Annotated in this window: 49 protein-coding genes and 1 pseudogene (1 of these 50 running past the window's edge); 37 read left to right on the forward strand and 13 right to left on the reverse strand. The window is 46.5% G+C overall.

Annotated elements, in window-relative coordinates; translation table 11 throughout:
- Positions 1–476: 476 nt before the first annotated feature.
- The gene (locus ACOSVP_RS17045) at positions 477–1133 is read left to right on the forward strand and encodes a hypothetical protein (RefSeq protein WP_487348680.1); all 657 of its coding nucleotides are present in this window, start codon (positions 477–479) and stop codon (positions 1131–1133) included.
- Here ACOSVP_RS17045 and ACOSVP_RS17050 read toward each other — a convergent pair.
- Positions 1102–2052 (reverse strand): LysR substrate-binding domain-containing protein, encoded by a 951-nt coding sequence (locus ACOSVP_RS17050; RefSeq protein ID WP_487348681.1) that lies wholly within the window; start codon positions 2050–2052, stop codon positions 1102–1104. The two genes, ACOSVP_RS17045 and ACOSVP_RS17050, sit on opposite strands and share 32 nt — an antisense overlap.
- Positions 2053–2161: 109 nt before the next feature.
- Here ACOSVP_RS17050 and ACOSVP_RS17055 point away from each other — a divergent pair, with 109 nt between their 5' ends.
- Positions 2162–3058, forward strand: coding sequence for a DMT family transporter (locus tag ACOSVP_RS17055; RefSeq protein ID WP_487348682.1), 897 nt, complete (start codon positions 2162–2164; stop codon positions 3056–3058).
- Between the two features lie 33 nt (positions 3059–3091).
- Here ACOSVP_RS17055 and ACOSVP_RS17060 read toward each other — a convergent pair whose 3' ends face one another.
- Positions 3092–3655 carry a hypothetical protein gene (locus ACOSVP_RS17060; protein WP_487348683.1) on the reverse strand — a complete coding sequence of 188 codons (564 nt, stop codon included), beginning with the start codon at positions 3653–3655 and terminating at the stop codon, positions 3092–3094.
- 234 nt (positions 3656–3889) lie between these two features.
- Here ACOSVP_RS17060 and iscR point away from each other — a divergent pair, with 234 nt between their 5' ends.
- The 18 genes from iscR to ACOSVP_RS17150 all read left to right on the forward strand — a co-directional run bounded on the left by iscR (position 3890) and on the right by ACOSVP_RS17150 (position 21862).
- A complete protein-coding gene (gene iscR / locus ACOSVP_RS17065) occupies positions 3890–4381 on the forward strand; it encodes a Fe-S cluster assembly transcriptional regulator IscR (RefSeq protein WP_487348684.1) in 492 nt (163 codons plus the stop codon).
- A 50-nt stretch (positions 4382–4431) separates the two neighbouring features.
- Positions 4432–5868, forward strand: a complete 1437-nt coding sequence (sufB, locus tag ACOSVP_RS17070; protein WP_487348685.1) for a Fe-S cluster assembly protein SufB — start codon at positions 4432–4434, stop codon at positions 5866–5868.
- A gap of 19 nt (positions 5869–5887) precedes the next feature.
- Positions 5888–6673 (forward strand): Fe-S cluster assembly ATPase SufC, encoded by a 786-nt coding sequence (gene sufC / locus ACOSVP_RS17075; RefSeq protein WP_487348686.1) that lies wholly within the window; start codon positions 5888–5890, stop codon positions 6671–6673.
- A 2-nt stretch (positions 6674–6675) separates the two neighbouring features.
- Positions 6676–7899 (forward strand): Fe-S cluster assembly protein SufD, encoded by a 1224-nt coding sequence (sufD, locus tag ACOSVP_RS17080; RefSeq protein ID WP_487348687.1) that lies wholly within the window; start codon positions 6676–6678, stop codon positions 7897–7899.
- Between the two features lie 11 nt (positions 7900–7910).
- Positions 7911–9128: an aminotransferase class V-fold PLP-dependent enzyme gene (locus ACOSVP_RS17085; RefSeq protein WP_487348688.1), complete on the forward strand. Its 1218-nt coding sequence runs from the start codon at positions 7911–7913 to the stop codon at positions 9126–9128.
- A gap of 8 nt (positions 9129–9136) precedes the next feature.
- On the forward strand, positions 9137–9490 hold the full coding sequence (locus ACOSVP_RS17090) for a HesB/IscA family protein (RefSeq protein WP_487348689.1): 354 nt from the start codon (positions 9137–9139) through the stop codon (positions 9488–9490).
- A 4-nt stretch (positions 9491–9494) separates the two neighbouring features.
- Positions 9495–10025 (forward strand): putative Fe-S cluster assembly protein SufT, encoded by a 531-nt coding sequence (gene sufT, locus ACOSVP_RS17095; protein ID WP_487348690.1) that lies wholly within the window; start codon positions 9495–9497, stop codon positions 10023–10025.
- A gap of 115 nt (positions 10026–10140) precedes the next feature.
- On the forward strand, positions 10141–10566 hold the full coding sequence (locus tag ACOSVP_RS17100) for a SufE family protein (RefSeq protein ID WP_487348691.1): 426 nt from the start codon (positions 10141–10143) through the stop codon (positions 10564–10566).
- Between the two features lie 41 nt (positions 10567–10607).
- Entirely contained in the window at positions 10608–11759 is a 1152-nt protein-coding gene (locus tag ACOSVP_RS17105) for an IscS subfamily cysteine desulfurase (protein WP_487348692.1), read from the forward strand.
- 155 nt (positions 11760–11914) lie between these two features.
- The gene (ndk, locus tag ACOSVP_RS17110) at positions 11915–12322 is read left to right on the forward strand and encodes a nucleoside-diphosphate kinase (RefSeq protein WP_055463348.1); all 408 of its coding nucleotides are present in this window, start codon (positions 11915–11917) and stop codon (positions 12320–12322) included.
- Between the two features lie 154 nt (positions 12323–12476).
- Positions 12477–13592 (forward strand): dual-specificity RNA methyltransferase RlmN, encoded by a 1116-nt coding sequence (gene rlmN / locus ACOSVP_RS17115; protein ID WP_487348693.1) that lies wholly within the window; start codon positions 12477–12479, stop codon positions 13590–13592.
- 309 nt (positions 13593–13901) lie between these two features.
- Positions 13902–14906, forward strand: coding sequence for a RodZ domain-containing protein (locus ACOSVP_RS17120; RefSeq protein ID WP_487348694.1), 1005 nt, complete (start codon positions 13902–13904; stop codon positions 14904–14906).
- 8 nt (positions 14907–14914) lie between these two features.
- On the forward strand, positions 14915–16027 hold the full coding sequence (gene ispG, locus ACOSVP_RS17125; RefSeq protein ID WP_487348695.1) for a flavodoxin-dependent (E)-4-hydroxy-3-methylbut-2-enyl-diphosphate synthase: 1113 nt from the start codon (positions 14915–14917) through the stop codon (positions 16025–16027).
- Between the two features lie 11 nt (positions 16028–16038).
- Complete coding sequence (gene hisS, locus ACOSVP_RS17130; protein WP_487348696.1) at positions 16039–17319, forward strand: histidine--tRNA ligase; 1281 nt, start codon at positions 16039–16041, stop codon at positions 17317–17319.
- A gap of 43 nt (positions 17320–17362) precedes the next feature.
- Positions 17363–18004 (forward strand): YfgM family protein, encoded by a 642-nt coding sequence (locus ACOSVP_RS17135; RefSeq protein WP_487348697.1) that lies wholly within the window; start codon positions 17363–17365, stop codon positions 18002–18004.
- A gap of 6 nt (positions 18005–18010) precedes the next feature.
- Positions 18011–19141, forward strand: coding sequence for an outer membrane protein assembly factor BamB (bamB, locus tag ACOSVP_RS17140; protein WP_487348698.1), 1131 nt, complete (start codon positions 18011–18013; stop codon positions 19139–19141).
- Positions 19142–19238: 97 nt separating this feature from the next.
- Positions 19239–20576 (forward strand): ribosome biogenesis GTPase Der, encoded by a 1338-nt coding sequence (gene der / locus ACOSVP_RS17145; protein WP_487348699.1) that lies wholly within the window; start codon positions 19239–19241, stop codon positions 20574–20576.
- 167 nt (positions 20577–20743) lie between these two features.
- Positions 20744–21862, forward strand: a complete 1119-nt coding sequence (locus tag ACOSVP_RS17150) for an enoyl-CoA hydratase/isomerase family protein (RefSeq protein ID WP_487348700.1) — start codon at positions 20744–20746, stop codon at positions 21860–21862.
- Here the strand turns inward: ACOSVP_RS17150 and ACOSVP_RS17155 are convergent.
- Positions 21813–22079: a YbaM family protein gene (locus ACOSVP_RS17155; protein WP_487348701.1), complete on the reverse strand. Its 267-nt coding sequence runs from the start codon at positions 22077–22079 to the stop codon at positions 21813–21815. The genes ACOSVP_RS17150 and ACOSVP_RS17155 overlap by 50 nt on opposite strands.
- A 23-nt stretch (positions 22080–22102) precedes the next feature.
- Between ACOSVP_RS17155 and ACOSVP_RS17160 the strand changes: the two genes are divergently transcribed.
- From ACOSVP_RS17160 to ACOSVP_RS17180, 5 genes are all read left to right on the forward strand, one after another.
- The gene (locus tag ACOSVP_RS17160) at positions 22103–22744 is read left to right on the forward strand and encodes a thiopurine S-methyltransferase (RefSeq protein WP_487348702.1); all 642 of its coding nucleotides are present in this window, start codon (positions 22103–22105) and stop codon (positions 22742–22744) included.
- A gap of 99 nt (positions 22745–22843) precedes the next feature.
- A complete protein-coding gene (locus ACOSVP_RS17165; RefSeq protein ID WP_487348703.1) occupies positions 22844–25138 on the forward strand; it encodes a YgiQ family radical SAM protein in 2295 nt (764 codons plus the stop codon).
- 268 nt (positions 25139–25406) lie between these two features.
- On the forward strand, positions 25407–26006 hold the full coding sequence (locus ACOSVP_RS17170; protein ID WP_487348704.1) for a YitT family protein: 600 nt from the start codon (positions 25407–25409) through the stop codon (positions 26004–26006).
- The gene (locus ACOSVP_RS17175; RefSeq protein WP_487348705.1) at positions 26006–26524 is read left to right on the forward strand and encodes a GNAT family N-acetyltransferase; all 519 of its coding nucleotides are present in this window, start codon (positions 26006–26008) and stop codon (positions 26522–26524) included. Before ACOSVP_RS17170 ends, ACOSVP_RS17175 begins: the two co-directional genes overlap by 1 nt.
- A 16-nt stretch (positions 26525–26540) precedes the next feature.
- A complete protein-coding gene (locus tag ACOSVP_RS17180; protein WP_487348706.1) occupies positions 26541–26999 on the forward strand; it encodes a methyltransferase family protein in 459 nt (152 codons plus the stop codon).
- Here the strand turns inward: ACOSVP_RS17180 and msrB are convergent.
- On the reverse strand, positions 26996–27481 hold the full coding sequence (gene msrB, locus ACOSVP_RS17185) for a peptide-methionine (R)-S-oxide reductase MsrB (protein WP_487348707.1): 486 nt from the start codon (positions 27479–27481) through the stop codon (positions 26996–26998). The two genes, ACOSVP_RS17180 and msrB, sit on opposite strands and share 4 nt — an antisense overlap.
- A 185-nt stretch (positions 27482–27666) precedes the next feature.
- Here msrB and efpL point away from each other — a divergent pair, with 185 nt between their 5' ends.
- Positions 27667–28239 carry an elongation factor P-like protein EfpL gene (gene efpL, locus ACOSVP_RS17190; RefSeq protein ID WP_487348708.1) on the forward strand — a complete coding sequence of 191 codons (573 nt, stop codon included), beginning with the start codon at positions 27667–27669 and terminating at the stop codon, positions 28237–28239.
- A 537-nt stretch (positions 28240–28776) separates the two neighbouring features.
- Positions 28777–30432: a glycosyltransferase family 4 protein gene (locus ACOSVP_RS17195; RefSeq protein ID WP_487348709.1), complete on the forward strand. Its 1656-nt coding sequence runs from the start codon at positions 28777–28779 to the stop codon at positions 30430–30432.
- Between the two features lie 134 nt (positions 30433–30566).
- On the opposite strand, the gene ACOSVP_RS17200 is transcribed toward ACOSVP_RS17195, so the two are convergent.
- From ACOSVP_RS17200 to ACOSVP_RS17230, 7 genes are all read right to left on the reverse strand, one after another.
- Positions 30567–32450, reverse strand: coding sequence for a hypothetical protein (locus ACOSVP_RS17200; protein WP_487348710.1), 1884 nt, complete (start codon positions 32448–32450; stop codon positions 30567–30569).
- Between the two features lie 3 nt (positions 32451–32453).
- Positions 32454–33353, reverse strand: coding sequence for a shikimate dehydrogenase family protein (locus ACOSVP_RS17205; protein WP_487348711.1), 900 nt, complete (start codon positions 33351–33353; stop codon positions 32454–32456).
- A complete protein-coding gene (aroF, locus tag ACOSVP_RS17210; protein WP_487348712.1) occupies positions 33350–34240 on the reverse strand; it encodes a 3-deoxy-7-phosphoheptulonate synthase in 891 nt (296 codons plus the stop codon). The genes ACOSVP_RS17205 and aroF overlap by 4 nt, the downstream gene beginning before the upstream one ends.
- Positions 34241–34324: 84 nt before the next feature.
- Positions 34325–35398 carry a Gfo/Idh/MocA family protein gene (locus ACOSVP_RS17215; RefSeq protein ID WP_487348713.1) on the reverse strand — a complete coding sequence of 358 codons (1074 nt, stop codon included), beginning with the start codon at positions 35396–35398 and terminating at the stop codon, positions 34325–34327.
- A gap of 56 nt (positions 35399–35454) precedes the next feature.
- Positions 35455–36816 carry a glycosyltransferase family 2 protein gene (locus ACOSVP_RS17220; RefSeq protein WP_487348714.1) on the reverse strand — a complete coding sequence of 454 codons (1362 nt, stop codon included), beginning with the start codon at positions 36814–36816 and terminating at the stop codon, positions 35455–35457.
- The gene (locus ACOSVP_RS17225; protein WP_487348715.1) at positions 36816–37547 is read right to left on the reverse strand and encodes an acylneuraminate cytidylyltransferase family protein; all 732 of its coding nucleotides are present in this window, start codon (positions 37545–37547) and stop codon (positions 36816–36818) included. Before ACOSVP_RS17225 ends, ACOSVP_RS17220 begins: the two co-directional genes overlap by 1 nt.
- Before the next feature lie 210 nt (positions 37548–37757).
- Complete coding sequence (locus ACOSVP_RS17230; RefSeq protein WP_487348716.1) at positions 37758–42038, reverse strand: DUF4347 domain-containing protein; 4281 nt, start codon at positions 42036–42038, stop codon at positions 37758–37760.
- A gap of 195 nt (positions 42039–42233) precedes the next feature.
- Between ACOSVP_RS17230 and ACOSVP_RS17235 the strand changes: the two genes are divergently transcribed.
- The 3 genes from ACOSVP_RS17235 to ACOSVP_RS17245 are packed head-to-tail and all read left to right on the forward strand — an operon-like array spanning position 42234 to position 47007.
- Positions 42234–44543, forward strand: coding sequence for a glycosyltransferase family 9 protein (locus ACOSVP_RS17235; RefSeq protein WP_487348717.1), 2310 nt, complete (start codon positions 42234–42236; stop codon positions 44541–44543).
- Positions 44536–45723 carry a hypothetical protein gene (locus tag ACOSVP_RS17240; protein ID WP_487348718.1) on the forward strand — a complete coding sequence of 396 codons (1188 nt, stop codon included), beginning with the start codon at positions 44536–44538 and terminating at the stop codon, positions 45721–45723. The genes ACOSVP_RS17235 and ACOSVP_RS17240 overlap by 8 nt, the downstream gene beginning before the upstream one ends.
- 51 nt (positions 45724–45774) lie before the next feature.
- Positions 45775–47007: a glycosyltransferase family 4 protein gene (locus ACOSVP_RS17245; protein WP_487348719.1), complete on the forward strand. Its 1233-nt coding sequence runs from the start codon at positions 45775–45777 to the stop codon at positions 47005–47007.
- A gap of 237 nt (positions 47008–47244) precedes the next feature.
- Here the strand turns inward: ACOSVP_RS17245 and ACOSVP_RS17250 are convergent.
- Positions 47245–48399, reverse strand: a pseudogene (locus tag ACOSVP_RS17250) (IS3 family transposase).
- A gap of 72 nt (positions 48400–48471) precedes the next feature.
- Positions 48472–50307, reverse strand: coding sequence for an ABC transporter ATP-binding protein (locus ACOSVP_RS17255; protein ID WP_487348720.1), 1836 nt, complete (start codon positions 50305–50307; stop codon positions 48472–48474).
- A 168-nt stretch (positions 50308–50475) separates the two neighbouring features.
- On the opposite strand from ACOSVP_RS17255, the gene ACOSVP_RS17260 reads away from it, so the two are divergent.
- The 7 genes in view from ACOSVP_RS17260 to cobI are tightly spaced (at most 37 nt apart) and all read left to right on the forward strand, a layout consistent with a single transcriptional unit that may run on beyond the window.
- Entirely contained in the window at positions 50476–52233 is a 1758-nt protein-coding gene (locus tag ACOSVP_RS17260; RefSeq protein ID WP_487348721.1) for an AAA family ATPase, read from the forward strand.
- A 37-nt stretch (positions 52234–52270) separates the two neighbouring features.
- The gene (locus tag ACOSVP_RS17265; protein ID WP_487348722.1) at positions 52271–53596 is read left to right on the forward strand and encodes a cobyrinic acid a,c-diamide synthase CobB; all 1326 of its coding nucleotides are present in this window, start codon (positions 52271–52273) and stop codon (positions 53594–53596) included.
- 6 nt (positions 53597–53602) lie between these two features.
- Positions 53603–54724, forward strand: coding sequence for a cobalt-precorrin-5B (C(1))-methyltransferase (locus ACOSVP_RS17270; protein WP_487348723.1), 1122 nt, complete (start codon positions 53603–53605; stop codon positions 54722–54724).
- 9 nt (positions 54725–54733) lie between these two features.
- Positions 54734–55510 carry a precorrin-6A reductase gene (cobK, locus tag ACOSVP_RS17275; protein WP_487348724.1) on the forward strand — a complete coding sequence of 259 codons (777 nt, stop codon included), beginning with the start codon at positions 54734–54736 and terminating at the stop codon, positions 55508–55510.
- A complete protein-coding gene (locus tag ACOSVP_RS17280; protein WP_487348725.1) occupies positions 55507–56148 on the forward strand; it encodes a precorrin-8X methylmutase in 642 nt (213 codons plus the stop codon). Before cobK ends, ACOSVP_RS17280 begins: the two co-directional genes overlap by 4 nt.
- 19 nt (positions 56149–56167) lie before the next feature.
- On the forward strand, positions 56168–57445 hold the full coding sequence (gene cbiE / locus ACOSVP_RS17285) for a precorrin-6y C5,15-methyltransferase (decarboxylating) subunit CbiE (RefSeq protein WP_487348726.1): 1278 nt from the start codon (positions 56168–56170) through the stop codon (positions 57443–57445).
- A protein-coding gene (cobI, locus tag ACOSVP_RS17290) for a precorrin-2 C(20)-methyltransferase (RefSeq protein WP_487348727.1) crosses the window boundary here: on the forward strand, positions 57442–57671 show its 5' end (the start). It continues 487 nt past the right edge of the window; the window shows 230 of its 717 coding nt (coding positions 1–230); the start codon lies at positions 57442–57444; the stop codon falls past the right edge of the window. Before cbiE ends, cobI begins: the two co-directional genes overlap by 4 nt.

Consider the following 57671-nt stretch of genomic DNA (forward strand, 5'->3'; position numbering starts at 1 on the left):
CGCTAATGCGGTCAGGGCTTTTTTACGTCTGTCGGAAATGCTCAGCCTAATAGCAAAGGGTGAATAGAAAACCCTGTACGTACACCAGCTTCCAACCACTGCCTACTGTTGAGAGATCTGACCCCTGAAATAATCAAAGCATTTTCTCCCCGAGCGCAGTTGGGTCGTACGAGCTGTCTCCTGACGGCGATTCAGATTTGCATTCCTGATGGACGGTCTTGGCTCTGATCCATTAAAAGCCAATGCTTCGCAGCTTATTTTCTTAAAAGTAAAAAATAAGAACACATCGCTTCAGCGTCTATATCAGGTGTTTGCTTTTTTATTCCTTAAGATTGTTGGTGAACACTACTGTCACAATCCTTACAAATGCACGTATTTTGCTTAATGACATCTATTTAGGAATAGCCAGTAGAAGTATTTCTCTGAATCTTAAGATTTCTTAACATAACCTTAATAAAAGTCTGTTAGGTGATCTGATGTTTGTTTTACGTGGTTTAATTTATTTGTTGGCATTAGCAGGGATTGCACAGTGCATCGCTTTGGAAGCATTCCAGTTTGGTACGGCGGCTGAGTATGGTGAGTCTTCGCTTACTGAGCATCTGCAGGATCTGTTTACTTTCTCCAGTGCTCTAACTTTTATGGTGTGTGCTTATCTTTCTAAGCCTCTACGTCAGGCCTGTATTCTTCTTAGTGCATTGATGTTTATGATGTTTGTACGCGAGTCTGATTCTCTGTTAGATACTCTTGTGTTCGACGGTGCGTGGCAGGTAATTGTTGGTGCTGTGATTATTCTAACGGTCTTCTCGCTACGTAACCAAGTGAAAGAGAGTTATGAGTCGTTGAAGCGTTTTTCTCATACTTCAAGCTTTGGTTTTGTAACCACAGGTCTAGTCATCATTTTAGCGTTTTCTCGTATGTTTGGTCGTACTAGTTTTTGGCAGAGTGTAACGGGTGATGCCTACGTTCGTACGGTAAAAAATATTGTCGAAGAAGGTACAGAGCTGCTGGGCTACAGTATCGTTATGATTGCAGCCACGGAGTTACTATTCTTTGTACTAGCGGCAGCAAAAGAGCGCAAAACCTCTGCAGTGGCAGCTAAAGCTAATTATGCAAAGGTTGAGTTAGCTCGTTAAGTTCATTGCGCAGCCAGTTTCTCAGTTGAGTTAATGCTGGCTCGTGTCGCCTACTATGCTTGTAGGCAATATAAAAGCTGTCTTGTGCGTTGTGTGCTGCACAAGGCAGCTTAATCAAGCCATCCCCTGGCGCAGTTTCGTTAAACATATAGTCATTTACTAAAGCGATTCCTAAGGAGTGCGCGGCTGCTTCGTGAGCCAGCATCAAATGACTAAAGCGATGAAAGTTAATCCCTTCCGGTAGAGATCTATTCTGTTCCAAATACCATCGATTCCAGTCCTCTGCATAGCGTTCATACATGCTGTAAGAAGTGATTAACGGGAACTGAGCGAGTGCTTCTGGCTGCTGTTTCAGTAATGCCTCTAGTTCTTCTGTCGTTGCAACGCCGAGCTCTGAAAGCAGATCTTGATAAAAGCTTTGGCTACAGACTGGGAATAGCCGCTCGGTATAAAACCAATCAAACTCAAAGCCGCGTTTCTCGTTTTCAACCGTAATAAAGCAATCTGCCACACGATCCGAAAGCTCGGGTTCGGAAAAAGTCATTTCAATGGTTAAGTCGAGGTTTGGGTGCTGGCGTTTCAGTTTAGGTAGTCGTGGAATTAGCCAATACACCGCAAATGAGCTGTACACCGCCAGCCTTAACTTGGTCTCGGTGATGCCTTTTACGTTTTCTGTTGCTCGGGCAATTTGATTTAAAGAACCAGTGATATTGTCTAAATACTGACGTCCTTCAACCGTAAGCTCCAGCTTTCTACCAGATCGAATAAACAGCTGTTCGCCCAAATAGTCCTCTAATGCTTTGATGTGATGGGAGACAGCACTTTGAGTGATATGTAGCTCATTAGCGGCTTGGGAAAAGCTGTTTAAGCGCGCTACAGCTTCGAAAACAGGGAGTGATTTTAGTGGTGGTAGGTTCATAACTTCTGATCTAAAAAACTAATACTAAGTAGGATTATATCATTTTATTGGATTTTATAGAGGCCCTATACTGCGCGCCAGTTACATCTCTTGTTGAGGAAGTTTTGCGGTGTCTGGAAGAAGCGTTAGTAGTGCGATTTTGGTGTTGGTGCTTGGAAATTTGATGGCGACCATTTGTGATGTGTTGATTAAATTAGCCAACGCAAATGAGGCGGTATTTCAATTTACCTTTTATCGTGTGCTGTTTATGTGTCTGGTGTTGGCACCGTTTGTATTGTGGCAGCGATCAGCAAATCCGTTGGCGGGGCTGAAGTTACATATACTGCGCGGTAACTTATGGGTGCTGACCTCTGTATTGCTGGTCATTTCTCTATCGCAGCTTCCTTTGGCGACCGCTAATGCTATTTTCTACACAGCGCCGATCTTTATTATTCTATTGGCGGTCGTGTTTTTCCGTGAAAAGCTGACAAAAACGGTGCTTTTTGCAGCTATCTCGGGGTTTCTAGGGGTGCTAGTGATTCTTAAGCCAAGTTACATTGGTTGGGGGATGGTAAGTGCATTGGGCTTTGCGTTTGTGTTGGCTGTAAATAGTCTGCTGGTGCGCAAAATGCCGCAAGGTCAGGGGGCGATGCATGGCTTATTTGTGGCGCAAATGTGTGCCTTGCCATTGGCTGCTGCGCTTGCGTATTGGGAGGGCAGTGCACTGTCTTGGCAGCAGCTAGGCTTGGCGTTCGGTTCCTCTATTTGTTCGGTGTTGTATAGCCTAGGTTGCTTAGTGGGGTACCGCTACGTGGCATCGAGCCAAGTGAGTTCAGCAGAATACTCTGGTCTGTTGTTTGCGATCTTAGCGGGCTTTGTGGTGTTTGGTGAAAGTGTTGATATGAGCTTGGTGCTGGGAGCTGTGTTGATTGTAGTGCCACTTCTTTATATTGGCCGCAAAGATATTTTGGCCGAGCGAGCGAAAAAGCGAGCAAGTTTACAGATAGACGCTGTTGCGGAAGCATAACAAGAAAAGCCCGATTTCAAGTCGGGCTTTTCTTTATTGGTTGTTGGTGGATTGGGCTGGCACTGGTGCCATTTGCTCTGGTGGCTCCCCAGTTTTGAGTAGATTCAGTAAGGTGGTGCGTTCCATGCTGGCCTTCAGGGCTAAATCCATTTGATATTGGTAGGTGGTTTCCCACTCAGAGCTTCGTGGCACCAGCTCGCCGAGATCGCCAATCGCCTGTCGCATCACTGAAAGATAGGCTTGAATGTTTTCTTCTTGATTAATCAGGATGTTTTTTAAAGCGGTTGCGCTGCTGTGGCGTAGATAGGTTTTAAGGGTTTCGTTTTCGGCGTTAATAGCACTTAAGGTGGTATTTTGCTGTTCTATACTTTGGCGCATTGCCGCAAGCTGAGTATCTACCTCAGATTGTTGATCAAAGATCAGTTCGCTCGGGTTGCTAGAGGTAACCAAGTAGTAAGTGATGCCTGAAGAGGCCGCTACGCTGAGCAAAAAGCACAATAAGAACCCCAAAATTAGGCCAATTGGTAAGTTGAGCTTGGTCTTTTTGCCATTGTCAGAATGTTCTGTTTGTTCTTTATTTTCCGCTAACTTACTCATGACGGCTCCTTAGTCGCTGGAAAGTTGGTTACTTATTATACGTATCGGATAAAACCATAAAGATATAACAACAAATATGCTGGAATTTATTCAGTTTTAGCATGGTTGCCCTTAAAATACCGCATAATCTGAGTCAGTGCTAATAACCTACTAAACTAGTCGGGTAAATACTTGATCAAAATAGTAGGTTTTTGTATGATCAAGGATATCCAATAGCATGTAAGTGGAAAGTTTATGCGCTTAACAACAAAAGGTCGTTACGCGGTAACTGCAATGCTTGATCTGGCTCTGCACACAGACAATGGGCCTGTGTCGCTCTCAGATATTTCCAGTCGCCAAGGTATCTCCTTATCCTACTTGGAACAACTGTTCGCTAAGTTGAGAAAGCGTCAACTTGTGATCAGTGTCAGGGGACCGGGTGGTGGATACCGTCTAAGTCGCGACCGTAGCGAAATCTTTGTGGCGCAGATTGTCGATGCGGTGAATGAATCCGTTGATGCAACTGGCTGCCAAGGTCGCAGTGATTGCCAAGGTGGACATACCTGTCTAACACATCATCTATGGTGTGACCTGAGTAATCAGATCCATGATTTTCTAAGTGAAATTAGTCTTGAAAATCTGGTCAAGCGCCAAGATGTTCGGCTGGTGGCTGAACGACAAAATAAAGACAGCAAGATGTCGGCTGCTACTTCCCAAGGGAAGATCTCTGCAGCCATCATCGGTTAACGAACACAACTAGCAGGGTGTTACCCTGGAAGAATGAGTGAGTTTCTAATATGACTGAGCAGATTGATAAGGCGTTAGCTCGAGAATACGAAGCGGGCTTCGTTTCTGCCGTAGAATCAGAAACCTTCGAGCCTGGTCTCGATGAGGATGTGATTCGCCGAATCTCTGAAGTCAAAGGTGAACCTGAGTGGATGCTGGAATGGCGTCTCAATGCGTTTCGTGTTTGGCAAGAAATGGAAGAGCCTGATTGGGCTCATGTATCCTACCCTAAGATCGACTACCAAGCGGTGTCTTACTACTCAGCTCCAAAGAGTATGAAAGACAAGCCAAAGTCTCTAGACGAAGTAGACCCAGAGCTACTACGTACTTACGAGAAGTTGGGTATCCCACTGGTGGAACAGCAGATGCTGGCGGGTATTGCGGTGGATGCAGTCTTTGACTCTGTTTCAGTTGTAACCACTTTCCGTGACAAGCTGGAAGAAGCGGGCGTTATCTTCTGCCCAATCTCAGAAGCTCTGCACAAATACCCTGATCTAGTGAAGCAGTACCTTGGTAGCGTTGTACCTACTAAAGATAACTACTTTGCAGCATTGAACTGCGCTGTCTTCACAGATGGTTCATTTGTTTACATTCCAAAAGGCACGCGCTGCCCAATGGAGTTGTCGACGTACTTCCGTATCAACGAACAAAACACTGGTCAGTTCGAACGTACTCTAATCATCGCGGATGAAGGTTCTTACGTAAGCTACCTAGAGGGCTGTACCGCACCTCAGCGTGATGAAAACCAATTGCACGCAGCGGTGGTTGAGTTGGTTGCCATGGATAATGCGGAAATCAAATACTCAACAGTACAGAACTGGTACCCAGGTGACGAAGAAGGTAAAGGTGGTATTTACAACTTCGTAACTAAGCGTGGTGTGTGTCATACCAATGCCAAGATCTCTTGGACACAGGTAGAGACAGGTTCTTCTGTGACTTGGAAATACCCAAGCTGTGTTCTAAAAGGTGATAATAGTGTCGGTGAGTTCTACTCAGTGGCGCTGACACGTGGCCGTCAGCAAGCGGACACCGGCACCAAGATGATTCACATCGGTAAGAACACTAAGTCAACGATCATCTCCAAAGGTATTTCTGCCGGTAAAAGTAACAACTCTTACCGCGGCCTAGTTCGTATGAACCCAGGTGCAGAAGGTGCGCGTAACTTCACTCAATGTGACTCGCTGCTGATCGGTGATCAGTGTGGTGCCCACACATTCCCATACGTAGAAAGCCGTAACCCATCGGCGATCGTAGAGCACGAAGCGACCACGTCTAAAGTAAGCGACGACCAAATGTTCTTGTGCCGTCAGCGTGGCGTAGATCCAGAAAAAGCGGTCTCTATGATCGTAAACGGCTTCTGTAAGGAAGTCTTTAAAGAACTCCCTATGGAGTTTGCCGTAGAAGCAGGCAAACTTCTCGAAATTAGCCTTGAAGGCTCTGTTGGTTAGGTTGAGGAACCCATTGAACATGTCAAACGAAAACACTTTGTTATCGATCAAAGATTTGCACGCAAGTGTAGAAGAAAAAAACATTCTCAAAGGTCTCAACCTAGACATTAAACCAGGTGAAGTTCATGCCATCATGGGCCCGAACGGCGCTGGTAAATCGACTACAGGTTACGTACTTTCAGGCCGTGATGGCTACGAAGTTGACAGCGGCTCGGTCACTCTAGACGGTAAAGATCTACTTGAAATGGAAGTAGAAGATCGCGCGCGTGCGGGTCTATTCCTTGCGTTCCAATACCCAGTTGAAATCCCTGGTGTGAGCAACCTTGAGTTCTTGAAAGTAGCGGTTGACGCGCAGCGTCAAGCACGTGGTGAGGAAACACTAACGTCGGCTGAGTTCTTGAAGCTAGCTAAAGAGGCGTGCAAACAAGTGAACTTGCCAGTGTCATTCCTGAAGCGTGGTGTCAACGAAGGCTTCTCTGGCGGTGAGAAAAAACGTAACGAAATCATGCAGATGATTTTGCTTCAGCCAAAACTTTGTATTCTTGACGAAACCGACTCAGGTCTAGATATCGACGCTATGCAAGTGGTAGCAAACGGTGTTAACAGCCAGCGTTCTCCTGAGCGTAGCTTCATCGTTGTAACGCACTACCAGCGTCTATTGGACTACATCAAGCCTGACTTCGTACACGTGCTAGCAGACGGTAAAATCGTTAAGAGCGGTGATGCGTCACTAGCGAAAGAGTTGGAAGAGCAAGGTTACTCTTGGCTACAAACTGAGCCAACAGAAGACGAACTAGAGGATTAATCATGAGTGAATGGTTACAACAAGCCATCGCTCGTGCCGACAGCATTCAAGATGGTTTTGAAGACCAGCGAGCGGCCTCGCTTGCGCTTCTAAAAGAGATTAAATGGCCAACGCGTAAAACTGAAGCGTGGAAGTACACACCGCTGCGTGCAGTAGAGCGTAGTGCGGCCGTCTTCAAGGAAGAATCTCCTGAGCTTGAACCGGTTGTGGTTGAAGGTCTTGAGTTCCTTGAACTGACATTTGTCGATGGCCAGTTGGTGTCTCTTCCTGAAGAGCTGCCAGAAGGTCTTACGATTGAAATGCAAGAGTCAAGCTTGTTCGCCACGATCAAGCCTGAGCGTCATGTATTTGGTCTGGTGAACGATGTGCTGGCAGCAGATGTGGCTGTGGTAACGGTTGCGGAAGGCGTTGCGGTAGAAAAACTACTACGTATCAACAACCTACTAAGCAATGGTGCACAAGGTCATATCCGTGTCGTGGTTGATCTGAAAGCTGGTTCATCACTTAAAGTGGTTGAAAATGCAGAAGGTCAGGGGGCGTCCCTAACCACGGCTTACACAGAGTACCAAATCGGTGCCGAAGCAAGCCTTGAACATTACCGTTTTGCGCTACAGGCAGGTGATAACGTTGCCATTGGTGGTAGCCACTTTAAACTGCTTGAGAAAGCGACGTTAAACAGTAGCATCATTGGTTTTGGTAGTGATCTTCAGCGTATCGACACAGATATTATTTATGCTGGTGAAAAGGCTGAAGCAAAGCTAAATGCGATTTACTTGCTAGATGGCAAAGAGCTGTTTGACTTGCACGCTAACGTTGAGCACGCGGTACCAAACTGTACCACGGAAGAAAACGTTCGTGGTATTGCTGGTGATAGCAGTCGTGCGGTATTCAACGGTCGTATCCATATTCACCGTGATGCACAGAAAACGTTGGCTGAGCTAAATAACCGCAACTTGTTGATGTCGAACAAGGCGGAAATCAATACTAAGCCTGAGCTTGAAATCTACGCCGACGATGTTCGTTGTGCCCACGGCGCAACCATTGCGGAAATCGACCGTAAAGCTCTGTACTACCTGCAAACACGCGGTGTTAGTCGTTCCCAAGCGCAGCTAATGTTGAGCTTTGGTTTTATTAATGAGTTGATCGACCAGATGCCAACTGCAGAATTGGCGGAATGGGTGCGTCCGATTATTCGTGACCGATTTGCTCAGATGGAAGTGAAATAAGCGAGAAGTCCATGAGTCTTGATGTCGCTGCTATTCGCGAGCAGTTTCCCATTTTAAAACGCGAAATCGATGGCAATCCTCTTATCTATCTTGATAACGCGGCGACGACCCAGAAGCCGCAGTGTGTCATTGATGCGCTAGTGGAGTACTACACGCAGTACAACTCAAACGTTCACCGTGGCGCGCACCGTCTAGCGGATGAAGCCACGCGCAAGTTTGAAAACGCACGCGACATCATCAAAGACTTCATTAACGCGCCTAAGCGTGAAGAAGTGATTTGGACTTCAGGCACGACCGAAGGCATCAATATGGTGGCCAGCGGTTTGGCGAAGCTACTGAAAAGTACTGACGAAGTCATCGTGACGGGCATGGAACACCATGCCAACATCGTGACTTGGCAGCAAGCTTGTAAAGCCGCTGGTGCAACACTGCGTACTGTGCCAGTCACCGATAAAGGCGAGCTAGACTTAGATGTGTACGTTTCATTGTTAAATGAAAATACCAAGCTGGTCGCGTTCCCGCATGTATCGAACTCTCTAGGTACTGTGAATCCAATTAAATGGATGACTGAGCAAGCGAAGAAATTCGGTGCTTGGGTGTCTGTTGATGGTGCTCAAGGTATCGCTCACGGTAATGTTGATGTTCAGGATATTGGTTGTGATTTTTACGCCTTTTCAGGGCATAAAATCTACGGTCCAATGGGCGTTGGTGCGCTGTGGGGGAAAGAAGAGTTGCTAGCGGATTGGCCTGTGTGGCAAACCGGTGGTGAGATGATCTCCACTGTGACCTTACAAGATGCGACTTGGAACGTATTGCCATACCGTCTTGAGGCGGGTACACCGAATGTCGGTGACGCCATTGCTCTAGGTGAAGCGATTCGTTGGTTCAGTGAATTTGATCATGCTGAAGTGGCTGCTCATGAGAAAGCTTTGATGGCGCGTGCCACAGAGCTTGCCAAAGACTTCGATGGCCTGCGTATGATTGGTGAAGCGGAAGACAAAGTGGGCGCATTCAGCTTTGTGTTGGATCATGGTCATCCAGCAGATATCGGCTTCTTATTGGATCGCCAAGGTGTAGCGATTCGTACCGGTGATCACTGTGCGCAGCCGTTGATGGCGCGCTTTGGTGTGCCAGGTACTGCGCGTATGTCATTCTCGATTTACAACACGATTGAAGAAGTTGAACAGTTCTTCAAAGCGTTGAAAAAAGTTCACATGATGTTGGCTTAGGAGGCATTATGTCGACAGAAACATTCGATCCGAATCAAACGGTCACCATGACCGATGCGGCACGTAAGTTCTTTGCAACAAAACTGAAAGCGCAAAGCGAAGGCAGTCTAGTGCGTCTAAGCACCAAAGAAAGTGGCTGTACCGGTTATGCTTACGTGCTTGATATCGTTGCTGCGGCACACGATGGCGATGCTATCATCGACTTTGATGGTGTGAAGCTGGCGATTGACGATGAGTCTCTGACTTTGCTAAAAGGCACAGAGATTGACTTGGTGCGTGAAGGCATTAACCAAGTCGTAAAATTTAATAACCCCAATGTGGTTGCGGAATGCGGCTGCGGCGAAAGCTTTAGTGTGAATTAATAGCATGCAGAAAATGGTCGTCACTCAGCGCGAGTGTCCAGCGCGTCGAGTTCCAAGTGGTGAGCACACCAGCATTCCAGAAGGTCAGTTTATTACCATCAACCAAGCGTTGGGTGGTAACTACACGGTGACTTTTCAAGGCAACATGCTGCGCATTGATGGCACGGATGCGGATGCTATTGGTCAAGAGCCAGAAGTATTAAGCTTTAGCGATGATGGTTCCGGTCAAATCGTTGAAGACCAAGTATGGCAGGCGTTGGACAGTGTCTACGATCCTGAGATCCCGATCAGTTTGGTGTCTTTGGGGTTGGTTTACAATGTCTCTGTGGATCAAGCCGAAAAGCAAGTGGCCATTCAAATGACCTTGACTGCACCGGGGTGTGGTATGGGGCCAGTACTGGTCAGTGATGTGAAATACCGCGTGGCGAAAGTGCCGAACGTGGCCAATGTCCATGTGGAATTGGTATTTGATCCGCCATGGTCGCGTGAAATGATGAGTGAAGAAGCGCAGCTTGAAGCGGGCTTGTTCTTCTAACGCATACAGTTCCCGTACAAAATCGACTACAATACCCGACGGCCAATGTTTCGACCATTGGCCGTTTCTTTTTGTGCCGTTCCATCTATTGCACTATTTAATTCAGCGAGGCGTTATGTCTTTACCGACACCAGAAGAGATTATCGACGACATTACTTTCTTTGATGATTGGGAAGAGAAGTACAAATACATTATCGACTTAGGTAAATCTCTGCCTGAGTTTGACGACGCTTGGCGTACGCCAGAGCGTCTAGTAAAAGGCTGTCAAAGCAATGTTTGGATTCAGCCGGGTAGTGCGCAGGATTCCGTAAAAGGTGAAGTGCTGACCTTTGCCGTCGACAGCGATGCCGTGATTGTGCGTGGCCTACTTGGTCTAGTGATGGCAGCTTACAATGACAAGACGCCAGCCGAGATCTTAGCATTCGACATTGATGCGTATTTCTCAGAGTTGGATCTAGAGCGTCACCTGAGCCCGACCCGTGGCAATGGTCTACGTTCAATCGTGGGTCGTGTACAAGCCATCGCTAAAGCATCTGTTTAATTCGCGTTACTTTTAAATCTGCGTTACCTCGGAGAGTTCCCATGCAAACACCTGTTTACCTCGACAACTCAGCGACCACACCGGTTGATCCTCGTGTCGCGGAAAAAATGATGCAATGTCTTACTCAAGACGGCAACTTCGGCAACCCTGCATCACGCTCACACCTGTTTGGTTGGCGTGCTGAAGAAGCGGTGGAAGATGCACGTTTGCAGGTCGCGGAACTGATCGAGGCGGATGCTCGGGAGATCGTTTGGACCTCGGGGGCAACTGAAGCGAACAACCTAGCCATTAAAGGTGTAGCTGAAGCCAATAAGCTTAAAGGTCGTCATATTGTGACCTCAATGATTGAACACAAAGCGGTGTTAGATCCTTGTCGCCAGCTTGAGAAAGAAGGTTTTGAAGTGACTTACTTGCAGCCAAACGCTCACGGTGAAATCACCGTGGATAGCGTCATTGCCGCGCTGCGCGAAGACACTATTTTGGTGTCTCTGATGCACGGCAATAACGAGCTGGGTGTAGTAACGGACATTGCTGCGATTGGTAAAGAAACCCGTGCTCGCGGCATTTACCTGCATGTGGACGCCGCGCAAACCACTGGTAAAGTAGCGATTGATGTCAATGCCATGAACGTTGATCTGATGTCTTTGACGGCCCATAAAACTTACGGTCCAAAAGGCATTGGTGCCTTGTATGTGCGTCGCTCGCCGAAGGTGAAGCTGGAAGCGCAAATGCACGGCGGTGGTCATGAGCGCGGTATGCGTTCTGGCACCTTGCCGACCCACCAAATTGTGGGGATGGGGGAAGCCTTTGCTATTGCAAAAGCGGACATGCAAGCGGATTGCGAGCGTATTACGACCCTGCGTGAAAAGTTGTGGCTGGGACTATCTGAAATGCCGGGAGTGCACCTAAATGGCGATTCTAAAAATCGTGTGGCGGGTGTGATCAATGTCGGTTTCGATGGTGTGGAAGGCGAAGTCTTGTTGATGTCGCTAGCGGATGTGGCGCTGTCTTCTGGTTCTGCCTGTACCTCAGCTAGCCTAGAGCCATCTTATGTATTACGTGCCATTGGTTTGTCGGATGAGTTGGCCCATGCGTCTTTGCGTATGTCAGTAGGGCGCTTTACCACAGATGAAGAGATCGATTTCGTCATTGAAACGGTGAAAAATGCCGTGACTCAGTTGCGTGGTATGTGAATTGTTTAAAAACGCGTATTTTCGCGTTTTACCTTAAAAAAACGCCGTGGATACATACAAATTTCATAAAGACATGCGTATAATCCGCACGCTTAAAGTTATTAGTCGGTCATGCAATATCGCCTGACCATTGAAATTCAAATTTGGAGTTTAACATGGCGCTAGAACGCACTCTATCTATCATCAAGCCAGATGCTGTTGCTAAAAACGTAATCGGTGAAATCTACTCTCGTTTCGAGCGTGCTGGTCTGAAAATCGTTGAAGCTAAAATGATTCAACTAGACGACGAGCTAGCTGGTGGTTTCTACGCTGAGCACAAAGAGCGTCCATTCTACAAAGACCTAGTTGCATTCATGACTTCTGGTCCAGTTGTAGTATCTGTTCTTGAAGGCGAAGGCGCAGTTCTACGTCACCGTGAACTAATGGGTGCGACTAACCCTAAAGAAGCAGCAGCTGGCACTCTACGTGCTGACTACGCTGAGTCTATCGATGCGAACGCTGTTCACGGTTCTGACTCTGTTGAGTCTGCTGCACGTGAAGTTGCTTACTTCTTCGGTAAGTAATTGATTTAAGGCCTACCTTTTCAATTTAGAAAAGATGGTTTAGAGGGAGCGGGCCTATGGCCCGCTTCTTTGCAGAGGCTTCTGAAAAGCGTAATCCCTTTTCAGAAGCTTTTTTGTCTACACTTAACGCTTTAAGCGAAACGATTGAATACCTATGACTGACACCCAAAAAGTAAACCTACTAGGCCTTTCGCCAGATAAGCTCATTGAATTCTTTGAGTCGATCGGTGAAAAGAAATTCCGCGCAACCCAAGTGATGAAGTGGATTCATCAGAAGGGCGCTGAGTCCTTCGAGGAAATGACGGATGTTAGTAAGAAGTTGCGCGCTAAGTTGGAAAATATCTGCGAAATCCGCGCACCGGAAATCGTGTCCCAGAACATTTCTACCGATGGCACACGTAAGTGGATCATTCGTACCGAAGGTGGTCAAAACAACTGCGTCGAAGCGGTTTTGATTCCAGATGGTGATCGTGCGACGCTTTGTGTCTCATCTCAGGTAGGCTGTTCGTTGGACTGTAGTTTCTGTTCGACTGGTAAGCAGGGCTTTAACCGTAATCTAACGGCTGCGGAAATCATTGGTCAGGTTTGGATTGCAATCAAGTCCTTTGGCCCAATGGACCCAAATGGCCCACGCCGCGTGACCAACGTGGTGATGATGGGTATGGGTGAGCCATTGATGAACTTCGAACCTGTTGTTGATGCCATGACTTTGATGATGCACGACAATGCCTACGGTTTGTCGAAGCGTCGTGTGACCTTGAGTACCTCTGGTGTCGTGCCACGTATTTACGACTTGGTAAAACGTACCGATGTGTCGTTGGCGATTTCTCTGCATGCGCCGAACAATGCGCTGCGTAACGAGTTGGTGCCGATCAACAAAAAGTACCCAATCGAAGAGCTTTTAGAAGCGTGTCAGTTCTACCTAGATAACTTGCCAGATAAGCGTCATATCACCATTGAATACACGGTGATGGCGGGCGTGAATGACCAAGAAGAGCATGCGCGTGAATTGTCTAAGCTACTAGAAAACTTGGAATGTAAGATCAACTTGATTCCATTTAACCCGTTCCCGCACTCTGGTTACGAGAAACCATCGAATAACCAAACGCGCCGTTTCCAAAAGATTTTGGCGGATGATGGTTACACAGTTACGGTACGTACTACCCGTGGCGATGATATCGATGCGGCTTGTGGCCAATTGGTGGGGGACTTCTTAGATAAGACACGTCGTTCACAAAAATACATCGAGCTTCGTGAAGTCTCAGAATAAGTCTGTTTTTGGCCAAAAATGCTCTGACGTATGGGTGTGATGTCAGCAATACGTCAGATTCACTCAAAAACTTGCCGTTGATAGAAAAGATTTTCATCATTTTCACGTGATAGGTTTGCTGGGCGGGCGCAATCTTGATTTAATACAGAGCGAATAAAAGAAAGCGTTTTTTATTAATTTCAGGCATTTTAGGTCCGCTACATTGGACTGGTTACGCTACCGTTTTGTCTACCGCTGCGTTCCATTGCTCGGTAATGACCTACATTTGGGTAGCTCAGCGCTTTCAGCCTGCTATACCAAGGTAATACCATGACAACCGAATTAGAGATGGATATCGCTCCCGAATCAGGTAAACAGAACTTAGCGATTGGCCAAGTTCTTCGAGCGAAACGTCTAAGCTTGGCGCTGGATGAGCGTCAAGTGGCTACACAATTAAAGCTTTCTATCGACAGTGTTTATGCCCTTGAAGACGGTGCTTTTGATCGTTTTCGCTCGGCGACCTTTGCCCGTGGTTATCTGAAAAGTTACTGCCGACTATTAGGCTTAGATCACCATCCTGTCTTAGAGGCCTTTGACCAGCAGCAATCGGTTAAAGAAAGTAATCTACGTCCAGTGGATAATGTCGAGGTGCAAACGTCTGGACGAGATCCTATCTTCATTATTGTCTCTGTGATCATCATCGCCATTATTGCCTTTGTCGTGTTCTGGTGGCCGTCTCAGTCTTCGGAGACTGAAGAGACCACTGCGGCAGCGCAAGAGCAAATGAGTGACGAGAATACACAAGCAGAGATCAGCGAAGCCGAGTCTAATCTAGAAACACTTATTGCCGCGCAAAGCGAGTCTGATGCAGAGCCTGCGTCACAGGAAACGGACATCGATTTTGCCGCGTTAGCTGACAGCATGAACGAGTCAGGCCAAGAGACCGACACCGATGTGGTGACGGGACTGTCTGCAGAAACCATTGCATTATTGGAAGATGCGGGTGTAGACCCTGAACAAGTGGAAGAAGCCACCCGTGAATCTGACGTCTTGCCTGAAGTGAGTGTGGCAGAAACACCCGCGCCAGCCATTGTTAGTCATGACATCGTGGTGCAATTTGCCGCCAACTGCTGGACTGAGATTCGTGATGGCTCAGGCCGAATTTTATTTTCTGGCGTAAAATCTGCGGGCTCTAGCCTTGAATTAGATGGCCAAGCACCTTATCGAGTAACCCTAGGTTACGCACCTGGTGTGTCTAAATTAATTTACAAGGGAGAAGTGTTTAACTTCTCATCTTACGTACGCAAAGACCTAGCTCGATTTGAGCTTAAATAGAGATAAGCATGCATTTCGAATCGCCTATTAAACGCCGCCAATCCCGTCAAATCATGGTTGGTAATGTACCGGTTGGTGGCGGTGCACCTATCAGTGTGCAGAGTATGACCAACACAGAAACCTGTGATGTGGCCGCTACTGTTGCACAAATTCGCGCTATCCAAGACGCGGGCGCTGACATTGTTCGCGTATCTGTGCCTTCTATGGACGCTGCGGAAGCATTCAAAGCCATTCGTGAGCAAGTATCAGTGCCGTTAGTGGCCGATATTCACTTCGATTACAAAATCGCGTTGAAAGTTGCTGAGTACGGTGTTGATTGTCTTCGCATTAACCCAGGTAACATCGGCAACAAAGACCGTGTTCGTGCGGTGGTGGATTGTGCTCGTGATAAAAACATTCCGATCCGTATTGGCGTTAACGCTGGTTCTTTAGAAAAAGACCTGCAGAAGAAATACGGTGAGCCAACGCCAGACGCGCTAGTGGAATCGGCGTTTCGTCAGATCGAATACTTTGATGCGTTGGATTTCCAAGAATTCAAACTGAGTCTAAAAGCGTCTGATATCTTCATGACGGTCGAAGCCTACCGTAAAATTGCCTCACAAATTGATAACCCGCTGCATTTGGGTATCACCGAGGCGGGTGGTTTCCGTTCCGGTACGGTAAAATCGTCCATCGGTTTAGGCTTGCTGTTGATGGATGGCATTGGTGACACACTTCGCGTGTCGTTGGCGGCGGATCCGGTGCAAGAAGTCAAAGTCGGTTGGGACATGTTGCGTAGTTTGAAACTGCGTAACCGTGGTATCAACTTCATCGCTTGCCCAAGTTGCTCGCGTCAGAACTTCGATGTGGTGAAAACCATGAACGAATTGGAAGAGCGCCTAGAAGACATCAAGGTCTCTATGGACGTTGCCGTGATCGGCTGTGTAGTAAACGGTCCAGGTGAAGCGAAAGAAGCAGATCTAGGTCTTGCTGGTGGCTCACCAAACAACTTGGTCTACCTAGACGGTAAACCGAATACAAAAGTTAAAAACGAAACCTTGGTAGACGATCTTGAACGCATGATTCGAGAAAAAGCCGCTGCCAAAGAAAAAGAAGAATCCAATCTTATCGCTAAGTCATAAGGGCACGAATAGTGGGTCGTAAAGTACAAGCAATTCGCGGAATGAATGACATTCTGCCGGGCCAATCATCAGTTTGGCAGTACCTAGAAAAAACAGTTACTGAAGTGGTTAGTGGCTACGGTTATCAGCAGATCCGTTTCCCGATCGTTGAACATACCGAATTGTTCAAACGTGGCGTGGGTGAAACAACGGACATCGTTGAAAAAGAAATGTACACCTTTGATGACCGTAACGGTGAGTCTTTAACTCTGCGTCCTGAAGGTACCGCAAGCTGTGTACGTGCCGCCGACCAAGCTGGTTTGCTGTTTAATCAAACACAGCGTCTTTGGTACGTTGGCCCAATGTTCCGTTACGAACGCCCGCAAAAAGGTCGTTACCGCCAGTTCCACCAGATTGGTGTGGAATCGTTTGGGATGGCAACGCCGGATATCGATGCGGAATTGATTATTCTGACAGCTCGCCTATGGAAGAAGCTAGGCTTGCTTGAGCACGTTGAGTTGCAGTTGAACACCATTGGTGTGGCGGCGGCTCGTGAAGCCTTCAAAGCAGCTTTGGTGGAATACCTAACGGAATTTAAAGATCAGCTAGACGAAGACAGCCAGCGTCGTTTGACGACCAACCCGTTGCGTATTTTGGACTCAAAGGACGAAGCAACGCAGAAAGTGTTGGCCAATGCGCCAAGTTTAGAAGATTACATCGATGACGAATCACGCGAGCACTTCGAACGCTTGCAAGCGATCTTGACTGCTAACGATGTCCCCTTTGTGATTAACCGCAAGCTGGTACGTGGTCTAGATTACTACGGCAAAACCGTATTTGAGTGGGTGACCTCTCACCTAGGCGCACAGGCAACGGTGTGTGCTGGTGGCCGTTATGATGGTCTAGTCGAGCAGCTAGGTGGTCGTGCTACCCCTGCTGTGGGTTTTGCTATGGGGGTTGAGCGTCTAGTGTTGTTGCTAGAAACCCTTGAGCTCATCCCAGCTGAAGCGAAAGACACCACTGACATTTTTGTGGTGAGCTTTGGTGATGCTGCGGAACTTCAATCGTTTGTTGTGGCCGAAGCGTTACGTAATGCCGGCCAAGGTTGGACCGTACTACGTCATTGTGGTGGTGGTAACTTCAAGAATCAAATGAAGAAAGCCGACAAATCTGGCGCGCGTTTTACCCTAATTCTAGGTGAAACGGAAGTCGCAGAAGGCGTGGTACAAGTAAAAGACATGCAGACAGGTGAACAGACATCTTGCGCAAATGATGCGTTGGTCGCAAGCTTGTTGGAAAAGCTTAACGGTTAATATTGAGCACAGCCGTTCGCAATAGGATTATGAGGAACACAGTGTGTCTGAAGTAAAGACTGAAGAAGAACAAATCGAAGCGTTTAAAGCGTGGTGGAAGAAAAACGGTACTTCGCTGGTATTAGCGGTAGCCGTGGGTGTCGGTGGCTATTTTGGTTTCCAAACATGGAAAACCAGCCAAGCGAACCATCTAGCGGAAGCGTCTTCATTGTACCAGAATTTGACCGAAGCGGCGTCAGATCTGGAGAAAGAAGAAAACCAGAAAACCGTGCGTTTTATTGCTCAGCAATTAGCGGACGATTACGACGACACTGGCTATGCCATGTTTGGGCAGTTGTTCGTGGCGCGTATCGACGCTCAAGCAGGCAACTACGATGCGGCGGTTAATGCCTTATCGACTGTGGTTGAGAAGTCAGAAGATGCTTCGTTTGATGCAGTTGCGAACATTCGTATCGCTCGCCTACAAGCAGAGCAGGAAAAATACGACGCAGCGTTAACGACTTTAAATGCAGTGAAGCAAACTGAATTTACTGGTCAAGTTGAAGAACTACGTGGCGACATTCTGTTGGCCCAAGGTAAGCGTGACGAAGCGCGTGAAGCTTACCAAAGTGCGTCAGCGGCAATGGGAGAAGGTGCGCAGCACCCTCTATTAGAGATCAAACTGAAAGATCTGGTGAAGGGCTAGTTAACTATGTGGAAGCCAATGATCGCGGCAGCCGTTGTTAGTGCTGCATTGCTACAGGGTTGTTCAACTCGATTGTTACCGCCACCGGCTGGAATTGACCAGCAAGTGTACTTCGATGCTCATTGGCGTACCAAGGTTAACGGTCAGGCCGGTGAACAGACGGAAACCTTCAATATGGTTGCTCAAGATGACAGCCTGACGTTGGTGACCAATCGTGGTGATGTGTATGAACTAGAGCAATCTTCTGGTGGCCAGTTGGTACACGTGAAAACTGACTTTCATCCAAGTGCAGGGGTTGCTCGAGACGGCGATAATGTCTTCTTTGGTACCTACGATGGTGAGCTAGTGGCGGTGTCATTAGCGGACAAGAAAGTGCTATGGAGCAAATCCCTAACCTCTGAGATCTTATCGGAAACCGGTAACGGTCAAGGTCGAGTCGCGGCGATCACGGGTGATGGTTGGTTGACGGTGATGGATGCTGCCAATGGTAATACCTTGTGGCGCGACAAAGAAGATTTACCAGCCTTGACGGTACGTGGTACCACAGCGCCAGTGATTGTGGATGGTAAAGTAATTGCTGGTTTTGCCACGGGTAAAGTGAAAGCTTATAACCTGCAAACCGGTGATCAGATTTGGGAATATGCCGTCGGTAAACCGGAAGGTCGTTACGAAATCGAGCGTCTGTCTGACGTGAGTGCGCGTTTTGCGGTGGCGAATGGTTTGGTTTACTCCGTAGCATACAATGGCACCGTCACAGCGTTAGCGCTGCAGACCGGCCGTCCTGTTTGGCAACGTAATATTTCCAGCGCCGTGAGTGTGGCGGTGAAAGGTAATGAGTTGGCGGTAGTCGATCAAAATAACGTGGTGTACAGCTTGAACGCACGTAATGGTTCAACACTGTGGGAAAACGATTCTTTGAAAGATCGTGATCTAGTATCCCCTGTATTTTATAAGGATTATGTGGCCGTATTGGATCGCGGCGGTTGGGTGCACTTGCTAAATCGTACCTCTGGTGAAGCAGAAGCGTGGACTTTAGCCGATTCTAAGCGTCCGGCAGGCAGTCGCATGGTGTCGAACGATGAACAATTGTTTATACTTACGCCAACTGCGAATGTGACCGCGTTACACTATTGGTAGTAGACGTCGTCTCGAGCGAACGCTCAAAGCAATTTTTGAAGAGGCTGCTTCGCTCAAAAGGCGTAGCAGCCACTTTGTATTTTTATAGGTTGAAAAAATGATCCCAGTTATTGCATTGGTCGGTCGACCCAATGTTGGAAAATCTACCCTGTTTAACCAGCTAACACGCTCTCGTGATGCATTGGTAGCAGATTACCCAGGTCTTACACGTGATCGTAAGTACGGTGATGGTAAAGCGGGTGAGCATGAATTTATCGTTATTGATACCGGCGGTATCAGTGGTGACGAACAGGGCATCGACGAGAAAATGGCGCGTCAGTCATTGCTTGCGATTGAAGAAGCGGACGCGGTACTGTTCCTAGTAGACGGTCGTCACGGCTTGAACCCAGCGGATGAAATGATTGCTAACCACCTACGCCGCTCTGAAAAGCCGGTTTACTTGGTGGTCAACAAAACCGACGGTATCAATGAAGACATCGCTTTAGCGGACTTCTACTCCCTAGGTATGGGTGAGTTGTACCCATTGGCTGCGGCCCACGGTAAAGGTGTACGCGCACTGATTGATACGGTCATGGAGTTGTTTGCGGATCGCATTGCGGAAATGCGTGAGCAAATCGAGTTCAATGCCAAAGGTATCCGTATTGGTGTGGTTGGCCGTCCAAACGTGGGTAAGTCGACGCTGGTTAACCGTATGTTGGGTGAAGAGCGTGTTGTGGTATACGACATGCCAGGCACCACACGTGACAGTGTCTACATCCCTTACAAACGCCATGACAAAGATTACACCCTGATCGATACTGCAGGTGTGCGTCGTCGTAAGCATGTGAAAGAAGCGGTTGAGAAATTCTCGATTGTGAAGACCTTGCAAGCGATCCAAGATGCGAACGTAGTGATTTGTGTGATCGATTCTCACGAAGACCTAGTAGAGCAAGATCTGCACATGATCGGCTACGTACTGGATGCGGGCCGTGGTTTGGTGATTGCGATCAACAAGTGGGATGGTCTTAAGAAAGAAGATCGTGAGCACATCAAGAAAGAAGTTGAGCGTCGTCTTGGCTTCGTTCCTTACGCTAAAGTGCACTACATTTCGGCACTACACGGTACCGGTGTAGGTGATTTGTACGACACCATCGAAGAAACTTACGAGTCGTGTTACGCGAAATGGTCGACTAACCGTCTGACGCGTATTCTAGAAGATGCGGTAACCGAGCACCAACCACCAATGGTGAAAGGTCGTCGTATCAAACTACGTTACGCTCACCAAGGGGGCTCCAACCCTCCACGTATCGTGGTGCACGGTAACCAAACGGATTCTTTGCCAGGTAGCTACAAGCGTTACCTAGAAAACAAATTCCGTACTGTGCTGAACATTACTGGTACGCCGATTTCGTTTGAATTTAAGTCTTCGGACAACCCATTTGCGCCAAATCGCTAAGCAAATTGGTTAAGTCTTTTAAAAGCCCCGTTTGAGTCGCATCAAACGGGGCTTTTTTGCCTCTACTCGACATTCGTCTTAAAACTATTGTTCCAGCCGCTCAGTTCCGCTACTTTGAAACAACAATAGGACGAACTTAGACTAAGAACAATAATAACGGAGCGCTTATGACTCACTCGGTAGAATTTTCTTCTCTGCCTTTTGCCAGCCATTTTACGCTGGGTCGCATTCGCTTGAATTCGGCGCGTACTTTAAATGCCTTATCCCTTGAGATGATCGAGGCGATGTTGCAGCAGCTGCAAGCCTGGCAGGAAGATCCTTACGTGGTGGCCATACTGATCGAAGGCGATGGTGCGAAAGGCTTTTGCGCTGGCGGTAATGTGGTGGATGTGTACCGCTCGATTGCAGAGCAAAATGATCAAGGCGCCTTTAGTTTGCAATATTTTGGTCGCGAGTATCAGCTCGATCAGCTGATTCAAGAATACCGTAAACCGGTTATTTGCTGGGGCCACGGTTATGTGATGGGCGGTGGCATGGGGCTCTTTATGGCTGCACGCTATCGACTGGTGATGCCATCCTCGCGTCTGGCCATGCCGGAGATTAAAATAGGCTTGTACCCCGATGTGGGCGCCAGCTATTTCCTCAATCAACTGCCCGAGCATTTTGCCCGCTTTCTTGCTTTAACCGCTTATCAGGTAAACGCTACCGATGCCTGTGAGCTTGGTTTGGCGACCCATTATATTTGTGACGAAGCTTACCTAGAATTAGTTGATCAACTGGCGGCTGGTACCCTAGAGGACAACAGTCATGAGCACGTTGTTCAGCATATTGAACGGGTCTTGCATGGCTTTACCATGTCTGATGATCTGCCGCTGTTAAAGCCTGAACTGATTTCCCATGAAAAAGAACTAGAAAAACTGATGAGTGGCGATATCGTCAATATCTACCATTCTTTAAAGAGTTATCAGAATGACAGTCCAGCGCTGATGGCGGCAAGAGATAACTTTCTCAAAGGCAGCCCATTATCCGCATGCTTGATTCTGGAGCAACTTAGCTGGGGCAAAGGACAAACCTTAGCTGCGGTGTTTGAGCGTGAAACGACGCTTTCCGTTAATATCAGTGTACACGGCGATTTCTGTGAGGGCGTTAGAGCACTGTTGGTGGATAAAGACCAAAAGCCCGTTTGGCAACACAGTAATGTGATTGAAGTACCGAAAGAGTCTCTGGCCAGCTACTTTAATCCTGCGCCGACGTTGACTGAGTTGCACTCATGTCAGTCGAGCTAGTGGCTTTTTGTTGGTAATCTTTTAACACTATTTTTAACGCAGCAATGGCAGTGTCGTTCGGGATGTTATTTTCTTCTAGCAAGGCAATAAGGTCGACGGCTAGTTTGATATGGTCTGGAGCGGCATCTAATGACATGGATTTATTCTGCATATTTGCTGTCATGTAATTGGTATAAGCTTTTCTTACAACAGGACGACCTGTCCTATTGAGCAGCATGTTAACACATCCTTGAGGTGCACGTGGTTACAAATGAATTTTGGTTGGAACGTTGGCAGTCAGGACGCATTGGCTTCCATCGTGATGAAGTGAACCCTTGGTTGGTAAAATACTGGCCGCAAGTGCCCCGTGGTGCCAAAGTGTTGGTGCCATTGTGTGGCAAGTCAGCGGATTTATTGTGGTTGGCCAATCAAGGATATGCGGTCACAGGCGTAGAACTATCGCCGATGGCGGTGGTGCAGTTTTTCGGTGATAACGATTTGACCTACCATACGGAGCAAGTGGGCAATGTTAAAGTTCACAGTGCAAATGATTTGCCGCTGCGTATCGTGGAAGGGGACTACTTCGACTTTGACGAAACTGGCTTTGATGCCTGCTATGATCGTGCGGCCTTGGTAGCGATGCCAGAAGAAAAACGTGAACAGTATGTGTTGCATACCAAACAACGTTTATCGCCACAGGCGTCTTTGTTACTGATTACCCTTAGCTACGATGGCGATCAGGCGGGACCACCGTTCTCTGTATTAGATTTTGAAGTCAGCGAGTTGTGGGGCGAGTGGATCCATAAAGTGGCCAGTGAAGATCTGCTACAAGTGGACGAGCGTTATCAAGGTTTGGATCGTACCTTTTACGAGGAAACTGTTTGGCGTATTACCAGTCAATAATATCCCTATATACCTGACTAATTTTCTGGGATAATAGGCGCATCAACGATTCCAGATTCACCAATCTCCCAAGCGTTCATCGCTTGGGATAGAGTTCATATGATCAAACGACACAAAACCGCTCCAGATATTTTCTCTTATTCGCCTTATTGGGCGGAATGCTTTGGCGTTGCGCCATTTTTACCGACCAGCCGTGAAGAAATGGATGCCCTAGGTTGGGACAGCTGTGACGTCATTATCGTCACTGGGGATGCCTACGTAGACCATCCAAGCTTTGGTATGGCGGTAATGGGGCGCGTGCTGGAAGCACAAGGTTTCCGTGTTGGTATCATTGATCAGCCGGATTGGCGTAGCCCAGACGACTTTATGCGTCTTGGTCGTCCGAACCTCTATTTTGGTGTTACGGCCGGTAACATGGACTCCATGATCAACCGCTATACCGCTGACCTAAAAGTGCGTAACGACGATGCCTACACACCTTACGGTGAAGGTGGCAAGCGTCCAGATCGTGCGGTTATTGTGTATTCACAACGCTGTAAACAAGCCTACCATGATGTGCCAGTGATGATCGGTGGTATCGAGGCGAGTCTACGCCGTATCGCCCAGTACGATTACTGGAGTGATGAAGTACGTCGTTCGGTATTGGTGGACTCCACGGCTGATATCCTTTTATACGGTAACGCTGAGCGTGCCATCATTGAGGTCACTCATGCGATGGCCAATGGTAAGCGCATGGATGAGATCTTAAATGTACGCGGCACCACCGTGATTCGTGATGTACCGCCAGGCGGTTATACTGAGATCGACTCAACACGCGTGGATTGGCCGGGTAAGGTGGATCAGATTTACAGTCCGTATGAATATATTCCGGAAGGAAAATGTCAGACCGGCGAGGCTGATAAAGACGATGATGTGATGCCGATCCGAGTGATCCCTGCGCCGTTGCGTAAAGGGGAGAAACTGGATGCGGAGAAAACGTATATCCGTCTACCATCGTTTGAGAAAGTTTCTAAAGACCCTGTGTTGTATGCACATACCTCGCGTATTTTGCACCTAGAGTCGAACCCACATAACGCTCGTGCCTTGATTCAAAAACATGGCAAGAAAGAAATTTGGGTCAACCCACCACCAATTCCGTTGGAAACACCGGAAATGGACGGTGTGTTCGATTTGCCTTATGCCCGTGTGCCGCATCCAAAATACCAAAAAGCGCGTATTCCGGCCTATGACATGATCAAGACTTCGATCAACATCATGCGCGGTTGTTTTGGTGGCTGTACTTTCTGTTCTATCACTGAACACGAAGGTCGCGTAATTCAGTCTCGTTCACACGAATCGATTCTTAATGAGATTGAAGACATTAAGCGTAAGGTGCCAGGCTTTACCGGTCATATTTCTGATTTGGGTGGCCCCACATCGAACATGTACCACTTGAACTGTAACGATGATGAAATCCAAGCATCGTGCCGTAAGTTGTCCTGTGTCTACCCAACCATTTGTTCGAATTTGAAAACTGATCACAGCGCGACCACCGAGTTGTACCGTAAAGCCCGTGCCGTGAAAGGGATCCATAAGGTGTCGATTGCCTCGGGTTTGCGTTACGACCTGGCCGTTGAAGATCCTGAGTATGTCCGTGAGTTGGTGACTTATCACGTGGGCGGCCTGTTGAAGATTGCTCCAGAGCATTCGGAAGAGGGGACCCTGTCGAAAATGATGAAGCCAGGCATGGGCACTTATGACCGCTTCAAAAAAATGTTCGACAAGTTCTCGAAAGAGGCGGGTAAGACCCAGCATTTGATTCCCTATTTCATCGCTGCACACCCAGGTAGTAGTGATGAAGATATGATGAACCTTGCTGTCTGGTTGAAGAAAAATGACTTTAAGCCGGATCAGGTACAAACGTTCTATCCATCGCCGATGTCATTGGCCACCGCCATGTACCACTCAGGTAAGAACCCGCTTCACGGTGTGACCTATAAGAGTGAAAACGTACACACGCCAAAAGATTATAAAGAACGTACCGTACAGAAGGGCTTCTTGCGTTACCACGATCCGAAAAACTGGCCAGCACTGCGTGAAACGCTACGTGTAATGGGCCGAGCGGATCTGATTGGTAACGGTAAGCATCAGTTGGTGCCAGACGAAGAAAAAGACAAGCGTACGCCACGTCGTCCGACCAAAGCCAAACCAGGGCAGAAGACCGGTGCTTCCCATACCAGTAACCGTCCGACGATGGAGAAAAACGCCGAGAACGAGCGTAATCAGCGTAAATCGAATAAGGTAAATGGTAACAGTGGTGCTGGCGCAAACCGTCCGGCAGGCGCGAAACCTGCTACGAAGGGCGGCGCGAATCGCTCTAAGAGTAAAGGTTCACCAGCACGTCGTGCCCGTTAATTAACACTAAAATTCGAAAGCCCCAATCAGCTCCTGCTGGTTGGGGCTTTTTTTATGGCTGCTCTGTTTTGAAGCGAGCAAGCGAAGAATGTCTCTAAAAGGGTGCAAATGCGGCGAAAATCTCGCATAATCTGACCCCATATCTGGTACAAAAACTGCATCGACACATTCAACTCGGTGCAAAACCCGCGTTACGACCTCCACAAGAGGTTGGCGTTATTAATCTGCGCTCCACCAAAAGTGAGCGTATTGCTGATGGGATCACATTATGAAACTCACACACCAATGGCTTTCTATTCTAGAAGGCTGCATGCTCGTGGCGCTTGGCCTACACCTTTTAAACTCGGTTGGACTTTTGATTAGCGGTACCGCAGGTATCGGTATGATTTTGTTGAAAATGACCAGCTTAACCTTCGGTCAGTTGTTTTTTGTTTTGAACTTGCCGTTTTATATTTTGGCGTGGCGTGCCTTGGGTAAAGAGTTTGCCCTGCGTACCTTTGCTGCGGTCAGTATCCTCTCAATATTGTCTGAAATATTTCGCCAGACTATCCATATCGATATTCATCCGATTGCTTCGGCCATTCTAGGTGGCATGTTGGTGGGCTTTGGACTAATTATTCTATTTCGTCATAATGCTTCACTAGGTGGTTTGAATATCTTGGCGGTATATTTGGAACGTCGTTTCAATATTCATGCGAGCAAAACCACCTTAATCGCGGATTTAGGAGTGCTGACAGCGGCCGTGCTAGTGTTGGATGCATGGAGCTTGTTGTACTCTTTATTGGCCTTTTTACTTTTGAGCTCAGTGGTTGGCCGTTATCATCGCCCTCCCAAATGGGCACAAAACAGTGAGACTAAACACGCTTAATGAATCCTAATACCGTTGTAATTGAAGCGTTTGACTTCAAAGGAATGAATGTTCGAGAACTTCTTAATGTGTTTCATCGAAGTGTTCATGCGATCCCTGATGCCATCTACTCATCGGAGCAAAAGTTAGCCTGGGCACCAGATTGTCTGGATGCCTCGGGTTGGAAAGCACGTCTGGAACAGCATCTGGTTTGGATTGCCCGAGACGAGAAAAACAAGGAGTGCTTGGGTTTTATCGAATTGGATAATCTCGGTGATATCGAGTGTTTGTACGTTTGCCCGCGAGCTCAGCGACAAGGCATTGCAAAACAATTGCTGGTTACGGCATTTGAGGAGTTATCGTTGCACTTTCCAGATAAAACCGAATGGCAGGTGCAGGCATCGGATGCTGCCTATGAATTTTTCCTTAAGCTAGGTTTTATGCCGACACAACGTAATCAAGTGGAGCGTTATGGCGTGTTGCTTGAAAACACCAGCATGGCAAAATCGATTGTCAGCGCTAAACTGATTGAGAGTTAAGCAACAGGGGAAAGCGATGGATTGTCTAGAATTAAAAGTGCCGCCGGCATTGTCCTTTGTGATCGTGGGATTGCTGATGTGGGGCAGTGCGGCGTGTTTTCCTGCTTGGCAGATTGGCTGGTTCTTATGCTTATTAGGCTGGGTGGTATTTTTCGTTGGCGCTGTCTGTTGTGTGTTGGGCCTAGTGGAATTTATTGCTCATAAAACCACCCCCGATCCTCGTGATCCCCACCAATCCAGCACCTTGGTGTGCCGTGGCATTTACGCCTATTCACGCAATCCTATGTATTTGGGTTTTGTGCTATTGCTGGCCAGTCTAATGTTGTGGCTTGGTTCGCCGTTATTGGTGTTTTACATCATGGCGTTTGTTTGGTTTTTGACGCGCTATCAAATTGAGCCCGAGGAGCGCATCCTGCGCTACCGCTTCGGGCAAGCCTACCAAGACTATCTTCACCGTGTGCCACGCTGGTTCTAGGCGTTACTCGCCACAAAGGACAGCGCCACACCATTGATACAGTGGCGCAAGCCTGTGGGCGCTGGACCATCATCAAAGACATGCCCCAAATGGCTTCCACAGCGGCGGCAATGCACTTCGGTACGGGTGACAAACCAGCTGCGATCCTCTTTGGTGGCAACGGCATTGGGTAAACTGTCATAAAAACTCGGCCAACCAGTACCGCTGTCGTACTTGGTTTTCGAGTCATACAGAGCCAGATCACAGCCTTTGCAATGGAAAATACCTTCACGTTTCTCGTGATTGAGTGGGCTGGAATGGGCGCGTTCGGTGGCTTCTTCACGCATTACTTGGTATTCAAAATCACTCAGTAGGGCTCGCCACTCGGCCTCGGTACGGGTGATTTCAAAGTTCGCCTCACTGACAGAGGCGGCAATCGCGCTTAAGCCGCGGCTCATCAACAGCAGTGCGAGACTACCTTGGATAAAACTTCTACGTTTCATGATCTTGCTCCTCATCAAGGACAATGATGTTGTCTCTATCGTTAAAATTAGACGAAGATGCAATCAGTTTCTTACAACAAGTGTATTAAGTAGTGGCACAAAACCTCGAAGTCGCTTAGCATCAGCGACTGCGAAGAAGGGCTCGCTTAAGAACCTTGGTTAAATTTTGTTTAGGACAATTGAAAATGCCAAAAGCCAGTGAAATTAAACGTAACACCGCCGTTGAATACGATGGTAAAACTTATATTGTGCGTGATATCGAGCGTTCGGTTCCGCAAGGCCGTGCCGGTGGTAGCTTGTACCGTATGCGTATGTACGATGTAGTCACTGGACGTAAAGTCGATGAGACTTTCAAAGATTCTGAAATGTTGAATCTTGCTGATTTGCTACGTCGTCCAGTAACGTTTTCTTACTTGGACGGTGAAGAATATGTCTTCATGGACCAAGAAGATTACACACCTTTCAACCTACACAAAGATGCGATCGCTGAAGAAGTAGAATTCTTCACGGAAGATACAACGGGCATCCAAGTAGTGTTGGTAAGCGGTGCGCCAGTCGCGATTGAACTACCTCAAGTAGTTGAGCTAACGGTTGTTGAAACAGACCCATCTATCAAGGGTGCATCAGCAACGTCTCGTACTAAGCCTGCAGTACTATCAACAGGTGCAACGATCCAAGTACCGGAGTACATCGCTACGGGCGAGCGTATCCGTGTTAACGTGGAAGAGCGTAAATTCGGCGGTCGTGCGGAAAAATAAGCAACACGCTTATTGTCTGCCTGACAGTGAAAAGGGCTGTGAATGTGAATTCACAGCCCTTTTATTTATATATTCTGCCCCGCCCTAAATAAGGTTGTCACTTTTCAATACTATAGTGTTCAGGTCAAACTTGGGCCGAGGTTTTATGGTGCTTCCAATACAGCTCTTCTGCTTTTTCAGGTGGCAACATGTTTCTGTTTTGGTGTGGTTTTATTAGGTAGAAATTGCCGAATATACAATCTGATATTGCATACTTAGTTTCTATAAAAGTCCGATAACCTAATTCCTGCATTCGCTCTGTTTTTAAGTCTCTAAAGAATCGTTCCATTGTCCCATCAGTTTCGTTGGCGACTAATGCTTTGCTTAATCTGATTGAATCGACCAGACTTCATTATGCCACTGAAAAGTGCCTAAGTTATTTAATTTCATGCGGCTAAAAGTCAAAGAGTTTGATATAAATAACTATGACTTAAATGCCAAATATCCTCCGAGATGACGGACATTATTAACTTCTACGTATTGAAATAAGAGGAATCAATGAACGACAGGCCCTCCTTTGCCTTGTATTTTGCTAATGATGCCTACTCAACTGCTAACAAAATGATGGGGCGCCAAGCTGCGGGTAAAGCTTTAATTCGTGGAATAGCCCGTAAGTGGTCAAATTCTATTCTAAGAGGGGTTGTATCGACGCAGAAAGCTGCTAAAGAAATGGTACAACAGCTTCAACAAGAAGGTTTTGTGGGACAGGTTGCTTGCAGTATTTTACCTGAATGGTGTGCAGCAAGGGAAATGGGGAGTATTTATTACCCAGCCCCACTTGTTAAGAATCTAGCTGCAGCTCGTAACCAAATTTCTCCAAGTGCATTCAGTTTCATAGGGGTGACTCACACTCTTTCTTCATCTTCTGTTACAGACTTTATTTCCGATTTAATTCTACCTCCTTTTCAACCGTGGGATGCTTTGATTTGTACTTCTAAGGCCGCTCATGGTTTAGTCAGTGATTTACATTCTGAAATGCAAGCATATTTGCATGATACAACGGGAGCTAGTCGGTTTGTTGACGTTGTAAAACCCGTTATACCTCTAGGCATTAATGTACCTGAGTTAAAAAGAAAATCTGGTGACCGTCACCAGTCTAGAAGATCCTTTAATATTTCTGATGATGAAGTAGCTTTTCTTTTTGCCGGGCGATTATCTTTTACCGCTAAAGCTAATCCGGCTGTACTTTATCAAGCGTTGGAAAAGGTCGCTCAGTCTACTAAAAAACCTTTGGTATGTATTGAGGCTGGAACTTTCCCTGCGGACCATTATCGAGAGGCCTTCATTAATGCTCGAAATACTTTGGCTCCTTCCGTTCGCTTTATATATGTAAATGGTGAGGGAAACACTAACTATCAAGCAGCTTGGCAAGCAGCAGATATTTTTACATCTCTGTCTGATAACATCCAAGAAACATTTGGTCTCACTCCTGTCGAAGCAATGGCTGCAGGCTTGCCTGTTGTAGTATCTGATTGGAGTGGATATAAAGATACTGTACGTGATGGGATTGATGGCTTTAGAATACCAACAATTTCGGCACCTCATGGAACGGGTCACGAGTCTGTCGCTAGATATGTTTTGGGCAGGGATAACTATGATCGTTATATTGGCGAAACAAGCCTAGCTACTGTCGTTGAACCTCAAGCCTTAGCTCAAGCGTTTGAGTGTTTAGTACTTGATTCTGAATTGCGCTTGAAAATGGGTGATATGGGGCAGAAGCATGCGGAGTCTTTTGATTGGCCCATCATTCTGGAGCGTTACTCTGAGTTGTCTGATCATCTTAATGAAGTGAGGGCTCAGCATGCTAAAGCTCCCCCGGTATCATGGCCGCCGCATACTGATCCTTTTAAGCGTTTTGCTCATTTTTCCAGTGAAAAATTGAATAGATTTTGGCCAGTAAGGGCTAAAAAAGATTCAATCTTACGGCTACATGACCTTTCATCTCTTGTGGCTGTTAACTTTGCCTTCAATGAAAATGGTTTTTCAGAAGTAGTACTTTTGCAGATCTTGCAATACTTGAATCGGAAAGGAGAAGTAAGTGTGGAGTCTTTATTAGTTCAAATGGGGCTTTCTAATCCTCTAGGAGTTCAAGCTATTATGTGGCTTTGGAAATTTGATTTGATCGAAATTAATATTCGAAAACATTCACTTTAAGGAATGTTTAGAGAATTTTTTGCCTCAAGAATTATATTGAAGTAATTTAAAGCGGAAGTATAAATTCAAATAACCTTAAAAAGATTAAACAATTACTTAATTAGTATCTGTGAAAGTTAAGGCTCTTCCTAAGTTTAGCCAAGAGCCTGAGGAGCCTGTATTGAGCTCAGAATATACGAGATGTGAGCTTCTGTTGTACTAGTGTTGTCAGCATCTATCACTGCAATATTTTCACTGCTTTGATCTAATATATTCAGTCTCTCGTTAAAGGCATTTATGTAGCTTCTCCAGTACTCTGTGCTAGTAGACTGTTGCGAATAATGTGGATGGTTAGCCAGTTCTGAAGCAACTTTTTCTGGGGAAGACTTAACAATCACCCATGTTGCGTTGGGATAGGCACGTGCTAGTAATGGCCATAGGAGTGCTAGACGAAAGTCCTTCAATGCCCATAGATTACCTTTTCGATAGCCTTGCTCATTTAAGGCTCGCTCTATTTGAAAGTGAAGCCAAGGAAATGGCGGCAATTGCTCCGCTGAAGGTGGGAATAGAGTGCCGTCTATATTTGCATTCAGCCGTTTAAGGATATTAAAAAGCAGGCGGTGGCGAATTAAAGAATTATCTAAAGATTCAATCGGGTCTTTGTATGTATTATTGTCTATATTTTTTTCATGCCATACCCCCTGTCTGATAAACTGTTCCATTACTTGGGTTAGTGCTGAGGATGGTAAACCTGTTATAAAAACAGGTCGCTCTGAGAGATCTAGTTCCGCTGGGTAATCTTCGATATCCCTTGATTGCCATGCAGTGAGGGCTGATTGGCTCCATATATCTACATGAGAGTATGTGAGTGCTTCTTTGGCGATTGTTGTAGCACTAGGGTAGACGGATTTAGCATCCGCGTTACTTCCCCATAGCCAATGTGCAGAGCTATGCATGATAGCTAAAAACGGAATATTTGCGCAGCCAGCAAGGTGCCAGTTAGCACCCGCCACAGAGATGACCCCAGCTAGCTCTCTAACTAAATCGAATGAGACCAATGTGTCATCCGTTAAATCGACTAAAGGGATTTGAATATTAGAGTACTTACTTAAAAACTCTCGTTCTTGTTCCGTCACATCATACTGCAGCACAATATAATCATGTTCTTTAGGAAGAAACTCGATAAAAAACTGCAAAGGAATATGGCGCTCCTCTCGACGGTTCTGACCGGAACCACCTCGCCAACAGATGCCAAATTTAGGTTTTGAATGTCGAGTTTTAAGTGGTGTGTCTAATGCCACTTTGGACTCAAATGTTCTCTTTTCGAGCCAACTTCGCTTTAAAAAATCAAGCGCTAAAATGGCATGCTGACCGTCGAATTCTGAAAGTTTGAGTCGGCTGTAGTAATTTGCTTCGGGGAACAAGTGATTAACCAGACGTCGGTATTTTGGCATACCACAGAAGTTTGAATTTTTGTGTAAGCCAGAGTTCTTTATATGTAGAAGACTGATCAATACCTCCCCCATTCCTTGCTCTAGAATAATATTATTTGGGTCTTCCTCTGGGTTCTGAGTTAAATAGTGATATTGAAGTGGCTCCATCAGGCTTTTGGGAGTGTTAATGGCCCGGTAGCGTTCTTGATAGAAGTGAAAACCGAATTTAAATTTTCCTTTCGCTAAGCAATGTAAGCCTAAAGTGTAGCGAAAATCAGCTAATATACTCTCATTATAATCATAGGCATGTCGCAGACGCCTAGCAGTAGCAAAGTCTTTCTGACGTAGACAGAGGCGGTAGCGCATTGTTGGATGGATGCTGAAATCGAGTGTACGGTTAAGCCGCATGGCTCGATTAATATCGCCAACCTCATACACAGCGCAAGACAGCGTATAGTAGTAGTATTTTCGACGGTGTTTCTCTTCAAGATCCCTTTCATTTATTGGTTGCAATTGAGACCAGAGTTGGGAGATTCTCCCTTCTCGAAATAGTGCTTCTAACCTTTTGAAGTTATCCTCTATTTGCTTTTGATCTGGAGCCGTCATAATTCAGGAGCCTTCTTTGAGCTGTTGAGCAGCTTGACCCATAACTGACTCAATAAGCTCTAAAGCAGTTTTTGGATGGGCCAGTTTAAAGCCGTGGGCAGCTTGTAGAAGGTTCATTCTCAATCCGTTATAGCGTCTGGTGTGCTTAGACATTCCTTGTAGAAAATGAGTATTAGAAGGATTGTAGACGACATCAAAAGCAATTTTTAATGGGGCAAGATCTAGCTGGTTTAGTTGTGTGATTGGACTGAGCTTATCGTAATCAGGAGTGGATCCCAGCACGGTTGCGTTGATAAGTACTGTTGTATGTCTTAATTCTCTTAGATTAGATGTAGGAGCAATCAACTCAACGCCCAACCAATGTGCAAGTTGTTGTGCGTTTTCATCATCATATGATCGAGAGACTACATATGCTTTAGAAACGGTGTCCTTGATGGCGTTTATGATGGCTTTAGACACTCCGCCAAAGCCAAGAACTACAACTTTATCCGTAACATTTAGTCCTGCCTCATCCAATACTTGTTTTGCAGCAAGACCATCAGTATTTGCCCCGCAAAGCTGCCCTTTTTTATTTCGAAATAAAGCGTTAACAGCAAAAATACCTTTGGCACTATTGTCTAAATATTCAATCGGTAGCCAATGGGCTACAGCTTGTTTGTGAGGCACGGCAACAGCGCCCCCAGTATACAGACTGTTTTTGTTTAACCACTCTAATAACAGAGGGAGCTTTTCGGAGCTAACATCTAATGGCAACATCCGAGAATCAATATTTTGAGCCTCATATACTGCATTCCATAACAATGGAGAGCGAGCTCCTTTGGATGGCGCTGCACCGATAATGGCTGAGAACTCACCATTTGGCAGTTCTAACTCATTATCAATATAAGGGATTTTTGAACTCATTTGACACGTCGTCCCACTGCGTTGGCTACTAAATTCATATCAGCCATTAATTCTCCAAATGCATCAAAATTAATTGGTTGTAGAGGATCAACAGCAGCGTTTTCTGGATCAGGGTGAACTTCCAGCATAACACCATCCGCCCCTGCTGCAATGGAGGCGAGTGCCATGGGCTTGACCCATTTACGCCAAAATGTTGCATGGCTAGGGTCTGTAACTACAGGAAGGTGAGTTACCTCTTGAGCAGCGGGTACGACTTGTAGGTCTAAAAGAAAGCGTGAAGAGCTACGGTGAGTATGAGGTGCGCTCACGCCACGCTCACATAGAATCACCTGTTCATTCCCCTCTATCAGAATGTATTCCGCGGCGCCTAGCCAATCTCTTAAGGAGCAACCAAAATGGCGTTTAAGCATGATTGGCTTCCCTGTTTTAGCTACGCGTGTAAGCAAAGGATAGTTTTGCATATTACGAGCGCCAATCTGGATAATATCAGCGACATCGGCAACAGCATCGACAAAACGCTCTTCCATCACTTCTGTGATAATAGGTATGCCTACCTCATCCCTGGCTTTCTTAAGCCATGCCAGTCCATTTTCTCGTGTTTCAGTGTATTTCTCTGAGCGATAAGGAAAGCTAAGGGGCTTAAATGCTCCACCACGCAGGAAGTGGGCACCATGCTTTTTAACGGCCGTTGCTGTTTTGATGATGAGTTCTTCGGACTCGACCATATTTGGGCCAGCAAATATAGGGATAAGGTCACCACCAAACTCGACGCCCTGTACCTCAAAACGAGATCGATGTTCCGGATGTTTTTTAGCTGCAAGGGGGAACTTGCTGACCATATCCTCCATAGAAATATCTTTTCCTGGGGCTTTGTTTTCAATCGACATAAGGGAACTCCGAGAACAACTTTAGAAATAGTTACGAGTAAGATGCGCTAATGCATCACTATAATTGTTGTTTTAAACTTTTATTTAATGGCGGCCTAGTTTAGAGGATCGGGGGGCATCCTCAAGCTTGACCCAGGCATTTTTTTCAATACTGGCGTATAAAGCATGGACTAAGTTCAACGTCTTTAATGCCGAAGGAATTGACACACTGGGTGTGGTTTTCTGTTTAAAGCTGGCGACCAATTCGCGGAAATACGTTGAGTGACTTAGACCATAGCCAGTGGGTACATCAACACTAAAATGCTCGGCAACAGTGTCGTCGTGTGGTTGTTGGTCAACAAACTCCCAATGCTCGATTTTGTTAAGAGCAATGCCTCCGACTTGAATTTTACCACCTTCTCCCACCAAGGACAGTGCCGCTTCGAAATCCTTTGGACGTGCTGCGGTTGTGGCTTCGATTGTACCTAGAGCTCCATTCTTAAATCGTAGTATGGCTGTTAGAGTATCTTCAGCTTCCAGTTTATTAAGCCTATTTGCCGAGGTAGCACAGACACTATCAATGGGCCCACATAACCATTGTAAAGCATCAATATGATGAATCGCCTGCTGGTTTATTACACCTCCATCCAGGGCCCAAGTGCCGTGCCAACCGTCTTCATAATAGTCTTGATAACGACACCACTGTAGCCGAATGTTCGCTGTCACCAGCTTTTTTAAACGTCCTGCTTTTATCGCGTTTTTAGTGGCTTGTAGCGCCGGATTTAGACGATTTTGAAACACCGTTGCACAGAAAAGAGATTGCTTAACTGCAATGGATTCCAGCTTGAGGGCCTCATCTGGTGTCATTGTTACTGGCTTTTCACAGACAACGTTTACACCGTGATTTAAAATCATTAGCGCGTGCTCAAAATGGTAGCCTGAAGGTGTTAAAACAAACACCACATCAAGTTCACCGAAATTTAGCATGTCTTCAATATTCGTAAAGCTCGAACAATTGAATGACAGTGCCATTGATTCGCTTTTTTGCGGGTTGCTGTCACACACTGCAACAACATGGAATTCTTCAACTGGGTCCAGCTCAAGTAACATTTTACAATAGTGTTCTGCCACTCTACCGCAACCGAGCAATGCAACCCTCATAGATGTTTTATCTGCCATATACTTCTCAAATGGATTAAAACCGACGTTGTTAGGTAATTATGAAAGCAGAACGTTCACTTTAGTAGTTGTAAGCAGTATTCGAGATCTTGCTGTGAACGAACTTCAATACTTGAGAGGGGGTTTTGGACAGGGTGTAATCCCATATTTTTCCCAAATAAAATACCGTTTCTTAGCAATGCTGGGCGCACAATACATCCAAGCCCAGTTAGGCCAATATGTGCTCTTTCTTGGCTGAGGTCTCTAGGTATAAAGTCTGGAGTACTGATTTGCTTAATTTCACGTTCATTATCTAGCCAGATAGGGCGGCTTTCCACTTTCGTTGCTAGAACCGTATCGAGATCATTATCTAGAGCTTGTAAAACCATATCATCAATCATGCCTAACTCACGGAATGGGTAAGTCTCTTCAACGATTACAATTAAATCAAAGATACCCAGAGTCTTTTCCATTTCTTCTAAACTAAATTTGAGTACCTGGAGAAGGTCGACGTAATCTTCTGATAGGCGAGGAGGCCTAATAAAGGGAGTGCTTGCTCCAGCTTGACGGGCTAGGGCGGCAGTATCTTCATTATCAGTGGAGACGATTATTTCAGTGACGGTATTGCATGAATCAAGATAATTAATCGTTCTTGTAAGAAGGCTAGTGTCACTGTATTGAAGAGACTTTCCGCGAACCGGAATAAGTGCTGCAACTCGAACATTATTTTTAGTAATGTTTGTAAGGTCTACATGAGGGCCGTGCAAGCTTTCCATGATATGGACAATCTTATTTGCTCGCTCGAGATTCCGGTCTTGATGAATGCCGTGATAATGGTAAACACTCGCAGTTGGCTCATAGGCAATTTTTAGCCCTGCATTGATGACTTCAACACCCCATACGCGATCTTCAATATTGGTAACATGTTCATCGAACGGGAAACGCTGCCACATCTCACGTCGCAATGCGCTGTTAGCGTTATGAAAGAAGGAGTCCTTGATTTGTATCTTGGGGTCTAAGCCAAAGGTAATCGCTAAGTCACGTTTGTCGGTCGCGGGGGTAAATGATAGAGGCTCTTGGCGGCCATATACGCCCGCAATGCTTATATCATCCAAAGGACTAATAAGGTTCGTTAGCCAGTGTTCATCGACGGGTATGCAATGGGCGGAAAGAATAACAAAAATCTCACCCTGGCTCTTGCGAATACCGTCATTAATGGCTTTTCCAGGAAGAAACTCATTAATGCTCACTAACTTGATGTCATACTGTTCTGCTTTACTGACAGTACGATCGGTCGATGCATTATCAACGAGTATAACTTCGTAATTAGAGTAGGTTTGCTTGGCAATTGCATTCAAACAAAGGCCTATCCAGCGCTCTTCATTTTTGCTTCGAACAATAATAGACACTAAAGGTTTCTTGGATAATAGAGTATTCATCAAAAGCCTTCAGTAAATATTGTGGCGCGATCAGGGTGATTCTTTGATAAGTATTCGATAGCTTTTTCTGCTAAAAAAAGATCAAATTCTGTATGGATATCTATCGATGTTTCAGGAAGGTTGTTGGGGATTAGGTGAACATTATCTCCGATTCTTCGTCCATCTCGCCATAACTGAGCTCGAGAAGCACAAGCTTGTCCTGTATCCTCACGATAAATTTTCTCTCTAATCTGACGTGAAGAGTATTCTCGCATCCAGGGAAGTACTCTCTCCCATTCAGCATTTTGATTCTTGTGCCAATAATTCTTCGTTGTTTGTTGGACGGCAAAAGCACTTTCTAATTCAGGGTTACTTTTTAAAGCATTAACGGCTTCGGTGATCCAATTAGGTTGGCGAAAAATGTCTGTTGCAGTGAGGAATACGGCAATATCAAATGTCTCGTTAGAATACTCTTCATATTCTAATAGCGCTTGTTGGAGTGTAGCTTCTGTGGTGGTTAAGTCTTCTGCAAACTGAGCCGGGCGTAAGAACGGAACCTCTGCGCCCGCAGCACGAGCGCAGTCAGCGATGGCTGGGTCATCAGTGCTGACAAAAACTCTATCGATTACTTCTGAAGCCAAAGCCGCCTTAACAGGCCAGCTAATAAGAGGTTGTCCTGCTAACAATCTAACGTTTTTGTGTGGTAGCCCTTTTGACCCTCCTCGCGCAGGGATGATGCAAATCGTTTTCATTGAAAATCCAAACAAGTATTAAATAGTATTATGAGTTTTGTTAGCAATTGTAATAGTTCGTATTGTAGCTTATTGAGAGTCTTTTAAAATCCACTTTCTGAATCGCTACATCTGCTAGTTTGAGCGTTAAACAATAAAAAGCCCCAGCAATAGTTAGTTGCTGGGGCTTCTGGAGTGATAGCTAATAATTTTAAACCGTTATCAAATTAACTAAGACAGCAGTTCATTTATACCGATCAATTGATCGCTAAACTGAACGTACTCAACATCTACTAAGTGATCCACTTCCTTGTAAGCGTCCTTCAGGTAGGTCAGGGTCAAACTGCCATCTTCTAGCTGAGCCACTTGATAGTCAGCTAGTATATGTTGTTGTACAACAGTGTCTATGCCATCGCCACCATCAAGTAGGTCATTACCGTATGAGCCAATTAGGGTATCGTTACCTATCCCACCAAAGAGTTGGTCATCACCTAGATCGGTTGATAGGCCACTTTCATTAAGATTAGTGTCCGCCACAATTTGGATTAAGCCTTGGGAATTTTCATGTGCTCTATGTGCTTTCTCTGATTGTGCCAAGTTTAGGAATAATGTATTCCAAGAGCCTCCTGCATTAAGCTCATCCACAGCGCTCTGCACTTCATCTATGGTGGGGGCGCTGCCCCAGAAATCCGTAAATAATTCAGTTACTTGTTGGATTTGAGTGTAGTCTTCAAAGAAACTGCTTTGTTTAGCGCGCCAAGCTAGATAACCCGTTTCACCAATCTCTTCTGGTGTTAGGTTTAGCCGAGCTAGAGTTGTCATAGTACTCGCATTGGGTAGTTCATCGTAGATCGCTTGATAGGCAATGGCTAGAGTTTGTAGCATATTACTGTCTTGCGCTATAAAGCCATAGCTATCAGTGGCTTGTAAAATCAAGCCCCAGTTCTCGACATTGCTTAAGTTCTCTGCGGTTAAGAGGAGTTCTTGCACATGCATATTGCTGTCTAAAAACGAAGCTTTGCTATACCAATCCCCAATAATGCTAAAGGACTCCGTCTCTTTAAGATGTTCATCAGCTGGGGTGTAAGTAGTGACGATTTCATTCTGATCATTCAGCGTAAACAAGAGGGAGCCACGCACACTTTGACCTCCTTGCAATACATCGTCGCCAGCGCCGCCAAAGACAGTATCATCACCACTACCACCAAAGACGGTGTCATTGCCGCGGTCACCATATAAAATATCGTCTCCGCCTAGGGAGCCGACAATATCGTCGCCACCGCCGCCGTGAAGCTCATCGTCTTCAGCACCGAGTCGAATAAACTGCGCGTTATCATCTCCTTGAGAGTAGTTTTCGCCAGCACCGCCTGTGACTGTGGCTTGTCCTGCTACGAAAGAATATTCGATGTTATCCAGCTGTATCTGCGCCCCACCGGATACTTGACGGGTATCAATAACTATAGCTTCCCGTTGAGCTGTATTTGAGGTACCGGTCAACTGGACTGAGCTATTACCAGAAGAGGCTGAACCATTCAAAGTGACTGAGTTTACCCAGATGTTATTACCACTTGAGCCATTGATAAAGGTTGTAGCTGCGGCTTGTGCTGCTTGTGAGTCTTCAGTATCGGCCCCCGTATCGTTGATAAGATTAATCAGATTCGACACTTGGTTGAGGTTACTGGCGGTACTGCTTGATAATACTCGAGCCCCCAATCCTGTTGGCAGGCTTAATAAAGTGACTACATTATTAGTGTCATTGCCAACAAACTGAAACGGTATATCGGCACCTGTCGATGTATCATCCGTATCCTGACGTCCTGACGTGACTGGTGCTATGGTAACTACACCAATGGTATTGCCTTGGCTATCCTGCTCATTTTGAGTCCTGACTGTTGTACCATCGACTGTGGTTGTAGTAGTTAGCGCGGTAGGAGGCGTTGGCTCTGCGTTAACATTAAAGGTTAATGTATTGGCTGACACAGAATCATCAGTGCCATCGTTTACCGTAAAGGTCATGGTCGCATAAGCTGTGCCGGATTCCCCTGTGGTTGACGCAAACACTAAATTAGTCAGGTTTGCGACCGGAATGACTTGTCCCGCTGTCACATCGACATTGCTTAATTTCAATGTACCGTCTGTAGGAAGTGTTACCACTTTAACGCTGACTAATGAATCGCCAGAATCAACATCGCTAAAGCCAAAGTCTGATGCGGCAAAAGTATGACTGCCATTAAATACAATGGTTTGAGTACCATTGACAGCCGTTGGAGCATCCTGCACAGGCGTAATGGTAATGGCTGCCGTATCTGTTGCAGAAGAGAAAGCAGTACTAGTGCCATTAGTACTTGTATTCGCTGTGCTACCTGCGCTGCCTGTGGATTTATCCCACGCTCTGAAAGTGATATTAGCGCTACCATCGTAATTAGCATTGGGTACAAAGCGCACCAGTTGAGTACTGCCTCCGACTAAGCTTCCATCTAACAAGCGTGAGGCAGAAGATAGGTCAACGGCTTGTCCAGTGGTTGCTGAGAAGTTAAGCCAGCTTGTGCCATTATCGGTGCTGTATTGCCAAGCGCCATTGGTATTATCTACTTCGGTAACAGCAATTGCTTCTACAGCAGAACCATCTGCATCGGTTATAGAGCCATTTACAACCAATGTAGCTATATCTGTACCTATGTTGGCTGCTGTTGTAGCATCCTCAATTATGCTATTTAGAACAGGCGTTTGATTATTGTCTAGGATCGGCGCATCGTTAACAGTAGTAATGGAAATGGTGGTTCGATTCGTTCCAGTGCTATTGGATGTACCATCATTAAAGGTCCAATCTAATACCACTGAAGCATCCGGTGCGTTAGAGCTATTACTGTATGTAATTGTCTGTAAAGCTTGGTTGACTAAAGCCGTTGTCGCTGAAGCGTTAAACGTCAGCACTAGCGAACCATTAGAATTTGTTGTCACCGTGCCGATATCGATTGAGTTAATCGTGAGCGTCCCACCTTCTGTTAGGCTAGAACCGCTCAGACCAAACACATCATCAGCATCAGCACCACCATTGCGCGTAATGGTTAATGTGGCTCCATTGTAGTTCCCCGACGCACTATTCAATGCATCCAGTTCGGTATCCGCTACCGTCACATTAGCGTCGAGCACAACCGCAGTACCATTCTCAGTATAAGAAGGCGTGGCATCCAGACCAGTAAAGACAGGAGAATCATTACCCGTAATAAAAGTAATCTGAGTACTGCTGCCAAAATCCGCAACAGTAAAGCCTAGTAGCCCCGTTTTATCTTCATTAAGGGTGATGGTGTATTCAGGGGATGCAAAATCTGTAGCGTTAGTGTCTATCTCCAGTGCTGTTCCGTTGAAACGCACATTCGCACTAGTCAAGCCAGTGACCCCGTTAATTTGGAGAATATCTCCAATTTCTAGATCCATGATGCTTTCGCCAGCAGCCTGATCAGAGCTACTCATTATGAAGGTATCATTACCTGTACCACCATATAAGAAATCAGCATCCGATCCACCTCGGAGCACATCATCCCCATCTCCACCATAGAGAATATCAGCTCCGGCAAAACCACTTAATGTATCATTGTCATCGCCACCGTATAGAACGTCGTCACCAGCATCACCACTTACGGTATCGGTGCCAGCATCGCCATAAAGTGTATCGTTACCATTACCACCCCAAACCCAATCGTTGCCATCACCACCGTAGCCTAAGTCATCATCGTTGCCGGGGATAAGAGTATCGTTACCTTGCCCACCCCATAAGGTATCATTACCACTGTGTCCAGAAAGCGCATCATTACCACTTTCACCATAGAGCAGGTCGTTACCTGAATGGCCGTATAGGAAGTCATTACCATCACCGCCATACAACACATCATCGCCGTCAGTACTGCTGGCGCCGCCATAAATGGTATCGTTACCACCAAGGCCACTAACCGTATCATTACCATCTAATGCACTGATAATATCGGTCAGTGAACTCCCTGTTATATCCTCAGCGTTATTTGTGCCAGTAATAGTTGCTAGATAAACATTAGGATTATGGCTGGTATAGAATTGTAAGTTGTTATTACTATCAATCTCACCAACAGAGGTTTCCAACACCCAGTCGCTGTCTTCACCACGTCCAGTACCATTGCTAGAAGCGGCAACGTCTGCCCCCGTGATACTAGCAATTTGGTTAAGAAAATCTGAATGCTCGTCAGTGGCAATATCACACCCAAGCAATAATAGGTCGCCCGTATCAGAGAGAGAACTTCCCAGTTGACTAAGTAAGGCCTGATTATCATCTATGTTGTCAGGATCTAATCTCAACGAACCTAGACTAATGCTGTCCTTCGATCCATGGCTGGCAACTTCTATAAAAGACAGATCTTTGTAATTCGCCAGATAAGTGGCCATTTGGGCTAGGCCATTGCCTCGAGAATCCAATAAAACCACTTCGGTGGTATCACCGACCGAAGACAGCAATTCATCGTAGTTGTTAACATCATCCATGATGAACAAAATTCCTTCTAATGAAGAAGTAGCAGTGGTTAACTGAATAGCTTCGTAAGAGTATTGCTCATCTAACACAGTAAGCCTCACTTAAGACGTCAAATAAAAGCGCAAATAAATTGTAAATATTGCATATTTGATGCAGATTGTCATGAACTTAACGCAATGAACTCTGTAATAAAAAGTAGACTCTCTATGGCGCATGTATTCGCATTACATTTCAACAAAGCTTCCTTCCACTTAAGCAAAAGCTTAATTAATTGGCTGAAGTTTATGAAAGATAAGAGAGCATACCCTTTGCTACTCTCTCTTCCAGAGGAAGCGCATCTGACCTTTGCCCAAAAAGTTTTTTTTGCAAAGGAATTTGAAACATATAAAAAAAACGAATCGGCTTACGATTCTCGACGATCTATCCCAATGTCCGTGCTACATGTTCTTAGTGATCAAGGAGAACCGATTCATATTCAAGGTAAGTCTAACTATGTCATTTTAGATGTGATAGACCCAGTAGCAGGGGTGCAAAGCTGGAACAACAGTTGGCAACCGGATTATTGGGTCTGTACAAATACTTATGATTACAGCCTTCTCAGATCACAAGGTATCAGTAATGTGATATGCACACCTTTATTGCGTCATGGCGTGATGGAACACAAACAAACCACACGAGGATGGCTAAGGCCTAGCTTGGCAATTTGGGTTGAAGGTGCGATTAGTGAAGAAAAAGAAGCTCTCCTAAATAGAATGACGGCGCGAATAGAAAAGGTAGTACCCAATATCATATTATGCTTGCCAAATGGCTCATACTCATTTAAACAGAGGGCAAAAAACAGCGCAAACATTCGGTATATACCTCCTAGCGAGTTTAGCCTTGTTGGCGAATGTCATGTCGTACTCTATTTACCCGCTGAAGGAATGCGTGATTATCAGTTATCTCCACTTTATGCTTTGTCACAGCATGTGCCTATTATTCTGCCAGCCAGTGGCGATAATCTAGACTTTGCTGGGCCACACTGCTGTAGTTACGAAGGCGAGGATCTAGTCGAGGCAGAAACAGAAATGGTGCAATGGCTGCTGCGTTTTTATGGTTGGCTTGGCAAGAAACCATATCAACAAGATATCAAACAATTTCTTTCGGATACTCAACCTAAAAACACATTTACCCAGCTAGAAAATCTTATTGAGGGCTGGCAGCCGGGCCACACACTTCACGATAAATGGCTACTTAGTGCCGCAATACAAGCTCAACAAGCCAATGATATTTCTCACGCCTTAGAAATATACCAGCAACTTATTATGCAGAGTGAAGAGCAACGAATTGCAGCCTATGTCAATAGTGCGAATCAACTCTCAGAGATAGGTAGATATCAACAAGCCAGTGAACTATTTAAAAAGCTCCTAGAAATAAGCCCGAATCATATTGGTGGGCTGATCGGACTTGGGAATACCTATCGCCGTATGGGGCTCGCAGAGCAAGCAACGCCCCTACTGGAGCTAGCTGTTCAACAGGAAGATAAGGCTACTAACCACTGGAATTTGGCGTTTAACTACCTATATCTTGGTGATTATGCTAAAGCTTGGCCTCATTTTGAGTATAGGCATGAAGCTTTAAAATTACGCCAAGTTCATCCTGAACGAGCGCAACGCTGGAATTCAGAACAGCATAAGACAGGCTCCTTACTCATACTCGATGAACAAGGTATTGGCGATACGTTACAGTTTGCGCGTTTCATCCACTATCTAAAACAAACAACAGCATTAAAGGTATGCTTCGCGGGTAAGTCTGCAACATTGCCAGTAATCAAAAAAATCCTCCCTGAAGAGCAGGTTTTCGATTGGGACAAAACACAAACATTTTCTACATTTGACTATTGGGTTCCATTAATGAGCTTGCCTATGGCGTTGGGCATTCATCATATAGAGCAAATTCCACCGCCGACCCCGACACCTGAAACTTGGTGTTCTACTGCACTTAAAGAAACATGGCAAAATACTATCCATCCCAAAGGAAAGTTAACCGTTGCATTATGCTGGCGCGGAAACCCAGAGTTTAAAGCGGATAAAACTCGCTCTCCTGGCTTGGCTCCAATGCTGCCATTATTAGACTTAGAAGAGATTCATTATGTGTCGTTACAAATTAACGATTTGGCTATCGAAGAAATCTTTTCTGCAGGAGTCGAGGATAAAATACAAGACATTGGTAGCCTAATTAAAGCAAAGCAAGGCAGTCTGCTAGATACCTTTGCTCTTTTGCAACAGTGTGACTATGTCATCACAAGCTGCACCTCAATGGCTCACATGGCAGGTATTTTAAATATCCCAACATTTGTTCTGTTACCCCAGAATAATGATTGGCGCTGGTTAGCCGAGCGCAGTGATACACCTTGGTATCCAGCCATTACCTTGATTAGACAAACAACCATTGGTGAATGGGCAGTACCAGTGGCAACGGTTCGTGAAGCATTGCAAAACGCGCTACATCATCACCCCGAGGTATCTAATGTCTAGCAAGCGAATGCGCCGAGTGTTATTGGCTTGGGAACTAGGTGGTGGTATGGGGCACGCATCTCGACTTCTTAAAGTTGCTATTATGTTAAGGCAATCTGGTTACGTCCCTATTGTTGCAGCAGCCAACCCTCAAACATTAAAAGAACGTTATAAGCAACATCGAATACCACTGATTCAAGCCCCAATAAACCAACCGTCTTGGCACGAATCAACTGCTTTTAAAGCAGCTTCTTATAGCGATTTGCTGGGGGTTGGTGGCTTTGCCTATCTCAACACAATGCAACGTGTTGTCTCCCAATGGGATGAGATTTTGCATCGTTACCAGCCAGATATCATCATTGCAGACTACGCCCCCTTGCTATCACTCGCCTGCTTTCAGCGGATCCCTGTTATTTGCTTTGGTGATGGCTTTGTTGTGCCTCATGCCGCAAATGGCTCTTTTTCAAACCTGCGCCAAGGAGAAGAAAATGTTTGGTCAGAACAGTTATTATTGGACAATGCAATTCGTGTCGCACAGCAATACAATATTCAGGTGCCAACAGACCTTCCTAGTATTATCCAAGGGCAAGCGCAAATTGTCTCTGTCATCAAAGAGCTAGATATTTATGGGAGCGCTAGAGATATTGCCAAGGGGCCTTTGACCCATGAAATTACCCCCATCTCAGTGCCTAACCGATATCACTTATGTGTTTATTTACATTATAGGCATCCTCTGACTTACTCAATACTAACTACTATTGCACAATATAAATTGTCCGCTGAATGTTTAATTATTGGAGCGAATCATCAAGAATTGGGGCACTGGGTAAAGCAAGGGCTAACCGTTTTACGACAAGCTTCAAATATCAAAGAGATGTTTGCACGAGCAAGTGTCTGTATACATCATGCAGGTATTAATATGACCGAAGAAGCCATTCTTGCGGGACGTTACCAAGTATTATTACCGCGCCATTTCGAGCAAAGGCTTAATACACAACAAACTCTATCTCAAATTAAAGCCTGTGTAGCCATAGCAAATACAGCTGATCTTCAACGTATAGAGCCGTTTTTAACTGAGGAGCTAAACGATTCAGATAAATGGCACAGTGCACTAGAGAAGGCTCAGCAAATTCAGCAACGTCAAACAGCAATGCCTTATATACTTGAGCAAACCGAACGCTTACTTATCCAGTCATTGTGATGCTGATAGAATTCTGCCCATTCATATCATTATACTAAAGAGGTAAAACCTTTGGTTATTTTGTTCATTCATCAAAACTTCCCAGCACAATTTCGTTATATCGCAGAATGGCTTGGTGAGCATACACAGCATCAAGTCATTGGTTTGGGGGATGTTAAGAACATCCCTAAAGGTTATGCCCCAAAAGGTGTATCTGTACTTGGCTACGCCTCTCCAAATGGAGCAGGAGAAAAAACTCATCACTATGTTAAAGGGCATGAAGAGGATGTACGCCGTGGTCAGCAAGTAGTGCGTGCCGCCCAATCTTTGCAAAAACGTGGGATTCACCCTGATGTAGTGGTGGCACACTCCGGTTGGGGGGAAGCCCTTTTTCTAAAAAGCATTTTTCCAAATGCTAAGCTGATCCAATACTGCGAGTTCTATTATCTGGCAGGTGGTACAGATATAGGCTTTGATCCAGAGTTTCCATCTTCGGTTGATGGCCAGTTTAGAATTACTTGCCGTAATTCAACTCAACTATTAAGTCTAACTCAAACAGATATTGCGATTTCTCCCACACAATGGCAAAAGTCGCTTTATCCAGTTGAGTTTCACAGCAAAATTCAAGTGCTTCATGAAGGAGTTCGAACCAATTTAATGCAGCCTAGCCCAGAAACAAGTTTTGTATGGAAGGGGAGGCAATATACAAAACAAGATAAAATAGTTACCTACGCTGCCCGAAACCTAGAGCCTTATCGTGGATTTCACTGTTTTATGCGAAGTTTGCCCGCTATTCAAGCACGTCATCCTGATGCCACAATTTTTGTTGTAGGCGGGGATGATGTCAGTTATGGCTCTCGTTTGCCAAATGGTGAGTGCTACCGAGAGCGCTATATACGAGAGTTAGGCAATCGAGTTAATTGGGATAAAGTTCATTTCACAGGTAAATTGGCTTACGGCCAATATCGTTGTGTTTTACAGATCTCATCTGTACACATTTACTTGACCTATCCATTTGTCCTGAGCTGGTCAATGGTTGATGCCATGTCGATAGGCTGCACGCTGGTCGCTTCGGCTACCCCTCCAGTTGAAGAGGTGATTACTCACGGAGAAAATGGACTCTTGGTTGACTTTTTTGATATAGAAGGCATTGCTAACGAAGTATCTAATGTGCTGGATGCTCCTGAAAAATATCACCATTTGGGACAGGTAGCACGACAGAAAGCCGTCGCGCAGTTTGACCTAGATAGCGTGACATTACCAAGATGGATTAAATGTGTGTTAGGAGATTCGGTTGAAACTTAACTTGATGCGTGGTAGAACCTTAATAAGTCACAGACTATTTTGAGGGTTTTCATAATCGAGAGCGCCCTCTGAATAATAGTGTTTTAGGCGAAAAAGCTATATTTTTTACTCGCTTTCAGTCATTGAAATCGAATAAACAATATCAATAGTAGAAATATTACCACTGCACAAAATTAAGGTGCTTCAGTGGAGTATTAAGATTGTCGCCTTAGCACTCAAGATAATATTGAATCGCCACTATTTCAGTAGACACTTCTCAGTCTTCTTTTCGAACAGCTTTTCATATTCAACAGGTGACAACATCTCATTAGCACTATGGCGTCTGACAGGGTTATAAAACATTTCGATATAATTAAAAATGTCTTGTTTTGCTTCACCCCTTGTCGAGTAAATCTTTCGCTTCACTCGCTCTCTTTAAAAGCTGGAAAAAACTTTCAGCAACAGCATTATCATGACAGTTTCCACGTCGACTCATACTGGCTTGTAAGTTGTGATCGTCCAAAAATCTGTGCAAATCATAGCTGGTGAACTGACTGCCTTGGTCTGAGTGAATCGTCACCCTATGCTTTGGCTTTCTTCTCCATACCGTCATCATCAGTGCATCAAGAACAAGCTCCTTCACCATTCTTGGCCCCATCTCCCAGCCTATTATTCGACGCGAATAGAGGTCGAGCACGACTGATAAATACAGCCAGCCTTCATGAGTTCGGATATACGTAATATCAGTAACCCACGCTGTATTCGGGCTTTCTGGATTAAACTGTCTTTCAAGCACATTGCTGGCTATCGTATGTGTTTCTCCTGACCGAGCCCTAGGCTTACGGTAACCCACCTGAGCTCTGAGTCCTGCTCTTCGCATCAGGTAATGCACTCGATTAATACCACAAGGTTCATTCAAGGATCTTAGGTCTTGATAGATCTTTCGATAGCCGTAGACACAACCCGACTCCAGCCACAGTTGTTTAACAAGACCTGTTAGCCGCTCATTTTCCTTGGCGAGTTTTGATTTTGGCTCTTTCAGCCAAACGTAATAGCCACTAGGGTGAACATCGAAGAGATTGCACAGTCGTCTCACAGGAAAGTTGGCACTATGATCCCGAATAAAGGCGTACCTTAGTCTGGGTGGCTTGCGAAGTACGCCGCGGCTTTTTTTAACAGGTCGTGCTCTTCCGTCACTCGCTTAAGTTCTTTTCGAAGACGAAGAATCTCGCTCGACTCAGCAGAAGCCTCTACAAACGAATCTGCCTCTGGGCCATATCGTTTAATCCAGGCGTATAAACTGTGGGTGGTGGTGCCTAAGCGATTAGCTACTTCAGCAACACTAAAGCCTGCTTCTGTCACTTGCTTAACAGCTTCAATTTTGAATTGTTCTGGATAACGTACTTTGCTCATAAATACCTCTCAATTAGATCATTTTATCTAACTAAAAGGTGTCTAGTTAACTAGTGGCGATTCATTCAAAATTTATTGATAGCCCTTGGCTTGCAAGTTAAATAGATGGGCGTAGCGGCCCTCTAAACTAAGCAATTGCTCATGATTGCCGCGCTCGATAATCTGTCCGTGTTCCATGACAATAATTTCATTGGCGAGGCGTACCGTGGAAAAACGGTGTGAAATTAGGATCGCCATCTTGCTCGCGGTGTGTTCTTGAAAGTGAGCAAAAATCTCGGCTTCGGCCCCCGCATCCATGGCTGCGGTAGGTTCATCCAATACTAGAATATCGGCTTTTTCTCGCATAAAAGCTCGTGCCAAAGCGATTTTCTGCCATTGGCCACCGGACAGTTCTTGTCCACCTTTAAACCAACGTCCAAGCTGGGTGTGATAACCCTTATTTAAATGGCTAATAAAGTCGGTGGCTTTGCCCAGTTCTGCGGCATGATGCCAGCCTTGCTCATCGTAAAAGCGTGAATCATCGCCGACACCAATGTTTTCACCGACAATAAATTGATAACGCACAAAGTCCTGAAAAATCACGCCAATACGCTGCAATAGGGCGCTTTCATTCCAGTCATTCAGATCCAAACCATCCAATAGAATGCGTCCCTCAGAGGGGATGTATAGCCGCGTTAGCAGCTTAATTAAGGTGGTTTTGCCGGAGCCATTTTCTCCGACGATGGCCAAACTATTACCCGGTTGAATGTGCAGCGTGATGTTATTTAGAGCGTATTGTTGGCTCCCTGGGTACTGAAAAGAGACGTTCTCAAAGCGAATACCATCGCCCATGATTAGGCCTCGGATCGAGCCTTTTTGTTGCGCGAGGGTTTCTTGCTCAAGGTATTCGTACAAGTTAGATAAGTACAAATTATCTTCGTACATGCCGCTGATACTGGTGAGAGAAGAGGCCACCGCCCCTTGTCCTTGTTTAAACAGCAACAGGTACATGGTCATCTGCCCTAGGGTGATGGCGCCGACAACCGTCGAGGTCACGATCCAGCCGTACGCGCCGTAAAACACCAGGGTGCTGATAATGCCAAGTAAAAAGCCCCAAAACTCGCGGCGTAAAATCAGTGTGCGGTTCTCTTTGAAAAGCTTTACGAAAATATCGCGATAGCGGTTAATAAAACGGCCACCCAATTGAAATAGGCGCACCTCTTTGATGTTGTCTTCGCGGGCCAATAGGGTTTCTAAGTAGTTTTGCTGACGTACTTCCGGCGAGCGCCAACGGGCGAGTAAAAAGGCATCACCGCTGAACTTGGCTTCGGCAATAAAGGCAGGCAAGGCACCAATCACCAATACCAGCAATGCCCACGGAGAAAATTGCCACAGCAATACCGAGAAGCTGATTAGGGAAATACCATTCTGTAGCAGAGAAAAGGTCTTATTGACCAAGGCTAGCGGGCGGCTTGAGGCTTCTCGACGGGCACGAACCAACTTATCGTAAAACTCCGAATCTTCGAATTGCGCTAGGCTAAGCTGCTGTGCCTTTTCCAGAATCATCATATTTACACGCTGACCGAGCAAGGCTCTTAAGATGGCTTGCAGCGCCGCGAGCCCCCGTTGGCTGGCGCTTAGAGCCAGCACCAAGCAGCCTTCTAGCAGCACATAATACATGGCTGGGTAATAATGCAGTTCGCCCGTGCTTTTGTAAGTGTCCATGGCAGCCACTACCGCATCGACAATTAGCTGACCTACATAGGCCATGGCCGCCGGCAGCACCCCAGCAATCAAGGTCAATATAGCCAAGCCGAAGGTGAGCCTAGACGAGGTTTGCCAGACCAAGTGCAGGGCGCGTTTGCTGTAGCGAAACACCCCTAACATATTCATATCCACAGCGTTAGCGTCTGGCATGGCACGTTTCATACGGTTCGAGTCCTTAATGTTGAGGCATCATTTTAACGGTATTTGCGTCTGTATCGAAGCGCTTCATGTTTAATGTGGGCTTTTCAATTTGACTTGGTGATAGGGCACGGATAAGGTTCGAGATTAGATTTTATAAAGGTTTCACGATGAAGCCTTGGGTAGGTAAGCATGGCAGACGGTTCTTTTTACAACTTTCCCTTCACCGCAGTGGCGGGGCAAGAATCCTTAAAACTCGCTTTGATTCTAACGGCGATTAATCCGCGTATCGGTGGGGTGCTGATTTCAGGTCCACGTGGCAGTGCTAAATCGACCCTAGCTCGCGGTTTAGCGGGGGTGATGCCGTCAATAGAAAATAACGATACCGCCTTTGTCACCTTGCCACTTGGCGCGACAGAAGATCGTCTGCTGGGCTCGCTCGATATCGATTCGGTGCTGAATGATAAGCAAGTGAAGTTCCAACCGGGACTGTTAGCACAAGCGGATCAAGGTGTGCTCTATGTAGATGAAGTGAATTTACTCGCCGACAGTCTAGTCGATGTTTTACTCGATGTCAGCGCTAGTGGCGTGAACCGAGTGGAGCGTGATGGGGTCAGCCATGTACATGATTCGCGCTTTGTGTTGGTCGGCACCATGAACCCTGAAGAAGGGGAATTGCGCCCGCAGCTGAAAGACAGATTTGGTTTGATGGTGACCCTTTCCAATCAATATAGCCTTGAAGAACGTGTGCAGATCGTGCGTCTGCGCGATGAATTCGACCAGGATCCAAAAGGCTTCTGTGATGCTTTTAAATACAAGCAACGCAATCTGCGTCAAAGTATCAGTCACGCCAAAGCGCGATTGAATACGATTAAATGTGCTGATGCTTTGCGTATGGATATTGCTAGCCGTTGCCAAGATGCCCATGTTGACGGTGTGCGCGCCGATATCGTTTGGGTGCGTGCTGCCACCACCCATGCGGCTTGGCGTGGTGCTGAGAGGGTGTCGATCGAAGATGTCCAAGCGGTGGAAGCCTTTGTTTTAGCTCATCGTCGCCAACAGGCTCCTCAATCAAAGCAGTCACCACCGCCCAGTGCGCCGCCGTCATCCAGACGTCCCCCTGATTCTCATAAACAGGACGAGGGCCAAACGCCGGGAAAGTCTTTACCTTCACCGCAGAATGAATCTGCAGGTGAACTGTCTGAAGGCGAATGGGGCAGTATGCCTCCCGAGTTACAAATCACCACGGATGCCATGGGCTTAGGCTCAAGTTTGTTTAGCGAAGCTTTCTCTTCGTCAGAGAATCGAGCAGCCAGTCTGCTTGCGGGCAAGCAGCGCGGCAGTAGCCTAGGTGGTGCGAATCTTGGCAAGCATCAGAGTGGCGGCATTGATATGGCGCAAACTCTTAGAAGCAGTTCGGGAGCATGGCCACCGCCGCAATTGGTGCGCCGTAAAGCCCGTGCAGGTGAGCCAGTGTTACACTGTATTTTATTAGATACCTCTGGCTCTACCTTAGCAGAGCAAACCTTTGCTAAGGCCAAAGGGGTGATTTTAGACATTGCCGAGCGGGCCTATTTGCAGCGTGAACAGATCAGTATTTTAGGCTTTGGTGGTGACCAAGTGGATTGGTTATTGCCACAAGTACGCGCACCTCAAAATATTCGCGAACAGTTAGACAAATTAGGGGCAGGGGGCGGTACGCCGATTCATCAAGCCTTAGACGATGCTGAGCGTTATTTAGCGCAAGCCGCGCGGCAGCAACCTGAGCTTGAGTTAAACAGTTATATTTTGACCGATGGTCGGGTGACGGGCGAGTTTGCCACTAAAGTCTGGCCGGGAAGTGTAACCGTGCTGGATACTGAGTTGGCCCCCGTCAAGCGTGGCCGTGCTCAAGAGCTCGCACAAGCCTTAAACGCCGATTACCTTTCATTAAGTCAGATGCTGGCTTAAAACCGATGACCATACAGATTTTAGATAAGTGAATACGATGACAACGAACGTGGCCCATTGCCCGGCATTATTCCTCACCGCGCCAGCCTCCAACCAAGGCAAAACCACCATTACGGCGGCCTTGGCGCGTTATTTTACCGAGCAAGGCAAAACGGTACGGGTGTTTAAAACCGGCCCTGATTACCTAGACCCACAGATCTTGGCGCAAGCGTCAAAGCAACCAGTAGAGCAACTGGATATCTGGATGGCGGGCGATGAGTACTGCCAAAAAATGCTGTTCGATGCCGCCCAAGAAGCGGATTTGATCTTGGTTGAAGGCGCTATGGGCATGTTCGATGGTGAACCCTCAAGCGCTGATTTGGCAGCTCGTTTTAATATCCCAGCGGCCATTGTTATGGACGTTAAAGGCATGGCGCAAACCGCTGCCGCCTTAGCAATGGGGTTAGCGAACTTTCGTAAAGACGTCAAAATCGCTGGTTTGATTGCCAACCGTTGTGGTAGTGAGCGTCATGCGCAACTGATTCGTGATGCCTTGCCTGAAGACTTGCCGCTGTTGATTAGCCTAAAACTCGATGATGAAGTGACCTTACCTGAGCGTCATTTGGGCTTGGTACAAGCCTCTGAAGTGGGTGATGAGTTAGAAGAATGCTTTACGGCGGCGGTGCGTTGGCTCAGTGAAACCGAAGACAAAACCTTATTGACTCTGCCAGCGCCAGTAGCCTTTTATGCACCTGAACAAGACGTGAGCGAGCAAGATATCGGTACACCTCTAGCGGGGAAAACGATTGCCATTGCCAAAGACGAAGCCTTTAGTTTTATCTACGATGCGAACCTTCGCGTGCTGGATAAATTGGGCGCAGCGGTCACCTTCTTTTCACCGTTACATGATCAACAATTACCACAGGCGGATGCCCTGTGGTTACCGGGTGGTTACCCAGAACTGCATGCGCAAAAGTTATCACAAAATAGCGCCATGCTAGATCAGATTCAGACTTTCTTTGCTGCCAACAAGCCGATCTTAGCGGAGTGTGGTGGTATGCTTTATAGCTTGGAAACCCTAACCGATCTTGAGTCCAACACCTATCCGATGCTCGGTCTTCTAAAAGGTGCGGGTGCCATGCGTGGCAAACGTGGTTGCCAGGGTATGCAAACGGCGCCGCTGCCAGAAGGCGATATTCGCGGTCATGCCCACCACCGTTCATTGAGTGAAAACACGCCAGAGCCGTTAAGTCATGGCCGCCGTCAGCGACATCCTGCGCCGGGTGAGGCCATTTATCGTGAGAAAGGACTCACGGCCAGTTACCTACATTTGTTCTTTGCTTCCAATTTCGAAGCCACGGCTGCGTTATTTCAAGGCGCTTAATTACCTATGTGGCCAGAAAGCAGTGACGATCCAAAACCGCTTCGTTCAGGGTTAACGACTGGCACCTGTGCCACCGCGTGCTCAGTGGCGGCGGCCATGGCTCTGCTCACCAAACAACAAGCACCAACGGTATTTGTTACCTTACCCAAAGGCCAAGAAGTGCCTCTTGAGATTGTTGCTTATGAGGCCTCAAATAGCTCAGTGAAAGCGGCGACCATTAAAGACGCGGGGGACGATCCCGATGTCACTCATGGCGCGACGATTTGGGTTGAACTATCGTTAACGCCAGAGCAAGGCATTGAATTTGTTGCGGGGCAAGGTGTTGGTACCGTCACGCGTACGGGTCTGTTGCTGGATGTGGGCGAGCCCGCTATCAATCCGGTACCGCGCAAAATGATCACCGATCACCTGTATGCCATTGCCAATGAGCAAGACTATCAAGGTGGCTTTCGGGTCATAGTCGGTGTGGAAAAGGGTGAGCAATTAGCGCTGAAAACCATGAATCCGCGTTTAGGTATTCTCGGTGGTATTTCCATTTTGGGCACCACTGGCATCGTGCGGCCATTCTCCTGTGGCGCTTATATTGCTTCGATTCAGCAAGGGGTCGATGTGGCTCGCGCCAATGGTCATCGTTATATCGCCGCCACCACTGGTAATGCCAGTGAAACCGCCATTCAAGAGCGCGATGGTTTGGATGAGATGGCGCTGATTGAAATGGGTGACTTTGTGGGCGCCTTGATAAAACATGTGAAGCGTTTGGAGAGCCAAGAGCCAAAATTGGAGAAACTCACCATCTGTGGTGGTTTTGGCAAAATCAGTAAACTGGCGCAAAAGCATATGGATTTAAACTCTCGAGCGTCGTCCATTAACCTAGAAGCGTTAGCGGAACTGGCGCAAACATTGGGAGCGTCAGAGTCTTTACAAGGCAACATGTGTCAAGCCAACACCAGTGTCGAAGCGCTGAAATTTGCTCAAGCTGAAGGCCTCGCGTTAGCCGATGCGGTATGCCAGCAAGCCCTTCAATTCTGTCGCCGTTTTGTACCTATGCATATGGCACTGGAAGTGCTGGCGATTGACCGCAAAGGCCAGTTTGTCGGGCAAGCGCTTGAACATAAGGCTTCAAATTAAGGGATAGCCATGAAAATTCTATTATTAGGCGGCACCGCCGATGGTCGCCATTTAGCGGAGCGCTTTAGTCAGCTTGGGTTTGAGGTGATTTATTCTATTGCCGGATTAGTGCGCGTACCAACCTTGCCTTGTGAAATTCTCGTCGGAGGTTTCACCCAGTTTGGTGGCTTAGCTCGTTTTCTAAAAGACCGTCAAATTGATTTAGTGATCAATGCGACGCATCCCTATGCGGCGATCATGGGCAATAAAACGGTGGCTGCTGGTAAAGCAACAGGTATTCCCGTATGGCGATTTTTACGTCCCGCATGGCAGCCACAAGCAGGGGATGATTGGCGTGACTACCAAAACGATGATGACTTATTAGAGCAGCTGAAAGACTTTAAACGCCCGTTATTGAGTGCTGGTCAAATGACACTAGAGCAATTGCTAGCGATCACTCAATCCGATGGTTTTGAGCAAGGCGTATGGCGCACGGCCGCTTTGCCGAAGTTTGAGGTGCCTGACAAGATGACTTGGCTGAAAGCCATTGGTCCGTTTGATCTCGAAAATGAAAGATGCTTACTCAAAGAACATCAGATCGATGTGATCGTCACTAAAAACAGCGGTGGTGATTCTACTTCAGCCAAGCTTGATGCCGCCCGTGAGTTAGGCATCAGTGTATTACTGCATCAGCGCCCAACAGTGCGAGACGCAGCGCGAACCTTTTCCGATTACTCTCAACTTATTCAAGCGGTGCAGGCCATAAAAGCCCCTGCATCCACTGCTCAGGAATCTCAACAACAGTGACTTATCAGTACGATCCAACGCCCCAGGGCATTGAAAACGAAAGCTTTCGTCAAATCCGTGAGCTAACGCAACTTGACCATTTATCTCGTGACGCTCAGCAAGTGGTGATGCGCGTGGTGCACAGTCTGGGTTTACCAGATGTGGCCGCTCATGTACGTTTTAGTGAAAACGCCTGTGAAGCTGGCCGTGCAGCGTTAGCGCAAAACTGTCCTATTCTTTGTGATGTGGAAATGGTGAAGCAGGGCGTCACCAAACGCATGATTGAGCGTGAGCCACTGTGTTTCTTAAATGATCCACGCACGACTGACCTTGCTAAGTCGAAAGGCGAGACGCGCTCCATGGCGGCGTTGAGCCTTTGGCAAGAGCAGCTGGAAGGCAGTGTGGTCTTGATTGGCAATGCACCGACCGCCTTGTTTCGCTTGTTGGAAATGATTCGTGCAGGAGCTCCCAAACCGGCCTTGGTCATCGGTATGCCAGTGGGCTTTGTCGGTGCGGCGGAATCCAAGCAGGCATTGTGGGATGACCACCAAGAATTGGGCATTGAGTGCATTACCTTGCTCGGTCGTATGGGCGGCAGTGCGGTGACTTCGGCCAGTTGTAACGCCTTACTGCGTTGCAATATCGGTGAATACTATTAATTGAGCGTAAGGGAAAACGGTGAAGATTCACGTTATTGGATTGGGTATTAATGAGCAGGCACAATTGCCAAAAGAAGCGCAGGACGTGCTCGCGAAGTTAACCGACAACGATAAGCTTGTGGGCAGTGAACGTCAGCTTGCCATGGTGCATGCCTACGGCACCAAGGCACAAACCCACGTGCTGCCAAAGCTTAATGACCTAAAACATCATATGGATGAATGGGCCTCGCTAGGGGTTGAACGGGTGGCGATTTTGGCCTCAGGTGATCCGCTTTACTATGGTATTGGCGCTTGGGTGCATCGCTCCTTTGCTGACCAGGAAGTGCGTTTTTACCCGAATGTGTCTAGTATTCAAGCGGCTTCTCACCGTCTCGGTATTTCTCTACAAAATGCCCAAGTATTCAGTGTTCACGGCCGTCCATTAGCGTCGATTCGTACTCAGTTGCATCCCTCGAAAACCCTGTTGTTATTGACCGATAAAACCAACAACCCTCAAGCCATCGCCAAAGAGTGTGTAGATATGGGGCTTGGTTTAAGTGAGCTGTTTGTTTGTGAGCGCTTAGGTTATGAGCATGAGCGGGTGACCCGTTACACGGCCAACAGCTTGGCTCATGTGGAAGAAGCTTTTGATCCACTCAACGTAGTGATCGTTAATACCAGTGCCCAATCAGGTCGCTTACCGTCCACGCCTGGTTTTAAAGATGGTCTCTTTATCACCGACAAGGGCGATGGTCAGGGTATGATTACCAAGCGTGAGGTACGCTTGGCGGTGCTGTCTTATTTAGGCGTCGAAGCCAAAGAAGTAGTGTGGGACATCGGCGCGGGTTGCGGTGGTGTCAGTGTGGAATTGGCCTACTGGAACCCCGAAACAGAGGTATACGCCATTGAGCATCATGAAGCGCGTCTAGCTTGTCTGGAGGCCAATCGCGAGCACTTTGGTGTGGTGAAAAACCTGCATGTGGTGCATGGTCGTGCTCCTGAATCCTTTGCCAATCTACCTACACCCAAACGTGTGTTTATCGGCGGTAGTGATGGCGAAATGGCCGAGTTGCTAGACGAAGTTTGGCAGCGACTGCCGCTTGGTGGTGTATTGTTAGTCAATGCAGTGACCGATGCTACCATGATGGAGACCATGGCGTTTCTCGCCAAACGGGATGTAGCGCAAGATGCCTACGATGAAAGCTCGACGATACAGGTGTATCGCAGTGAGCGTTTAGCCGGTAAACGCATTCGTCGTCCCCATTTGCCGGTGAGTTTATGGCGCTTTGAGAAGTGTTTGCCGGGAGAACATGCATGAGTGGTACGTTTTTCGGCATTGGTGTCGGACCCGGTGATCCAGAGCTGGTCACCTTAAAAGCACTTCGATTGATCCAACAAGCGGATGTACTGGCGTATTTGGTCGGCGAGTCTGGCCAATCACAAGCCAAGCAAATCGCTGTGTTAGCACTAGAGGGCCGTGTTGCAAAGCATCAGGATATTGTTATCCCAATGCCCATGTCGACTCGCCGCGAGGCCGCTAATCA

It is taken from the genome of Marinomonas sp. HM11-D (genome assembly GCF_057626615.1).

Excerpts from the sequence above, each read along its gene's own strand:
- ACOSVP_RS17090 (WP_487348689.1), top strand. The coding sequence starts at position 9,137 with ATGTCGACAGAAACATTCGATCCGAATCAAACGGTCACCATGACCGAT.
- ACOSVP_RS17235 (WP_487348717.1), top strand. The coding sequence starts at position 42,234 with ATGGCGCATGTATTCGCATTACATTTCAACAAAGCTTCCTTCCACTTA.
- sufT (WP_487348690.1), top strand. The coding sequence starts at position 9,495 with ATGCAGAAAATGGTCGTCACTCAGCGCGAGTGTCCAGCGCGTCGAGTT.
- ACOSVP_RS17085 (WP_487348688.1), top strand. The coding sequence starts at position 7,911 with ATGAGTCTTGATGTCGCTGCTATTCGCGAGCAGTTTCCCATTTTAAAA.
- ACOSVP_RS17215 (WP_487348713.1), bottom strand. The coding sequence starts at position 35,398 with ATGGCAGATAAAACATCTATGAGGGTTGCATTGCTCGGTTGCGGTAGA.
- sufB (WP_487348685.1), top strand. The coding sequence starts at position 4,432 with ATGACTGAGCAGATTGATAAGGCGTTAGCTCGAGAATACGAAGCGGGC.
- ACOSVP_RS17240 (WP_487348718.1), top strand. The coding sequence starts at position 44,536 with ATGTCTAGCAAGCGAATGCGCCGAGTGTTATTGGCTTGGGAACTAGGT.
- ACOSVP_RS17155 (WP_487348701.1), bottom strand. The coding sequence starts at position 22,079 with ATGCTGCTCAATAGGACAGGTCGTCCTGTTGTAAGAAAAGCTTATACC.
- cobK (WP_487348724.1), top strand. The coding sequence starts at position 54,734 with ATGAAAATTCTATTATTAGGCGGCACCGCCGATGGTCGCCATTTAGCG.
- der (WP_487348699.1), top strand. The coding sequence starts at position 19,239 with ATGATCCCAGTTATTGCATTGGTCGGTCGACCCAATGTTGGAAAATCT.
- ACOSVP_RS17175 (WP_487348705.1), top strand. The coding sequence starts at position 26,006 with ATGAATCCTAATACCGTTGTAATTGAAGCGTTTGACTTCAAAGGAATG.
- ndk (WP_055463348.1), top strand. The coding sequence starts at position 11,915 with ATGGCGCTAGAACGCACTCTATCTATCATCAAGCCAGATGCTGTTGCT.
- ACOSVP_RS17150 (WP_487348700.1), top strand. The coding sequence starts at position 20,744 with ATGACTCACTCGGTAGAATTTTCTTCTCTGCCTTTTGCCAGCCATTTT.
- ACOSVP_RS17170 (WP_487348704.1), top strand. The coding sequence starts at position 25,407 with ATGAAACTCACACACCAATGGCTTTCTATTCTAGAAGGCTGCATGCTC.
- ACOSVP_RS17200 (WP_487348710.1), bottom strand. The coding sequence starts at position 32,450 with ATGACGGCTCCAGATCAAAAGCAAATAGAGGATAACTTCAAAAGGTTA.
- ACOSVP_RS17260 (WP_487348721.1), top strand. The coding sequence starts at position 50,476 with ATGGCAGACGGTTCTTTTTACAACTTTCCCTTCACCGCAGTGGCGGGG.
- sufD (WP_487348687.1), top strand. The coding sequence starts at position 6,676 with ATGAGTGAATGGTTACAACAAGCCATCGCTCGTGCCGACAGCATTCAA.
- aroF (WP_487348712.1), bottom strand. The coding sequence starts at position 34,240 with ATGTCGATTGAAAACAAAGCCCCAGGAAAAGATATTTCTATGGAGGAT.
- ACOSVP_RS17205 (WP_487348711.1), bottom strand. The coding sequence starts at position 33,353 with ATGAGTTCAAAAATCCCTTATATTGATAATGAGTTAGAACTGCCAAAT.
- iscR (WP_487348684.1), top strand. The coding sequence starts at position 3,890 with ATGCGCTTAACAACAAAAGGTCGTTACGCGGTAACTGCAATGCTTGAT.
- ACOSVP_RS17050 (WP_487348681.1), bottom strand. The coding sequence starts at position 2,052 with ATGAACCTACCACCACTAAAATCACTCCCTGTTTTCGAAGCTGTAGCG.
- ACOSVP_RS17225 (WP_487348715.1), bottom strand. The coding sequence starts at position 37,547 with ATGAAAACGATTTGCATCATCCCTGCGCGAGGAGGGTCAAAAGGGCTA.
- ACOSVP_RS17270 (WP_487348723.1), top strand. The coding sequence starts at position 53,603 with ATGTGGCCAGAAAGCAGTGACGATCCAAAACCGCTTCGTTCAGGGTTA.
- rlmN (WP_487348693.1), top strand. The coding sequence starts at position 12,477 with ATGACTGACACCCAAAAAGTAAACCTACTAGGCCTTTCGCCAGATAAG.
- ACOSVP_RS17105 (WP_487348692.1), top strand. The coding sequence starts at position 10,608 with ATGCAAACACCTGTTTACCTCGACAACTCAGCGACCACACCGGTTGAT.
- ACOSVP_RS17230 (WP_487348716.1), bottom strand. The coding sequence starts at position 42,038 with ATGGATGATGTTAACAACTACGATGAATTGCTGTCTTCGGTCGGTGAT.
- ACOSVP_RS17265 (WP_487348722.1), top strand. The coding sequence starts at position 52,271 with ATGACAACGAACGTGGCCCATTGCCCGGCATTATTCCTCACCGCGCCA.
- bamB (WP_487348698.1), top strand. The coding sequence starts at position 18,011 with ATGTGGAAGCCAATGATCGCGGCAGCCGTTGTTAGTGCTGCATTGCTA.
- ACOSVP_RS17195 (WP_487348709.1), top strand. The coding sequence starts at position 28,777 with ATGAACGACAGGCCCTCCTTTGCCTTGTATTTTGCTAATGATGCCTAC.
- ACOSVP_RS17255 (WP_487348720.1), bottom strand. The coding sequence starts at position 50,307 with ATGAAACGTGCCATGCCAGACGCTAACGCTGTGGATATGAATATGTTA.
- ACOSVP_RS17100 (WP_487348691.1), top strand. The coding sequence starts at position 10,141 with ATGTCTTTACCGACACCAGAAGAGATTATCGACGACATTACTTTCTTT.
- ACOSVP_RS17120 (WP_487348694.1), top strand. The coding sequence starts at position 13,902 with ATGACAACCGAATTAGAGATGGATATCGCTCCCGAATCAGGTAAACAG.
- ACOSVP_RS17045 (WP_487348680.1), top strand. The coding sequence starts at position 477 with ATGTTTGTTTTACGTGGTTTAATTTATTTGTTGGCATTAGCAGGGATT.
- ispG (WP_487348695.1), top strand. The coding sequence starts at position 14,915 with ATGCATTTCGAATCGCCTATTAAACGCCGCCAATCCCGTCAAATCATG.
- msrB (WP_487348707.1), bottom strand. The coding sequence starts at position 27,481 with ATGAAACGTAGAAGTTTTATCCAAGGTAGTCTCGCACTGCTGTTGATG.
- ACOSVP_RS17165 (WP_487348703.1), top strand. The coding sequence starts at position 22,844 with ATGATCAAACGACACAAAACCGCTCCAGATATTTTCTCTTATTCGCCT.
- sufC (WP_487348686.1), top strand. The coding sequence starts at position 5,888 with ATGTCAAACGAAAACACTTTGTTATCGATCAAAGATTTGCACGCAAGT.
- ACOSVP_RS17180 (WP_487348706.1), top strand. The coding sequence starts at position 26,541 with ATGGATTGTCTAGAATTAAAAGTGCCGCCGGCATTGTCCTTTGTGATC.
- ACOSVP_RS17060 (WP_487348683.1), bottom strand. The coding sequence starts at position 3,655 with ATGAGTAAGTTAGCGGAAAATAAAGAACAAACAGAACATTCTGACAAT.
- ACOSVP_RS17220 (WP_487348714.1), bottom strand. The coding sequence starts at position 36,816 with ATGAATACTCTATTATCCAAGAAACCTTTAGTGTCTATTATTGTTCGA.
- efpL (WP_487348708.1), top strand. The coding sequence starts at position 27,667 with ATGCCAAAAGCCAGTGAAATTAAACGTAACACCGCCGTTGAATACGAT.